The 57,671-nt window shown below is 53.4% G+C and carries 48 protein-coding genes, 2 tRNA genes, 1 pseudogene and 1 riboswitch (2 of these 52 only partly in view); of the genes and pseudogenes, 24 read left to right on the top strand and 27 right to left on the bottom strand.

Going from position 1 to position 57,671, the window contains the following annotated elements:
• From HS100_22680 to HS100_22650, 7 genes are all read right to left on the bottom strand, one after another.
• Nucleotides 1-479, bottom strand: partial view of an aldo/keto reductase gene (locus tag HS100_22680; protein MBE7436736.1) — the 5' portion only. 343 nt of this gene lie to the left of the window's left edge; 479 of the gene's 822 nt are visible here — the first part of the coding sequence; the start codon lies at nt 477-479; its stop codon lies off the left edge, out of view.
• A 19-nt stretch (nt 480-498) separates the two neighbouring features.
• On the bottom strand, nt 499-891 hold the full coding sequence (locus HS100_22675) for a RidA family protein (protein MBE7436735.1): 393 nt from the start codon (nt 889-891) through the stop codon (nt 499-501).
• Between the two features lie 68 nt (nt 892-959).
• Nucleotides 960-2,969 (bottom strand): cation:proton antiporter, encoded by a 2,010-nt coding sequence (locus HS100_22670; protein ID MBE7436734.1) that lies wholly within the window; start codon nt 2,967-2,969, stop codon nt 960-962.
• Between the two features lie 114 nt (nt 2,970-3,083).
• Nucleotides 3,084-3,644, bottom strand: coding sequence for a 2-oxoacid:acceptor oxidoreductase family protein (locus tag HS100_22665; protein MBE7436733.1), 561 nt, complete (start codon nt 3,642-3,644; stop codon nt 3,084-3,086).
• Nucleotides 3,645-3,737: 93 nt separating this feature from the next.
• The gene (locus tag HS100_22660; GenBank protein ID MBE7436732.1) at nt 3,738-4,505 is read right to left on the bottom strand and encodes a 2-oxoglutarate oxidoreductase; all 768 of its coding nucleotides are present in this window, start codon (nt 4,503-4,505) and stop codon (nt 3,738-3,740) included.
• A 71-nt stretch (nt 4,506-4,576) separates the two neighbouring features.
• On the bottom strand, nt 4,577-5,689 hold the full coding sequence (gene vorB, locus HS100_22655) for a 3-methyl-2-oxobutanoate dehydrogenase subunit VorB (GenBank protein ID MBE7436731.1): 1,113 nt from the start codon (nt 5,687-5,689) through the stop codon (nt 4,577-4,579).
• Nucleotides 5,690-5,740: 51 nt separating this feature from the next.
• Nucleotides 5,741-5,983, bottom strand: a complete 243-nt coding sequence (locus HS100_22650; GenBank protein ID MBE7436730.1) for a 4Fe-4S dicluster domain-containing protein — start codon at nt 5,981-5,983, stop codon at nt 5,741-5,743.
• A 264-nt stretch (nt 5,984-6,247) separates the two neighbouring features.
• Here HS100_22650 and HS100_22645 point away from each other — a divergent pair, with 264 nt between their 5' ends.
• From HS100_22645 to HS100_22615, 7 genes are all read left to right on the top strand, one after another.
• The gene (locus HS100_22645) at nt 6,248-6,496 is read left to right on the top strand and encodes a hypothetical protein (protein MBE7436729.1); all 249 of its coding nucleotides are present in this window, start codon (nt 6,248-6,250) and stop codon (nt 6,494-6,496) included.
• Nucleotides 6,497-6,588: 92 nt separating this feature from the next.
• Nucleotides 6,589-7,797, top strand: coding sequence for an acetyl-CoA C-acyltransferase (locus HS100_22640; protein ID MBE7436728.1), 1,209 nt, complete (start codon nt 6,589-6,591; stop codon nt 7,795-7,797).
• Nucleotides 7,798-7,848: 51 nt separating this feature from the next.
• Entirely contained in the window at nt 7,849-9,057 is a 1,209-nt protein-coding gene (locus HS100_22635; GenBank protein MBE7436727.1) for a hypothetical protein, read from the top strand.
• A gap of 33 nt (nt 9,058-9,090) precedes the next feature.
• A complete protein-coding gene (locus tag HS100_22630) occupies nt 9,091-9,495 on the top strand; it encodes a CBS domain-containing protein (GenBank protein ID MBE7436726.1) in 405 nt (134 codons plus the stop codon).
• Between the two features lie 30 nt (nt 9,496-9,525).
• Nucleotides 9,526-10,149, top strand: coding sequence for a viroplasmin family protein (locus tag HS100_22625; GenBank protein MBE7436725.1), 624 nt, complete (start codon nt 9,526-9,528; stop codon nt 10,147-10,149).
• Nucleotides 10,146-11,756, top strand: coding sequence for a tetratricopeptide repeat protein (locus HS100_22620; protein ID MBE7436724.1), 1,611 nt, complete (start codon nt 10,146-10,148; stop codon nt 11,754-11,756). Before HS100_22625 ends, HS100_22620 begins: the two co-directional genes overlap by 4 nt.
• Nucleotides 11,753-12,322, top strand: coding sequence for a cysteine hydrolase (locus HS100_22615; GenBank protein MBE7436723.1), 570 nt, complete (start codon nt 11,753-11,755; stop codon nt 12,320-12,322). Before HS100_22620 ends, HS100_22615 begins: the two co-directional genes overlap by 4 nt.
• Nucleotides 12,323-12,387: 65 nt before the next feature.
• Here the strand turns inward: HS100_22615 and HS100_22610 are convergent, their stop codons facing one another.
• The 3 genes from HS100_22610 to HS100_22600 are packed head-to-tail and all read right to left on the bottom strand — an operon-like array spanning nt 12,388 to nt 15,502.
• Nucleotides 12,388-13,335 carry a GNAT family N-acetyltransferase gene (locus HS100_22610; protein MBE7436722.1) on the bottom strand — a complete coding sequence of 316 codons (948 nt, stop codon included), beginning with the start codon at nt 13,333-13,335 and terminating at the stop codon, nt 12,388-12,390.
• Nucleotides 13,336-13,337: 2 nt separating this feature from the next.
• A complete protein-coding gene (locus tag HS100_22605) occupies nt 13,338-14,156 on the bottom strand; it encodes a GNAT family N-acetyltransferase (protein MBE7436721.1) in 819 nt (272 codons plus the stop codon).
• On the bottom strand, nt 14,156-15,502 hold the full coding sequence (locus tag HS100_22600; GenBank protein ID MBE7436720.1) for an MFS transporter: 1,347 nt from the start codon (nt 15,500-15,502) through the stop codon (nt 14,156-14,158). Before HS100_22600 ends, HS100_22605 begins: the two co-directional genes overlap by 1 nt.
• Nucleotides 15,503-15,659: 157 nt before the next feature.
• Between HS100_22600 and HS100_22595 the strand changes: the two genes are divergently transcribed.
• On the top strand, nt 15,660-16,787 hold the full coding sequence (locus tag HS100_22595) for a M48 family metallopeptidase (protein MBE7436719.1): 1,128 nt from the start codon (nt 15,660-15,662) through the stop codon (nt 16,785-16,787).
• Between the two features lie 74 nt (nt 16,788-16,861).
• On the opposite strand, the gene HS100_22590 is transcribed toward HS100_22595, so the two are convergent.
• The 9 genes from HS100_22590 to HS100_22550 all read right to left on the bottom strand — a co-directional run bounded on the left by HS100_22590 (nt 16,862) and on the right by HS100_22550 (nt 26,264).
• Nucleotides 16,862-17,608, bottom strand: a complete 747-nt coding sequence (locus HS100_22590) for a LysM peptidoglycan-binding domain-containing protein (GenBank protein ID MBE7436718.1) — start codon at nt 17,606-17,608, stop codon at nt 16,862-16,864.
• Nucleotides 17,609-17,759: 151 nt separating this feature from the next.
• Nucleotides 17,760-18,620, bottom strand: coding sequence for a DegV family protein (locus HS100_22585; protein MBE7436717.1), 861 nt, complete (start codon nt 18,618-18,620; stop codon nt 17,760-17,762).
• Nucleotides 18,621-18,689: 69 nt separating this feature from the next.
• Entirely contained in the window at nt 18,690-19,658 is a 969-nt protein-coding gene (locus HS100_22580) for an NAD-dependent epimerase/dehydratase family protein (protein MBE7436716.1), read from the bottom strand.
• A gap of 9 nt (nt 19,659-19,667) precedes the next feature.
• The gene (locus HS100_22575) at nt 19,668-20,252 is read right to left on the bottom strand and encodes a TetR/AcrR family transcriptional regulator (GenBank protein ID MBE7436715.1); all 585 of its coding nucleotides are present in this window, start codon (nt 20,250-20,252) and stop codon (nt 19,668-19,670) included.
• Between the two features lie 153 nt (nt 20,253-20,405).
• Entirely contained in the window at nt 20,406-21,200 is a 795-nt protein-coding gene (gene arsM, locus HS100_22570; GenBank protein MBE7436714.1) for an arsenite methyltransferase, read from the bottom strand.
• A 258-nt stretch (nt 21,201-21,458) separates the two neighbouring features.
• Nucleotides 21,459-21,770: a winged helix-turn-helix transcriptional regulator gene (locus HS100_22565; GenBank protein MBE7436713.1), complete on the bottom strand. Its 312-nt coding sequence runs from the start codon at nt 21,768-21,770 to the stop codon at nt 21,459-21,461.
• A gap of 86 nt (nt 21,771-21,856) precedes the next feature.
• Nucleotides 21,857-23,662 carry an oligoendopeptidase F gene (gene pepF / locus HS100_22560; protein MBE7436712.1) on the bottom strand — a complete coding sequence of 602 codons (1,806 nt, stop codon included), beginning with the start codon at nt 23,660-23,662 and terminating at the stop codon, nt 21,857-21,859.
• Between the two features lie 14 nt (nt 23,663-23,676).
• Nucleotides 23,677-25,569: a LysM peptidoglycan-binding domain-containing protein gene (locus HS100_22555; protein ID MBE7436711.1), complete on the bottom strand. Its 1,893-nt coding sequence runs from the start codon at nt 25,567-25,569 to the stop codon at nt 23,677-23,679.
• Between the two features lie 173 nt (nt 25,570-25,742).
• Nucleotides 25,743-26,264 carry a hypothetical protein gene (locus HS100_22550; protein MBE7436710.1) on the bottom strand — a complete coding sequence of 174 codons (522 nt, stop codon included), beginning with the start codon at nt 26,262-26,264 and terminating at the stop codon, nt 25,743-25,745.
• A gap of 249 nt (nt 26,265-26,513) precedes the next feature.
• Here HS100_22550 and rpsP point away from each other — a divergent pair, with 249 nt between their 5' ends.
• The 7 genes and pseudogenes from rpsP (at nt 26,514) to HS100_22515 (ending at nt 33,609) form a co-directional block, all read left to right on the top strand.
• A complete protein-coding gene (gene rpsP / locus HS100_22545) occupies nt 26,514-26,855 on the top strand; it encodes a 30S ribosomal protein S16 (GenBank protein ID MBE7436709.1) in 342 nt (113 codons plus the stop codon).
• A gap of 57 nt (nt 26,856-26,912) precedes the next feature.
• Nucleotides 26,913-27,146: a KH domain-containing protein gene (locus tag HS100_22540; protein MBE7436708.1), complete on the top strand. Its 234-nt coding sequence runs from the start codon at nt 26,913-26,915 to the stop codon at nt 27,144-27,146.
• Nucleotides 27,147-27,148: 2 nt separating this feature from the next.
• On the top strand, nt 27,149-27,682 hold the full coding sequence (rimM, locus tag HS100_22535; GenBank protein ID MBE7436707.1) for a 16S rRNA processing protein RimM: 534 nt from the start codon (nt 27,149-27,151) through the stop codon (nt 27,680-27,682).
• 46 nt (nt 27,683-27,728) lie between these two features.
• Nucleotides 27,729-28,835: a DNA-protecting protein DprA gene (gene dprA / locus HS100_22530; GenBank protein MBE7436706.1), complete on the top strand. Its 1,107-nt coding sequence runs from the start codon at nt 27,729-27,731 to the stop codon at nt 28,833-28,835.
• Nucleotides 28,836-28,844: 9 nt separating this feature from the next.
• Complete coding sequence (locus tag HS100_22525; protein ID MBE7436705.1) at nt 28,845-29,945, top strand: NTP transferase domain-containing protein; 1,101 nt, start codon at nt 28,845-28,847, stop codon at nt 29,943-29,945.
• 158 nt (nt 29,946-30,103) lie between these two features.
• Nucleotides 30,104-32,416, top strand: a pseudogene (gene topA, locus HS100_22520) (type I DNA topoisomerase).
• A 191-nt stretch (nt 32,417-32,607) separates the two neighbouring features.
• Nucleotides 32,608-33,609: a hypothetical protein gene (locus tag HS100_22515; protein ID MBE7436704.1), complete on the top strand. Its 1,002-nt coding sequence runs from the start codon at nt 32,608-32,610 to the stop codon at nt 33,607-33,609.
• Nucleotides 33,610-33,650: 41 nt separating this feature from the next.
• Here the strand turns inward: HS100_22515 and greA are convergent, their stop codons facing one another.
• The 5 genes from greA to HS100_22490 all read right to left on the bottom strand — a co-directional run bounded on the left by greA (nt 33,651) and on the right by HS100_22490 (nt 44,590).
• Nucleotides 33,651-34,112 carry a transcription elongation factor GreA gene (greA, locus tag HS100_22510; protein MBE7436703.1) on the bottom strand — a complete coding sequence of 154 codons (462 nt, stop codon included), beginning with the start codon at nt 34,110-34,112 and terminating at the stop codon, nt 33,651-33,653.
• 68 nt (nt 34,113-34,180) lie between these two features.
• Nucleotides 34,181-35,332, bottom strand: coding sequence for a deoxyguanosinetriphosphate triphosphohydrolase (locus HS100_22505; protein ID MBE7436702.1), 1,152 nt, complete (start codon nt 35,330-35,332; stop codon nt 34,181-34,183).
• A 116-nt stretch (nt 35,333-35,448) separates the two neighbouring features.
• Nucleotides 35,449-35,532, bottom strand: a tRNA-Leu gene (locus tag HS100_22500).
• A gap of 264 nt (nt 35,533-35,796) precedes the next feature.
• On the bottom strand, nt 35,797-43,617 hold the full coding sequence (locus HS100_22495) for a DUF4082 domain-containing protein (GenBank protein MBE7436701.1): 7,821 nt from the start codon (nt 43,615-43,617) through the stop codon (nt 35,797-35,799).
• A gap of 43 nt (nt 43,618-43,660) precedes the next feature.
• A riboswitch (cyclic di-GMP riboswitch) is annotated at nt 43,661-43,759 on the bottom strand.
• A 754-nt stretch (nt 43,760-44,513) separates the two neighbouring features.
• A tRNA-Asp gene (locus HS100_22490) sits at nt 44,514-44,590 on the bottom strand.
• Between the two features lie 238 nt (nt 44,591-44,828).
• Here HS100_22490 and HS100_22485 point away from each other — a divergent pair.
• The 5 genes from HS100_22485 (at nt 44,829) to typA (ending at nt 49,497) form a co-directional block, all read left to right on the top strand.
• The gene (locus tag HS100_22485; GenBank protein MBE7436700.1) at nt 44,829-45,176 is read left to right on the top strand and encodes a roadblock/LC7 domain-containing protein; all 348 of its coding nucleotides are present in this window, start codon (nt 44,829-44,831) and stop codon (nt 45,174-45,176) included.
• A gap of 10 nt (nt 45,177-45,186) precedes the next feature.
• Nucleotides 45,187-45,822, top strand: a complete 636-nt coding sequence (locus tag HS100_22480) for a 4-vinyl reductase (GenBank protein ID MBE7436699.1) — start codon at nt 45,187-45,189, stop codon at nt 45,820-45,822.
• Nucleotides 45,823-45,838: 16 nt separating this feature from the next.
• Complete coding sequence (locus tag HS100_22475; GenBank protein ID MBE7436698.1) at nt 45,839-46,690, top strand: response regulator; 852 nt, start codon at nt 45,839-45,841, stop codon at nt 46,688-46,690.
• Between the two features lie 12 nt (nt 46,691-46,702).
• Nucleotides 46,703-47,443, top strand: coding sequence for a polyprenol monophosphomannose synthase (locus HS100_22470; GenBank protein ID MBE7436697.1), 741 nt, complete (start codon nt 46,703-46,705; stop codon nt 47,441-47,443).
• Between the two features lie 197 nt (nt 47,444-47,640).
• Nucleotides 47,641-49,497 (top strand): translational GTPase TypA, encoded by a 1,857-nt coding sequence (typA, locus tag HS100_22465; protein MBE7436696.1) that lies wholly within the window; start codon nt 47,641-47,643, stop codon nt 49,495-49,497.
• A 93-nt stretch (nt 49,498-49,590) separates the two neighbouring features.
• Here typA and HS100_22460 read toward each other — a convergent pair whose 3' ends face one another.
• The 3 genes from HS100_22460 to HS100_22450 all read right to left on the bottom strand — a co-directional run bounded on the left by HS100_22460 (nt 49,591) and on the right by HS100_22450 (nt 53,507).
• The gene (locus tag HS100_22460; protein MBE7436695.1) at nt 49,591-51,822 is read right to left on the bottom strand and encodes an SH3 domain-containing protein; all 2,232 of its coding nucleotides are present in this window, start codon (nt 51,820-51,822) and stop codon (nt 49,591-49,593) included.
• A gap of 144 nt (nt 51,823-51,966) precedes the next feature.
• A complete protein-coding gene (locus tag HS100_22455) occupies nt 51,967-52,320 on the bottom strand; it encodes a YraN family protein (protein MBE7436694.1) in 354 nt (117 codons plus the stop codon).
• Nucleotides 52,317-53,507: a glycosyltransferase gene (locus HS100_22450; protein ID MBE7436693.1), complete on the bottom strand. Its 1,191-nt coding sequence runs from the start codon at nt 53,505-53,507 to the stop codon at nt 52,317-52,319. The genes HS100_22455 and HS100_22450 overlap by 4 nt, the downstream gene beginning before the upstream one ends.
• Before the next feature lie 83 nt (nt 53,508-53,590).
• Between HS100_22450 and HS100_22445 the strand changes: the two genes are divergently transcribed.
• The 4 genes from HS100_22445 to HS100_22430 form a co-directional block, all read left to right on the top strand.
• Entirely contained in the window at nt 53,591-55,180 is a 1,590-nt protein-coding gene (locus tag HS100_22445; GenBank protein ID MBE7436692.1) for a DUF4115 domain-containing protein, read from the top strand.
• A gap of 28 nt (nt 55,181-55,208) precedes the next feature.
• Entirely contained in the window at nt 55,209-56,132 is a 924-nt protein-coding gene (locus HS100_22440) for a hypothetical protein (protein MBE7436691.1), read from the top strand.
• An 18-nt stretch (nt 56,133-56,150) separates the two neighbouring features.
• On the top strand, nt 56,151-56,915 hold the full coding sequence (locus HS100_22435) for a hypothetical protein (GenBank protein ID MBE7436690.1): 765 nt from the start codon (nt 56,151-56,153) through the stop codon (nt 56,913-56,915).
• A gap of 202 nt (nt 56,916-57,117) precedes the next feature.
• A protein-coding gene (locus HS100_22430) for an RHS repeat-associated core domain-containing protein (protein ID MBE7436689.1) crosses the window boundary here: on the top strand, nt 57,118-57,671 show its 5' portion. Its footprint extends 442 nt past the window's final position; the window shows 554 of its 996 coding nt (coding positions 1-554); its start codon is at nt 57,118-57,120; the stop codon falls past the right edge of the window.

Genomic DNA, 57,671 nt, shown 5'->3' with positions numbered 1-57,671 from the left:
AGTTCCTGCGCCAGTTTCAGCAGCCTCAAATTGAAATTGCTTACGCCGAGATGCCTGACCTTCCCATCGCGGACAAGTTTGTTCAGCGCCTTGAAGGTTTCATCGTATTTCGAACCTCCATGCGGCCAGTGGATAAGATAAAGGTCGATGTAGTCCATCTGCAACCGGCGCAGGGAGTTTTCGCAGGCGCTCAAAACGTCGTCGTATCTCAGGTGGCTGGGCGTCACTTTCGAAGTAATGAACACGTCTTCCCGTTTTGCGCCGAAATCGCGGATCGCCTGTCCGATCAATTCCTCGCTGTGGCCGTCTGCATACATCTCGGCGGTGTCGAAATGGGTATAGCCGATTTCGAGCGCGCTCCGAAGGGCGGTCATCGATTTTTCGTCCAGCGAGCGGTTCGGGGACGAATTTCCGCCGATGCGCCATGCCCCGAAACCGATCTTGGGCAGGGTGATGCCGTGGGTTGTTTCGTGTTTCATCCCTTGATTGTACCCAAACTTAAGAGGAAAGGACCGCCGTCACTTCGATCTCGATCAGCAATTCGGGATCGATCAGCCCGTTCACTTCGATCATGGACGCGGCGGGTTTGACCTCGCGGAAGAATTCCCCATGCGCCCTGCCGATCTCCTCCCATTGGGAAATATCCGTGGTGAACATGCGGGTGCGGACCACATCACGGAGAGAGGCGCCCGCCGAAGCCAGTGCTTTTTCGATCTTCTCGAAGATGAACTTTGTCTGTTCGTATGGGTCGTTCGCTCCGACCACGTTCCCATTCTCATCGATCGCTGTCGTGCCCGCAACCTCGATGAGGTTGCCGATTTTTACCGCCCGGGAATAGCCGATGATATCCTCCCACTTCGCGCCTGACGAAATGTTTATTCTGTTGTTCATGGGCTCCTCGTTTCTAAATCGAAGTCGACTTTGAAAATATTTTCCTTCCCGGTCGTCAAGGAAACATGTCATTCAGTCTCGTTGCCCCTGACGGCCTGGAACAACCGTTCCACGTCTTTGATCTGTTCCTCCTCGCCGATAAAACCGATGCGGTCGTTTGCCTCGAAGGTCGTTTGAGATTTCGGATTTGCCATGACTACGTTCTTCCGCAGGATCGCCACAATGGATGCGCCCGTCCGCGCACGCAGGTCGGCTTCGGCGATCGTCTGACCCATCAACGGGCTGCCCGGTAACAACGTCAGCCAGGTGACGCCGATGCTCTGGGTGGCATGGATCAGGTCGTGCAGGGAGCGGTGTTCCTCTTCCGTATTCACGTGCATGTCGTAATGGTCATGGCGCACGGCATCCATGTACTGAATGATTTCCTGCAACGGATAGTCCAACTTCAACAGCGTGTGGCGCACGATCTCAAGGCCGCCTTCGAGTTCGGGATGTATGACATCCTGTGCGCCGAGTGCGGCGAGGCGTTTGATGCCTTCTTCGGTGGTGGCGCGCGCGATGATGGGAAGCTCCGGGGCGAGGTCGCGTGCGGCGGCAACGACCAGTTCGCTGGCGGCTTCGTCGGGCCCGGCAACGACGAGCGCACGCGCATGTTTCAATCTGGCGTGCGTTAGCACTTCGGAGTTTGACGCGTCGCCGTATAGATTTGGAATACCGAGTCTGTTCAACTCGTCGATGTTTTCTGCATCCGAAGCGATCACGAGATGCGGGATGGACATCTTTCCAAGCAGGTTGGAGATGTTTCGTCCGACTCTTCCAAAGCCGACGATGGCGACATGACGCTCGACCTTTTCCTCCGTTGGAGGCGTGAGCGGGCGATGACGATCCACCAGCCGCCACAAGGCTGGGAATTTTTGCAGCCACCTCTCGGTCGGAGAAATGAGGCGGAACATCATCGGGTTGATGATGATCGACAAAAGCGCTCCCGCCAGGATCAGGGAGTACTGGTCTCGATTCAAGATTCCAAGCGCGATCCCAGCCTGACCTAGAATGAAGGAAAATTCGCCGATCTGGCTCAAACCTGCGGCGACGACGAGGGTGGTCCGCGCCTGCCAGGGGAAGATCGAGCCGAGCAGGAAGGTGATGATGGATTTACCGATCACGATCAAAACCGTAAGCGCCAGCACTTGGCCGAGATTGTTGAAAAGATAGACCGGGTTGACAAGCATGCCGATGGAGACAAAGAACAGGACGGCGAACGCTTCGCGGAACGGGAAGACATCTGCGCCGACCTGGTGGCTGAGCGGCGATTCGCTGACCACAACGCCTGCCACGAACGCGCCAAGCGCAAACGATACGCCGAACAATTCCGCCGCGCCCAAGGCTGTTCCCAGGGTTATGGCGAGAATTGCAAGAATGAATAATTCACGCGAACGGGTATGCGCGATGCGAAGGAGGATCCACGGGATGAGCCGCTTCCCGACAAAAAACAGTAATACAACAAAAACGCCTGCTTTCATCAGCGTCAACACAAGCGACTGCCAGTCGAACGCGCCTGTTGTGGCTGCCAGAGTCGGCAGGAGCACCAGGATCAGGACCGTGGCGATATCCTCCAATACAAGCCACCCGACCGCGGCTTGCCCATGCGGTGTGCTGAGCAGCGCGTTGTCCATCAAACCCCGCAGCAGGACCACGGTGCTCGCGATGGAGATTGCCAACCCTAAAACGATCCCCGATGACGCTTCCCAGCCCCACCCGCGGCTGAGGAAAAATGCCAGCAATGTTGTGAGTGTCATCTGCCCGAGCGCGCCGGGGACGGCGATGGCGCGTACCTTCCAAAGGTCGTTTAGCGAAAAATGCAAGCCAACGCCGAACATGAGGAAGATAACGCCCAATTCTGCGAGTTGACCGATCGTTTCGGTATCTCCGACAAAACCCGGCGTGAAGGGTCCGATTGCGATCCCGGCGAATAAATACCCCACGATGGTCGGCAGGCCAAGCCTGCGTGCGATGACCCCGCCCATAAAAGCCACCACCAGGGCAACGACGATGTTGATGATCAATGTGATTTCGTGCATGTCTCCTCCATATCCTATTAAGTTATCTCTCGGCTCGACAGGGTCATTTTACACAAAAAATCCGCCAGACGTGGTATCCGACGGATTTCCAAAAAGTACCGCTGTTTTCTTTTGTTAGGCTGGAATTTTATCCCACTCTTTCTGTGCATGTTCGAATCCGCGTTTCAGCGCCTCGAAGTTCTTCGGTAATAGATGTTTGTGGCGTGCGGGCAGATGACCTTCGAGTGCCTTTTCCACATCCTCCAATTTGACCTCGGTCAAGGCGGTGAGCAGCGCCCCGACCGCCACCATGTTGAGCAATTTGCGGTCGCCGATCTCCTCTGCGATCTCATTGCAAGGGACGAGGATGACGTGAATGTCAGTCCTTTTTGCGGCGCGGTCCACCATCGATCGATTGACGATCAGCGTGCCGCCGGACGCGAGCAATTCCTCATATTTATCGAACGAAGGCAGATTCAGCGCGATCGCGAGCGGCGGATTCTTTACAGTGGGCGAGCCGATCTCGCGGTCTGCGATCACAACAGTGCAGTTTGCCGTGCCGCCGCGCATTTCAGGACCGTAGGAGGGGATCCATGTCACATCCAGGCCGTTGTCCATGGCGGCGTAGGCAAGCACCTGCCCGCCAAACAATACGCCCTGCCCGCCAAAACCCGCGATGATGATTTCTTTTTGCATAGGTTTCTCCTGTCATTGCGAGGGCACCAGCCCGATGCAATCTCATTGATCGGGGATTGCTTCGTCGGGAAAAGCACCCTCCTAGCCATGACATCAAATTTTTATCTGCTTGATCGCATCGCTGATTTTGTAATCTCCCAGCGGAAATGCGGGGATCATGTGCTCTTCGACGAACTTCAACGAGTTGACCGGCGTCATGCCCCAGTTGGTCGGGCAGGTGGAAAGCAGCTCGACCATTGCAAAGCCGAGTCCGCGCACCTGGGTTTCAAACGCGGTGCGGATGGCTTTCTTCGCGAGGCGGATATTTTTCGGGTCGTGCAGGGAACGGCGCACGCAATATCCCGTGCCTTCGAGTGTCGATAGCATTTCAGACATCTTGATCGGGTAGCCCTGTGTTTCCACGTCGCGCCCATTCGGCGAGGATGTCGTCTTCATGCCGGGCAGGGTGGTCGGCGCCATCTGCCCGCCTGTCATGCCGTAGTTTGCGTTGTTGATGAAGATCACGGTGATGTTTTCTCCGCGCGCCGCGGCATGAACGATCTCACCCATGCCGATCGACGCCAGGTCTCCGTCACCTTGATATGTGAAGACAACGCGGTCTGGCAGGACGCGCTTGATGCCGGTCGCCATGGCGGGAGCGCGCCCGTGCGGCGCTTCGACGAAATCGGTATCGAAATAGTTGTACGCGAAGACGGCGCATCCCACCGGCGCAACGCCGATGGTCTTATTCACAACTCCCATCTCTTCCAACACTTCCGCAACCAGTCTGTGTGCCACGCCATGCGTGCAACCCGGGCAATAGTGGGTGGGCATTTCAGTGAAGGCTTCGGGCCTTTCGTAAACCAGGTTTTCAGTTGCCATATTGATTCCTCAATTGATTCATCCGCGTGGTCGGCGTTCTCTCGAGCCGACGGCGTGTAGGAGAACGCACCTTACGCGGCAGCAGTCATCCTTGTCAGCCAGGATTCTCTTGGGTCGGTGCGGACCGCCAAAGTTCCAGAGGTGAGGCGGTGAATTTCGTCCAGGATTTCATCATGGAAAGGCACCACGCCGCCGGGCCGTCCGTAGAACTCGACCGGGACCCGTCCACGGACCGTGAGCAGGACGTCATCGAGCATTTGCCCCATGTTCATCTCTGTGACAAGAATCGCCTCAGCCTGACCCGTAAGTTGGTCCAGCGCTTCATGCGGGAACGGGCTGACAGTGATCGGTCTTAACAAGCCGACCTTGATACCCTGCGCGCGCGCTTCACGCACAGCGGATAGCGCGACACGCCCCGCCGTGCCAAAGCCGATGACGATATATTTTGCATCTTCGAGGAAATATTCCTTGTAGCGGACCTCGCTGGCTTGTACATCCTTCCAGCGTTTGAGCAGCCGCAGGTTCGTCTTCTCTTCGTCGTATGGGTTGAGATAAATGGATGAAAGGATTCTGCGTTCGCGGTTCATCGCCCCATCGGTTGCCCAATCGAATCCTTTTCGATGGATTTCTTTCAGCGCGGGCATCTCGGCAGGTTCCATCATTTGCCCGACGGAGCCGTCCAGGATCACCATGGTGATCATGCGATATTTTTCGGCAAGGTCGAAGGATAATCCCATCAGGTCTATCGCTTCCTGCACGGATGCAGGCGCGAGGACGATTCGTGGATAATCGCCGTGACCGCCGCCGCGCACTGCCTGGTTGTAATCGCTTTGGGCTGGCGCAATATTTCCCAAGCCCGGTCCGCCGCGCATGACGTTTACCAGGACGGCTGGGATCTCTGTCCCGGCTATATAGGACAGTCCTTCCATCATAAGGCTCACGCCCGGCGAAGAAGAGGAAGACATGACCCGCACGCCTGTACACGCCGCGCCATAGACCATGTTGATCGCGCCGAGCTCCGATTCGGCTTGCACGAAAGTGCGTCCGAGTTCGGGCATGCGGCGCGAGAGAAATTCCAGGATTTCCGTCTGCGGGGTGATGGGATAACCGAAATACGCTTCAAGCCCCGCGCGGACGGCTGCTTCTGCTATGGCTTCATTGCCTTTCCATAATTCTTTTGGCATTCGTTTCTCCAAAAAAGTAGGGGCACGAATATCTTGCCTCTACAGATATCATCACGCAGGGACAGGGGCGGCTTTGGTCGTTTCACGGAATACCGTGATCGCCGCATCCGGGCAAACGATGGCGCAGATCGCGCAGCCCGTGCAGCCTTCTTTGAATGTATGAGCAGGGTGATATCCCTTGGGGGTGAGCCGCGCCATGTCCAGTTCCATCACCTCCTGCGGACATGCGCTGATGCAAAGTTCGCATCCTTTGCAGTATGTATCGCTGACTTCGATCCAGCCTTTGACAGCCATTGATTCTCCTTTGGCTTGCAGACCCGGGGTGTTTTGCAGCCCATCAGGGTCTATTATAAGATTAGGAAGTATGACAAACTTGGGCGGATTTCTCCGCCATTCCTATTATGATGTTATCAGAAGAGGGAGAGTAGTGCCAAGCGTCACCCGCAAGGCGTACAAAGGTCATTAGCTTTTGACGCCTTGTTTTTTCACCGTTTTGCGCGCGGTCTTTACCTCTTATCGGCTCGCAGCAGGTATAATTTTTCGAATTTCGGAGGCTTAATGGATACGTTGAAGGAAATGTTTCTCGCCCTGGATACCATGATCCTTATCGCGCTGATCTTTGGAGCTTTTATTGCGTATGAAGTGTATTCAGGCGAAGTTCCACTGAGGTGGTTTGGTGCGATACGACGCGATGGCAACCCCCTTTTTTACTGGCTCTCGATATTGTTCCATCTGGCGATCCTGGCGCTCATTGTCCACGCGTGGATGAATGGAGCGAGAATCCCGGTGGCTGAATTGTTCGACTGACCCGAACGCTGAATGATCACAGCGATGGATCGAACTCCATCGCTGTTTGTTTTATGGGTGGTAGAATCAAGGTATGAAAACCCGGAGGTTCAATGACTGAAGTTGTCATCATCGATGCTGTTCGCACGCCTGTCGGGGCATTGGGCGGCGTCCTCTCATCCGTGCGCCCTGATGACATGGCTGCGCACGTGATCAAAGCCATCCTTGATAGAAATAAACTAGACCCGGCATTGATCGAAGAAGTGTTCCTGGGCTGTGCCAACCAGGCGGGCGAGGACAATCGCAATGTGGCCCGCATGGCTTCCTTGCTTGCAGGTCTTCCCGTGGATGTGGGTGGCGTGACCGTCAACCGTTTATGTGCATCGGGTTTGAATGCCATCAACATGGCGGCGCGTGCCATCAAAACCGGGGAGGGGGAGGTGTATATCGCGGGCGGGGTCGAATCCATGAGCCGCGCTCCTTATTCGCTCCCCAAAGCCGAGGCGGGATTTTCGTTTGGAAACCTTACCGCATACGATACGGCATTGGGCTGGCGCTATCCGAATCCCAAAATGAAAACCATGCACGGGACTGAATCAATGGGCGAGACGGCGGAGAACATCGCCTTGGAACGTCCGCACATCACCCGTGAAAGACAGGATGCCTTCTCGTTGCGCAGTCATCAACGCGCAGTTGCCGCCATCGACTCGGGACGCTTCAAACAGGAGATCGTTCCCGTCGTCATTCCGCAGAAAAAGGGCGACCCGAAAATAATCGACACGGATGAACGTCCGCGCCGCGATACTTCAATGGAAAGCCTCGGCAAACTCAAAGCCTCCTTCCGTGATGGGGGGACGGTGACCGCGGGGAATTCATCTGGATTGAACGACGGAGCTGCCGCATTGTTGTTGATGAGCGTTGAGAAAGCCGCATCTTTGGATCTCAAACCGCTTGCCCGCATCGTGACTTCCGCCGCAGCCGGTGTGCCGCCCCGTGTCATGGGGTATGGCCCGATCCCTGCCTCGCGAAAAGCGCTCGATCGGGCGGGATTGAAAATGAAAGATATTGGTTTGATCGAACTCAACGAGGCCTTTGCCGTTCAATCCCTTGCTGTGATGGAAGACCTCGAACTTGACCCGGAGATCGTCAATGTCAACGGCGGCGCCATCGCCATCGGGCATCCGCTTGGCTGTTCGGGTGCGCGCCTTATGACCACCCTTGTGCATGAAATGAAGTTACGCGGAAACGCCAGATATGGTTTGGCGACCCTTTGCGTGGGAGTCGGTCAGGGCGAGGCGACAATTATGGAATACCTTGGTTGAATTATCGGGCAGTTTGGTAATCCCTTCGTTCCAGATTGCCAAAGGAGTATCATGAAACGTTTTATCACTTTAGCCTTACTTCTTTCCGTGCTGATAAACGCGTGCGCACCGGAGGCTCAGGTCACGCAAGTGCCGGAGTTGATCCAGCCGACCGCAACACCGATGGGGACGGAAGAACCGCAGGTCCAGCCACTCGCTCTTGAAACGCCGCAAGGGACGCCATTGCCTCCGGCGATCGACGCGCCGTTGATCGAATCTCCATCCATTTTGAACATCGAAATGTTGGATGAAGTATTTGGCTGGGCGGTTACAGAAGAAGACATCATCCGCACGAACGATGGCGGCGCGACCTGGTACGATGTCACTCCTCCGGATTTGGTTGATGCAGGCTATCTCGTCTTCATCGATATCCTCGATGCTGAGCGCGCCTGGGTGCAATCTCCCGACATGAATCGATATCCCAATGGCGGCATGCTTTATCGAACGCGCGACGGGGGGCTCACCTGGGAAACCTTCGATACGCCTTTCAGCGGCGGCTCCATCCATTTCCTCGATGAAAATAACGGCTGGGTGATGGCGGATCTCGGCGTGGGCGCGGGTTCGATGGCGGTTTCGATCTTCAAGTCAGCGGATGGCGGCGCGACCTGGGACCGGGTCTACACCAACGATCCCAATCTTGAGGGTGCGGGAGAGTCGCTTCCGCTTGGCGGCATCAAAAATTTCATCCTGCCGCTCGATGGGACCACAGCCTGGGTGGGCGGAGTGATCTACGCGCCCGGAGCGGTCTACCTATATCGGAGCGGAGACGGAGGGAATACCTGGTCGAACATCGAACTTGTATTGCCTGAAGGGTCCGCTGAAAGTGAGTTGAACGTCGTCGATATCGAATTTATCTCACCGACGGATGGCTTGCTCGCCATACGCAAATCGGCTGAAACGCCGGAGATCCTTGTTTACCGAACCACCGATGGCGGGAACACCTGGGATCGAATGGATGTCGACTTCACCGGGTACGGGATTTTGGAAACCCCATCATCGGCTGAATTAATATTTTATGCGGCTGACCAGTTCTACGTCACGAACGATGCGGGGGCTACCATCCGGCAGGTTACCCCGGATATTCCCTTCGGCACTTCCATCGTGGATATGAGCTTTGTCAACTCACAGACTGGATGGGTTGTGTTTGCCGATGCGAACGGTATGCGGATCCTTTACAAGACGACAGACAGCGGCGCGACCTGGATCCAACAGGCGCCTTAAACTTATCGATACATTTCGCCGAGGAGAGTGAGCATGAACCATGTCCGTGATTGGATGTCCAGCCCTGTGGTCGTGGTCGACCCGGATTCGAGCGTCTCATACGCGATGACTTTGATGCGCCGCCGCAAGATCCACAGCGTGGTGGTTGCCATCAGCGAGAAGAATCCTGCCTACGGCATCGTGACCACGACCGACATTCGCGATAAGATTGCGGCTGAAGGACGCAACCCGGCCGAAACGACCGTGCGCGAGATCATGTCCGGTCCCATCATCACGGGGCGCGCAGATTGGACTCTTGCCGAGTGTTCCCGGATCATGCAGAAGCATAAATTTCATCACCTGCCGATCGCTGACGATGCCGGCACATTGATCGGGATCATCTCCGCGACCGATATCTTCATGGCGGTGGAGGAACAAGGCTGGATCGAAGAGGAATAGACGCTTCGGGCTTTGATGTAAAATTATTCCATGACGAGGCAGAAGTATTACGTCGTTTGGAAGGGACGCCGGACGGGCATATTCGCTTCATGGGCGGAATGCGAAAAACAGGTGAAGGGCTTTGTCGGCGCGCAATATAAAGCCTTCGAGAGTGAATCCGAGGCGGATGCCGCCTATCTTGCCAACTACGAGGATTATTCCGGCAAGGCATCCTCGAGCGGGAAATGGAAACTTGCCAGCATCAAACCCCGCCTGCCTTCTGTCTGCGTCGATGCGGCTTGCAAGGGATCGCCCGGAAAACTCGAATATCGCGGAGTCAATACAGAGACAGGCAAGGAGATCTTTCATGCGGGTCCGTACGCCGATGGGACGAACAACGTTGGGGAATTCCTTGCCATCGTCCATGCCTTGACCTGGCAGGAGAAGCACAACCTGCGTCTTCCGATTTATTCCGATTCAGAAAATGCGATCTCCTGGGTCAATACCGGCGAATGCCGGACAAGACTTAGGCGAACACCGAAGAACTCCATCCTCTTTGCCCTCATCCGCAGCGCGGAGAACTGGCTGGCGGAAAACGAATTGCCCGAAGGCAGGATCTTGAAATGGGATACGAGCATGTGGGGCGAGAACCCAGCGGACTTCGGCAGAAAATGAGAACACTCGGTTGGTCGTGGTCCTTCGGCCGCTGGCGCGGCGTGGATATACGTTTCCATTTTTCCACCATCTTCAGCATTCCGATCGCCTATCTTTTATTCAAGCCTGTGGACCTGCGCGGCGTTGTCGAAGCATTACTGTGGGTGGGCGGGTTGTCCATCTTCATCTTCCTGCACGAGATCGGTCACGCCTTTGCGGCGCAGTTGGTGGGCGTGCCTGTCAAAAGCGTGGTGGTCTGGTTGTTGGGCGGTTTGACCAACCTTTCCTATAAGCCTGAAAAGCCGCTGCATAATCTGTTCATCTTTGCGGCGGGTCCGTTGGTGAACATGCTGCTCGCATTCCTGTGCGTTGCGGTTTTCATCCTTTCCGCCCTGTTCTTCCTTCCCTACTCGACATCCCCCGAAACTTATGTCTGGTTTCAAACTTTTCAAAACCTGTTCTTCTCCCTCGCAATCGTCAATATTATTCTGGTCATCTTCAATCTTTTGCCTGTCTATCCGCTGGACGGCGGGAACATCCTGCACGCCGCCATGGAATGGCTGTTCGGCAAGACACGGGCGGATCAGATCGCGCTCATCGTCGGGATCCCAATTCTGATTCTTTTGATCGTTTTCGGGATCCTTACCCTCGATTATGTCCTTTTGTTCTTCTGCGTTCTGATTGCATTCTCCATCAGCACATTGAACCGAACCGCTCTCAGGAATGTCAACCTCGGTCTTGCCTGGTTTTTCAAACGCGCTGCGTATTATTATTTGCAGGGCGATTATGAACGCGCAGCCCAACTTTACATAACCGAGATCGAACGCCAGCCGGGGAATATCAACAATTACATCACGCGCGCTGGTTGTTTTTTAGCCATCGGTCACGGGGAACGGGCGGTCGCCGATGTGGAACGCGCCTTGAAACTAAACCAGAGTCACCTGCTTGCGCTCGAACTTCGCGGGGAGATTCACCTGCTCAACAAGGAATACGACGCCGCTCTCGAGCGGTTCGTCCAGGCGCAGGCGCTCAACCCGGATTGGGCTGTGCCGTATTTCGACCGCGGCTCGCTGTTGTTGGAACGCGGTGAATACCAACCTGCGCTCGAAAATTTCAACAAAGCCGTTTCACTGCATTCGCGCATGCCGCTTTTTTACGTCGTACGCTCGCTTGCGCATTTTCGGCTGGGCGATCTCGATTCCGCGCATGCAGATCAGGACCTGGCGGTGGGCTTATCGCCGGAGGAATCGCTTGCGATGGTGGATGTCAACCTGGTTTTGTATCAGGATAATCTGGATTGGGCGAAGGATTACTACGGACGCGTCCTCGACAAGAATCCCCGCAATGCTCTCGCGCTTCAAGGACTCGCCGAAGCCTGCCTCGTCAACCGGGACTTCGAATCCGCTGTGACATTGTTCACCCGCGCCATCGAAATCAATCCACGGGAGGCGCGGCTCCATTTGGGCAGGGGGAAGGCGTGTGTTGAGTTGGGAAGAGTGGTGGAAGCCAGGTCAGATTTTGAGTGGGTGATTTCAAATGCCGAAAAACTCCATTTGAAGCGGCAGGCAGACGATTTCCTTAAAAGCATACCGCCTTCGATGTCAAGAAATGAAAGGAACCTTTCATGAAAACAGCCCTGCTGATCATCGATATTCAAAAAGACTACTTTCCTGGTGGGAAGAAGGAACTGGTCAACCCGCTCGAAGCGGCAAAGAAAGCCTACTCCATTTTGCAATGCTTTCGCGAGCATGGCGGACATCACATCCACATTCAACATATTGCCTTGAAACCCGATGCGGCATTTTTTATCCGCGGCACCGAAGGTTCGGACATTCACGATGCCGTGGCACATTTTGAGGGTGAACCGATCGTGTACAAGCATTATCCCAATTCCTTTCGCGAGACGAATCTATTGGAAATGCTGAAAGAGTGGGATATCGAGCGCGTGGTCATCACCGGCATGATGACCCATATGTGCGTGGATGCCACCGCCCGCGCCGCTGCGGACTTCGGCTTTAAGGTCATCGTTGCGGAAGATGCCTGTGCCACGCGCGATCTTGAATTCAACAGCACGCTCATCCCGGCGGATCATGTTCACAAGGCATTTTTAGCGGCATTGAAATCGTATGGTCAGGTGATGAGGTCGGAGGAAGTGATCGCGTTGTTGGCTGGGGAGCAGGCAAAGGCTGGGTAGACAGAATCAATTGTCGGTGAGAAAGAAGCGAGGTGACTGTTACTTACGAAGTGACAGTCACCTTTTCAATTAAAAAATTTTTCCCACGGCTGAAGCAAGTCAAATTCTCTTCCGAAGACGGAGAAATACAATCCGTTTGCTTCGTCTGAATATCCGCCCACGGTGGCGATCTTTGCGCCCATTATTTTGAGCCGCTTCAAACCTTCGGTAAGGACAGCTTTACCGAGTCCATGTCGTTGATGCTTGGGAACAGTGGCAACCGGTTCGAAGTATGCCGTGCGGGTGACATCGTCGAACCAGGCGGTGCAGAAGGCGGCAATGGAACCGTCATTGGCGATGGCAACGATGTCGAGGTCGCGGCGATAGAGCGGCGCGGATTGAATGTGGTGATACCAGCTTGGGTCGTCGCGATTTTCTCGCGCAGTGTTGATATCGTCTTTATGAAAGCCAAGCCCCGAGGCGTAACAACGCTCAAGCAATTCCAGTCCATGCCCAAGCGCGCGGATGGTGAAGCCTTCGGGTGTTTTTACATCTTTGATCTCATTGGCAAGCGGGAAGATGTGTATCGTTTCGTTCGTTTCGGGTCTTTCTACTTTTTGGTAGCCGCGTCGTTTTAGAATTTCGTGTCGCATTGCGTCTTTTGAATCCGCAAAGACCAAGACGCGCATTCTGCCTTCGCGGTTCGGGTGCTTGAAGTGCTCTTCGGCTGTGACGATCAGTTCTTCTTCGAGTTCAGGTGTGCGATATTTCGGGTGGATTTGCAGATAGGCTTGCCCTTTCCCTTCGGGATTGAGCACGGCGGCAATTTCTCCTTTTTCTGCTTCCCAAATGAAGATGGCTTGTTCTGGATCGATTTTCTCAATATCGGGGTTGGCGAACCACCACCAGTAGTCGAGCCGTGCAACGTGCCAGCTGTATTGATGTAGATCATTCAGCATCATGACCTCGCGCAGGAATTGGCGCATTCGCCAGTAATCTTCTTCATTGCGGTAGGGGCGCATTGAGAATTTCATTCTTACTCCTTGAGCAAAACAATGAAGGACTTGTAATCGCAGACTTTATCAAAGCCTGCCTTGAGAGCGGTCTTTGCAGACGCTTCGTTGCGCTTGAAACAGTGCCAGCCGACTTCGGTGATGCCGTGTGAAAAAGCGTATTCGAGAAATGCAAGCGTGAGTGCAGTGGCAATGCCGCGTTGACGGTAGTCACTGGTGGTCTCAATGCCGATCTCACAGCGGCATTCCGCATTGTATTCGGAGAGACACCAGCCCACGAGTTCATTGTTATGAACGGCGCACACTCCAAAGCTCTTGGCGAGAAAATCATCTACAGTGGGGCGTTCGGACATCATCTCTTCTTTGAGTGTTTCGAGATGTTTGAGATTGGGAACGGATAGAAGATCAGCGTCTACTGGTTTGATTTGGAAATCGCCCAGCAGGATGCTGCGCCGATCATGCTTCACATCTTTGCAGGCATAGTATTCGCGGTTTGCATGGATGGTCTCTTTGCCTTGGATCAGAAACCCCATCTTTTCTTCCCATGCCTTGTTGTCATAATAAATCAAGAATCCATCCAAGCCTTTTGCCTCGGCTTGCGGAAAGATTGTTTCGATGAAATGCGTTTGGATGAATTGATTGAAGCTGTCGAGCATAGTATTACCCGCCAAAATGAATCGATGACCTGCCTTTGAGAAAAGGGATTTTGGCGCTTCGGCATTATCTACAAAAATCTGTGCGGGTGTCTTTTTGGCGAGGATGGACCGACCGATAAGGTGAAAGTCCATGCCCAGCAAGAGCGGACGGATACGTTCATAGTTTTCAGAATGAAGTTCGATCATTATGCTGCCTCCGCCTTTTTCATTTGGTCATGGTCGGGAAGTTCCGCCTCCAAATTGCGGACGTGCGGGACGAACAGATAAGTGAACACTGCCACGGCGATGTATAAGATTCCTGTGAGGACCAGTTGCAGCGCCATGCCGGAGCCGGGCGTCGTTCCGACCATCCAGCCGAAAGTATTTGCCAGCCATGTGTCGCCGAGCATCATCGGCTCGGTGACATAATCCGCGAGCAGGCCCGCAATGATCGGGGTGATCGGTCCCACCGACCAGGCGATCATTCGCCGCGCGGAGAAGACCCGTCCCTGCACATCGGGGGCGACCTTTGCCTGCCAGATGGCTTGACTTGCCCCATTGGTGAAAATGGGAAAGATACCGCCGATGACTACGCCGATGATCCAGACCGGCAGGCTTCGTCCCAACCCAAAAATGACCAAAAGGAATAACCCTGTCAGCGCTTCGCCGAGGAAGATGCTGTTCATACGCTTCTTGAATCCGCCCCATAAACCGATGAGCAGCCCGCCAATGACAGCGCCGATCGCATTTGCCGAAGTGACAATGCCGAGCATTTCGCTGCTCTGGTCCGTGCGCTCCAGGATGAACGGAGAAAATAATGAAATGGATATTCCGATCACAAAATTCAATACAATGAAAAATATCAACAAACCGAGTAGTCCGCGCCGGGCAAAGATGTATTTGAAGCCGTATAAGGCCTCTTTAAAGATAGATCCGCTTCCGGCTTGACCTTCGACGGTTTTCTCCGGTTGAGGGACGATTACAAGCGTGAGAGCGATAATGGCAATGAAAAAGGTCGCCACATCGATGACGAGAATACCGGTCAGGGTGATGATGGGAAGCAGCACCCCGGCAAAGATTGGGGCAAGCACGGCAGGTCCCGACTCGACCAGCGACATCATCCCATTTGCACGGCTGTAATTGTCCTTCGGCACCATCGTGCTGATCGCCGCGGAATACGCGGGCCATTGGAAGGTATTGCCAAGTCCGTTGATGACGGCGGCGATATACAAATGCCATATTTCAAGGCTGCCCATCGCTTGCAAGATGAGGATTCCGCTTGTGGCAAGCACGGCTGTCAGGTCACTGACCATCATCATGAGTTTGCGGTTATGCCGGTCCACCATCACGCCTGCAATCGGTGAGAGCAGGAGAAATGGCACGATGAAAGCTGTGTTGATGATTCCCAAAGACGTGGCGCTGCCCGTCTCCTGATACGCCCAGATGGTGAGCGCAAATTGGGTCATGCTGGAAGCGAGGACGGAGATCAACTGGCCCGCCCAGACGATGGTGAAGCCGGTCATGCCGGTGGGTTGTCTGGTTGAGGCTGCCATACCTTTAATTATATATCCGGGGAGTGTATAATATTTTTTTGAATATTTATGTTGAGCAGACAAGGACCAACTTGCCGGTTGTCTGATGCTTTAACGAACTTACACCTTGCCATTGTTATAGAGTCAAGACTTTCGTTGTGATGAGGATGGTCGTTTCATGGAAACCACACTCGATCCTGAACGTCAAAAAAAGGCGAAAGAATATGCCCGCATCCGCCGCCGACTGTGGCTGGTCGATACAACCTTTAGCGCCGTCTACGCCCTTGCCTGGCTTACCTTTGGCTGGAGCATTTCTGTCCGCGATTGGCTGGCCTCCAAAACGTCGAATGAATGGCTGCTTGTAGCTTTATTTGTCCTCATCTTTGGGGGAATCTACTCAGTTCTCAACTTTCCCCTCGGATATTACAGCGGCTTCGTCCTGCCGCATCGTTTCGGGCAATCCAACCAATCGCTCAAGGATTGGTTCGTGGACCAGTTCAAAGGTTTGGCGATCGGAGCGCCCATCGGTTTGATCCTGCTGGAGTTGTTGTATCTCGCGCTTCGCCTGACAGGAGAAGCCTGGTGGCTTTGGGCGGCAGGCGGACTTTTGCTTTTCAACGTCCTCCTTTCGCATCTGGCACCTGTGGTCATCATGCCGTTTTTCAATAAATACGTTCCGCTTGGTGACGAACACAAGGACCTTGAAGATCGTCTGCTTGATCTTGCCAGGCGCGCCAATACGAAAGTGAAGGGCGTCTTCAAGTTTGACATGTCACGGCGCACCAAAGCCGCGAACGCCGCCTTGACCGGAATCGGCAATACGCGCCGAATCATACTCGGTGATACCCTCATCAACGAATTCACACCCGATGAGATCGAAACGGTTCTTGCCCACGAATTGGGACATCATGTTCACAAGGACATTCCATTTCTGATCGCATTCGGCACGGTGATGACGGCTCTCTGTTTTTATCTCGCTTCCCTGGGAATGAATTGGGCGGTTGGCTCTCTTGGGTTTTCCGGTGTCAGTGATCCTGCCGCCATGCCTGCCTTGGGGTTGATTCTCGGAGCATTTGGTTTGTTCACCATGCCGGTTGATAACGCAATATCCCGCTGGCGCGAACGCATGGCGGACGATTACGCTTTGGCTTCCACCGGCAGGAATGAAGCGTTCGCCTCAGCCTTTACCCGGCTTGCAAATCAAAACCTGGGCGAGATCGACCCGGAGAAATGGGTGGTCTTCATGTTCTATTCCCATCCGCCCTTGGGCGAGCGGATTGCCAAGGCAAAAAAGTTTTCGGCATAAGAAAGCAGGTCGCGCCATACATCCGATTCGGGTATCAGCACGACCTGCTTGTTGATCGATGGTATTTGTTTCGATTACCAATCGAGGGTAAGGCTTGTAAAATACCCTCCATATTGGTCTTTGACGAGAATCCAACCGGTTGTATAACCGTGCTGGGGCGGATTGAGATCGACCTGTACCCATACCTTGCCAACTGAATCCTTTGTGATGCTGCCCGGGTAATAGCACCATTCTTTATATTCGTCATACGTTGCCCATCCGATGATGTCCCCGCCCGGGCTGTCTCTAACGATAAGCCCCTTTTTGTAGGTGATCTTTAATGTGTTCGATCCCGGCGGGATGGAGGTGGGATAGGAAGGAATGGGATAGGGAGCAGGATATACCACGGGAGGGGGAGGAGGCGCGTATGAAACCGGTATGTTGATCGCCTGCCCCACATAGATCAAACTCGGATTCCAGATTTGCGGGTTGGCAGCCCAAAGGTCGTAAACCGTCATCCCATATCTGGCTGCAATGATCGCCAGCGTATCACCCGGCTGGACGATATACGTATTTCCCGTCGGATAAGGATTATAAACAGGCTGGCTTGCGTACCCGGATGGAAGATAGATGACCTGCCCGGCATACAGCCACCAACCGAGCCCGGGATTCGCAGACCGAACGGCTTCCACGGTCGTCCCGCACATGGCTGCCAGGCCGCTCAATGTATCGCCCCATTGGACGGTAATGTAGCCGCCGCAGTTATACCAGGCTTTAACGCTCAGTGTAGGTGTCAGAACCAACGTCATTAGCGCCAGAACAATGATGATTTTCCTGATCATTTCAACCTCACTCCTCTAGATTCCGTGCATCAATAAACGATTCTGTATACCTAGAATACTCAAAAAGGAGTCTTTGTCAATAGCGCATGCTGCATTGACACAAGACGAATATGAGCGCCAAATCATAGGAACTCTTGGCTTGTCGACCGGTTTAGACGAAATCTCCCATCAATTCCATCGGTACGGCAGCGGCTCCCACGATGCCGGGACCTGTATGCACACCCAGGACGGGCGAGATGCGCTGAACCTCGAGTTTGGCAATGTTCAGTTTTTGCTTGAATTCTTCGGCGATGTGATCAGCTTTCTCGGCAAAACGTCCGTGCAGGATGGTGACCCAGAGTGGGGTATTTCCGTATTTCTCCACCAGGTGATCTGCAATGATGGATATCGATTTGGCGATGGAGCGCCCCTTGGCAACGGTGCTGTACTTGCCGTCTGTGTCCACGCGGATAACAGGTTTGAGGTTGAGCAAGGCGCCAGCCATGGCTTGCACGCGACCAATGCGACCGCCGCGGGCAAGATATTCGAGCGTATCCAGTGTGTAAATAACCTCGGTCTTCTCGCGGATTCTTGTCAGCCGCTCATGGATCTTATCCATTGCCCATCCCGCTCTATCAGCCAATGCTGCCGCCAACACTTGAAAACGTTCGCCGCCAGAGAGGGTCAGCGTGTCCCAAAAGCTGACGTTCGCTTCGCCCTTCACCTGCTCGCCGCCATCACGCGCCGAGTTGATCGTGCCGCTCAACCCGGATGAAATATGAATGGAAAAGATGTTCCTATCCTTTTGCGCCAGTTTGCGATACAACTCCGCAAAGATGCCGCTCGAAGGCTGCGCCGTCGTCGGGATCTGCGGACGCATCGCCTCCAATCGGTTGTAGAAATCATCGGCAGAAATATCCGCCGAATTCATTTCGCCTTCCGGAAATTGGATGAACAGGGGGGCTTGCACAACGCCAAGCTGCTCCAACTCCTCATTCGACATATCCGCCGCGCAGTCTGTTACGATTTTCATGTTTTCCTCTTTCGATTTTGTGTTCTTATCGGGTTTTCTTTCTTTGTTTGATCGCTGGTTGCTTTTTAACTATCTTTTATCCAAAAACCACTTCACCGCATCTCGAATCGATTCGTGCAGTGAGCGCGGGTGATAGCCTAACTCTCTTGTTGCCTTTGCATGGCTGATGTTCGAATTGCTCTTCAAAACCTCCAGCGAATACGGCGTAAAGCGCGGCGTCTCATGCGCAAGTTGGTAATACATCGGCGTGAAGATCGCCGCAAATTTAGCAAGGTCGAATGGAATTTTCATTTGGAAGAAATTTCTACCGGTGATTTCCCGCACGGTCTCGAGCAAATACCGCACAGAAATTTTTTGCCCCGATAAAATATAACTTTCGCCGCGCTTGCCATTCTCGGCGGCAGAGATCAAACCCTCTGCCACATCGCGCACATCCACAAAATCATAAGCGCCGTCCACGTAAAGGGTAGGTCTTGCCGTCGCCGCATCGTGGATGACCGCCCCCATCATCGATCCGCGAAAATCATACGGACCGATCACGCCGGTTGGGCAAGTCACTACGGCATCCAGTCCGGTTTGAGCCGCGTTCAATACCTCGAGAGTTGCTTCTGCTTTCGAGCGGTCATATGCGCCATACGGATTGTTCATGTCATACGGCACACTTTCGTCGATCACGCCTTCTTCCACGCGTTGGATCGCATGAATGGACGAGGTGTAGATCAACTTCTTTCCATGTTCAATCGCCGCGCGGATCACATTCTTCGTCCCTTCCACGTTGACTTTTCTCACATGCGGATTGGGTCCCGGCATGATCGAGATCACACCCGCAAGATGGAAGACGCCTTTCACGCCCCGCATGGATTCGAAGACTGCATCGGCGTTCATGACATCGCCTTCCACCGCCTCGACTCTTAATCCCGAAATGGGTTCGCGGCATTCGCCCGGCAGGATCAACGCCCGGACCTTTTCCCCACGCTCCAAAAGTTTTCTAACGAGGACGTTTCCTACGTGTCCCGTTGCGCCAGTGACTAACCACATATAACTTTCCTATTTCTTCAACATACCTTCAACCAACATGGTCGTGCTGTCACGCGCGACCTTTTCCCATTTCGCGCCTTTGGGATCCATCAGGCTTTGCAGCAACAAGCCCATGGCGGTAGAGATGATCATGCGCGAGGTCAACTCAGGATTTACTTCGACGAACGAACCTTCATCCACACCTTTTTTGATCAGATCGGTGAAGTATTTGTGATAGCGCCGATAGGGCTTGACGCTTGCCTGCCAGATCTTTTCATCTCGGCTGGCTTGCAGCCAAAATTCGAGGAACATGGGCAAGCCTTCGTTTGCAGTTGCGAAAATATAGGGGAAAGCCTCTGTGATCTGCATGAACGTCTCAGGGACGGTCTTATCCTTTGAGGCTTCGATGGCGTTATCGATGGTTTTCAACCAGCCGTCGAGCAATGCGAGGAAGAGCTCTTGTTTGGTCTTGAAATGATGATAGAACGCGCCTTTGCTGATGCCTGCATCGGCACAAATGTCGTCCACGCTGGCGGCATTGTACCCGCGGCTGGAAAACAGATTGATCGCGGATGCCATGATCTTTGAACGGGTTTCTTCGCTTCGCTGTTGCATTTATATCTTTCAAAACCTCGCCGGTCCTTTAACGGAATAAAACCGACTGGTCGGTTTGTTTTTACCTCCGAAACTTTGCACTGTCAAGATGAGGGAAATCATGATTAAACGAAAAAACGGGCAGACCAAGTCTGCCCGTTTTTTCGGTGGAAATTAAGCAGGTTTATATGCCGTGATCTTGGCGCTGTACACCGCTTTGTAAATAGCATCTCGTGGATATTCAGTGACATCCAGTTTCATTTCATCCAAAGCTCCATCCACGGTTTCCTTATCGAAGAAGACGGGCTTGATCGATATATCTGTGAAGCCGACCGCTTCCATCATGGCGATATATTCTTTGGCTTCGACTGCGCCAGCCACACAGCCTGCCCAGGCGCTCAAGCTATTTCTGACGAGTTCGGGCAGTTCGCCATCGGTGACGATATCTGAGACGGCGAGTTTGCCGCCGGGTTTGAGCACACGGAATGCTTCGGTGAAGACCTTTTCCTTGTCTGGCGAGAGGTTTATGACGCAGTTCGAAATGATGACGTCAACCATGCCAGTTTCGACGGGCAGATTCTCGAGATACCCCTGGCGGAATTCAACGTTCGTTGCGTTGACGCGCTTCGCATTTGCCCGGGCACGATCGATCATCTCGGGAGTCATGTCTACGCCGATCACGCGTCCTGTCTCGCCAACTTTCTGGGCAGCCAATAGGCAATCGAGTCCTGCGCCGGAGCCAAGGTCAAGGACGATTTCGCCGGGTTGGAGGGCAGCCAATGTGATCGGGTCGCCGCAGCCGTAGCTGGTGTTTGATACATCGGCTGGGATCGTGGCAAGCAAATCCACAGGGTAGAGTCTGCTGTCGGTGGAGCAGCAACTGTCGCCGCAGCACGAGGCGCTGCTCTTAATCCGCTCGGCATAATGTTCGCGGACAGTAGCATGGATGGGGGTGGGTGATTCTGTCATTGTTTCTCCTTTTTGATAGAAAGTTGTCTATGAATACCAGTAAAAATTTTTTCGTCAACAAGTTCTCTCTGCCTGCCGGGAGGCAAGCAGAGTTACCTAGATTAGCAACAGCCGCAACCGCAGCTGCCGCCTTCACATTCACCATCACAACACTGGACGACCGGTAATTCGTTCATGGGGTTTCTCCTTTCATATAGAAGTTTATCTATCATTTTTGCCGCAAAAAACGGGATCGTCCCGGCCGTGGACGTATCCCGGTTATGCCTTGATGGTTTTCAACAGGTTTTCAGTGGCAACCGATTCTGGCGCGAACTTGACCATGATCTGCCCGCAGCAGAATGCGATGCGCTCCTGGTTGAGGGTGTAGAACGTTTGCTTGCCTTCTTCGCGCACATTAACCAAGCCTGCATCGCGCAGGATGGCGAGGTGATGCGAGATGGTCGGCTGGGAATAGCCGATCTTTTCGACGATGCCACTGACCGAGAGTTCACAACAGCAACACTCGCTCATGATTCTTTGACGGGTTTCGTCTGCGATGGCTTTGGCGAAGAGGACCGGGTCGACTTTCATACGGTTATTATATAGAAGTTTGTCTATTTGTCAAGATGAAAATTCTTCGAAGTCTTTCAGACCTAGAAGATTTTGGAGCCTGGTTGTTAACTTGTCAATTCACCCAAACGGTCAATGTATTCTTCGAGGACTGTGAACGCCTCTTCGATGGGTTGGGAGGAGGTCATGTCGATCCCGGCAGTCTTGTACACATCCATGGGCGACATGGACGAACCCGTCTTGAGGAAGTTGATGTGATCCTGCGCGGCGCCGGGGACACCATCCAGCACGCGTTTGGCGATGGCGTTTGCGGCGGAGATTCCGATCGCGTACTGGAACGAGTAATAGTCGATGTAGAGATGCGTGGTGAAGGTTCCCCAGGTAATGCCGACCCGGTCTCGGTCCACGTTCATTTCGCCGCCGTATCCTTCGCTGAAAATGTCCGCCATCAGGTTGTTCATGTAGTCGGCGGTGAGAGGCTGTCCCTTTTCGGCGCGTTCGTGAGTCGCAAGTTCGAAGCGGGCGAGCGTCGGCATGATGAAGAAGTAACGATGGAAGTTGCTCATCGCTTCCTCAAGCAACGCGATCTGGAAGTATTTATCCCTTTTCGTTTTGAGCAAATGAGCGCGGGTCATTGCCTGGTTGAAATTCGATGCGGTTTCTGCAACGATGGAGGGATAAAGATAGTACATCATTGGCTGGGCGCGGCTGGCGTACCAGGCATGCATGGAGTGACCGAGTTCATGTGAGAGCGTGCTCATCGAGCCGATGTCGTCGGTGTAGCTCATCATAATGAAGGGATGCGTGTCGCTGGGGACGCGTGTCGAGAAGGCGCCTTCTCGTTTTCCGGCATTGGGAGCTCGATCCACCCAGCGGTTTTCAAGGCAGCCTTTGCGCATCACGTTCACATATTCATCGCCCATGGGTGCGAGACCTTCGCAGATCCAATCCACGGCGGTTTCAAAGGGGACTTTGTGTTTCTTGGTGGTGAGCGGCGCCCAAATATCGTAGGGATGCAGAACCTTCACGCCCAGTGCCTTGCGGCGGATGCGCCAATATTTGTGCCACATGGGCAGGTTCTTCTGGAAGATGTTGAGCAGATTGTGGAACATCTCCACGGGCACATTGCCGTTGAAAAGAGTCGCTTCGAGCGAGGATTTGAAATCGCGCGCCTTCATGTTGAAGACATTGGATTTGATCGAAGCGGCGAGGTTGCCTGCCAGTGTGTTTTTGAATTCCAGATATTTGTCGTTGTAATTTTCCCATGCGGTTTGCCTTGCCTTGCGGTCGGATGCATGCATGAGTGCATTTTTTGTGCTTTGGGTCAGCTCGAGTTTGTTGCCTTTGCTGTCTTTGGCAGGTTTGAATTTGAAATCGGCATTGGCTATTGCGCCCGCTGTCGAACGGATCGCCCCGAACGGGTCGCGAAGCATGCCCATGAGTTCCTCCACTTCAGCGCTGCGGACGTGCGCCTGTTTGCGGAACAGGTCGGTGAAGAAAAAGTCATATAGCCTCATGCGAGGGTCGCTGTCCACCCATCCGCGTAGTTTGGCTTCACCGATGGCGAGCAGTTCCGGTTCCAGGAAAGAGACAGCAGCTCCCACCTGCGCAAGTGCGGACATGGCTTTGCCGTTCATCGCCGCGCCGAGCTCATCGTTCGCATCCACTGCGTTGGACAAGTTGGCATACACGCGGACTCTCGATGAGCGTTGGTCGAGTACATCCATTGTCTTCATCGCTTCGAGGAATGTGTCAATGCTGTTGCCGAGATGACCCTGAAATTTCCTGGCATCGGGAAGACTTTCAAGCAGGCTTTTCACTTCTGCGTCGAACGCCTCAGGGGAGGCAAAGACGCTTTCGGCATTCCATGTTTGGCTCTTTTTTACCCTTGCACGAGGAAGCGGTACGGGCATGAGAGAACTCCTTCTCATTGTTTCGTAATGGTCGTGACTACAGCCGGGGACGTCACGCCGGCGCCTGATGCGGTTGCATTGCTTGTGATCGCGTTCGCAGCGAGCATGTCCTGTGTAATCGTGAGGTTGGCATTGCAGAACGTGGTTGTACCCGGCGCCAGGGTGGTGCCCGCGTTCCCACAGTTGATGGGAGTCGTGCTGACAAGACCGTCCGTGACCTTGAATTGATCGGGACCCAGCGCTGTCGTTCCGCTGTTCTTGATGGTATAGGTGAAGGTTATTGTCTGCCCGGCTTGGTTATATGTTGTTGGGTTGGCAGATACCGTCAGGGTCAACAATGATACGGCTTTCGTAATCGTTGTAACGACTGCAGGAGAGGTAATGCCGCCTCCTGAGGCCGAGGCATTACTCGTCACGGCTGAGGCGTTATCGACCACATCCTGTGTAATGGTATATGTGGCAGTGCAAAACGTGGTTGCCCCGGGAGAAAGAGTGGTCCTTTGACCGCAATCAAAAGCGCCGGCGCTTACGAGCCCGTCCGTTACCCTGAATTGATCGGGACCCAGCGTGGTCGTGCCGCTGTTTTTGATGGTATATGTAAATGTGATTGCCTGGCCCGCCTGGTTGTACGTATTGGGGGAGGCTGTCACCGTCAATGTCAAACTGCTGGATGGGGCGGGGGTGGTCGCACCGGGGGTGATGATGGGAGAAGCTCCAGGTGTGGGAAGATTCAGCCCGAATGTGTAGAACGGAATCTTGATTTCCTTCCCTGGGGTCAAAAGATTTCCATTGGCAATCTGGAGAAGACCCAGGTCTACGTTGTATTTCGTGGCGATGGAGTTCCAAGTGTCTCCGGATTGGACGAGATGCAAACCGGCACATGGCGGCGTATTTATTTTTCCATTGCTCCCAATATTGGGGACTGTGACGATCATGCCTTCCTTGATCTTTGCGGGATTCGGAATCTGCGGGTTCGCTGCGACCGTCTTTGCGGGATCGGCTCCATAACACCGGGCGATCTGCCACAACCATTCGCCTTTGCTTACCTTATGCTGGATGGTCGAACCTGTGGTGAGCGCAGGCGGCGAAGTCTTGTTTATCGTCACGGAAACCTGCGCTGAAGGATTTGCTCCGCCTCCCGCAGCCGTTGCCACGGTTGCGACCGATGCGGCATTCATGTCGGCGGAGGTGACAGTATATGTCGCTGAACAGGTCAGGGTCGCGCCGGGGGCGAGAATGGCATTCGCATCACCGCATGTGAACGGCGTATTGTTGTTGATCCCTGAATCCGTGATAGTGAATGGACCGGGACTCAACTGGTTCGAACCGCTGTTCTTGATGGTGTAATTGAATTTGATGGTTTGACCGGTTTGATAATAACTTGCCGGGTCTGCAATCTTAGTCAGCGTGAGAAGTTTTGAGGGGACGGTGGGGACCGTTGTTGTCACCGTGTTCGAGTTGACGGTGTAAATATTGACGGTCACCACGTTCGAGACCGATGCCTTATCGAGATCCGCCTGCGTCAGCGGATAATCGAACGTGCAGTCCATGCTTTCCCCGGCATCGAACCGGTCATTCAGGTTGCCGATCGAATTTATTGCGGGGCAGACGGGAGTGGCTCCGGTAAATGCGATGTTGGGTTGAATGTCCGCGCTGTCATTTTTTGCCATTCTCACAATGTATTTGAATTTAACGATCTGCCCGACAGTATTGTATTGGGTTGTCGTGTCCACCTGGGCGGAAAGTTCGATCGCCACTTTATCTGTAAGCGACAGGGTGGCTGTTGCCTGCAGAATCTGGATTTGACTCTCAGCCGGAACTTCGGTCGCGCCGCCACCAATAGTGCAGGAGGACAAAACCAGACTCAGGCAGGTAAATAGAAGAAACAGGCGGTAAGAATTTTTCATTTCGACTTCCTTTCCTTTGAGAGAGGCGTTGTCCCCAACAGCAAACCGGGACAATGAAAATTATATCCCTGAAATGTCCTGGGAAAAAATCATCCCGTGTCGGGGATGACCGAAGCTGCGGGATGATTTTTTATCGGCGGCGTGGCGGACGACCGTAGTGACTATCTTGCGTTCTAAACCACCGGGTCTGTGCGGGCGATATTTCCTTCACGGACACACATCCAATAGGTCGCACCGCTGACCTTGCGCGGAATATTCGATTGGGTGACGTCCACCCAGACCAGCCCGTTGGCATCTGTGAATTTTGAACTTTTCTTGTAGGTATATTCCGTTTCGACGGGACCTTCAAAGAAGACATTCCCCGCCTCGATCCTCGGAGATGTGCGGACGGCCATTCGCTGTTTGATCTTGAATTTCCCCAAATCTGCTCCGGATGCCGCCGGGGGAAGGAGGAAGGTCCAGTTGGGGTCAATGCGGTCCTTGGGGATGATCTCATCGTACCATTTGATTCCCTGGTTATTTTCCGGTCCGATTTTTCTCAGGATGTTGACGAAGAGTTTCTCGTCGCCTAATTGTTCCCGGGCGATGTCCTTCAGCCCTTTGTTCCGCGCATTGGGAGGCAGGGTGTACTCCGTGTACCAAACAGGCGCTCCGCCTCCGGCAGGCGTGAGGAGGTATTTCTTGGGTTGAGCCATTTCTAATCTCCTTTTTTGGATCCCGGGCACCTGAGTTCTTGTCTTGCCCTGCCCGAATAAATCTAGAATACTCATTTTCATTGGAAAGTCAATGGTTTTAAGAGGCGCCTCGGGTTTTTCAGGAATGGGCAAGTGAGTCATCCATTGCCGGTTTCTTCTGGTAAAATACACCCCGCAATTCCAGCCCGCACACAACCCTCTCGTGCCTGCCTGGAATGTAATCAAAAAAACTAAAGGAGCAAGTTTAAAATGGTTCGTCTTCGTTTACGTCGTATTGGCCTTCGAGGTCAACCCACGTACCGCATCGTCGCCGCGGACAAGGAATCCCCGCGTGACGGTCGTTTTTTAGAGATTCTTGGCGTGTATAACCCGCGAACTGAACCCGCCACGATCAAATTGGATGAGAAGCGCATCTACCGCTGGATGAATCACGGCGCCCTGCCGACCGAATCGGTGGAAAAGATCCTGAAAACCGCCGGAACTCTTGAGCGATTCGAACGCTACAAGAAAGGCGAGACGTTGGATCTCCTCCTCGAGGAAGCCACCGCCGCGGAAGCCAAACGCGCCGCGCCGGTCAAGACGCGCAAGTAAATAATCAACAAGACCCCAAAGGTCATTGAGACCTTTGGGGTCGATTACAAGGTGAATATGAAAGACCTGATCGAATATATCGCCAAATCCCTTGTGGATCACCCCGAAGATGTAATCGTTACCCAGTCCAACGGCAACCGCCCTCGCATCGAGTTGAGCGTCGCCAAGGAAGATATGGGGCGCGTGATCGGCAAGGGTGGAAAAGTGGCGAATTCCATCCGTGCCTTGTTGCGGGTCGCGTCGGAACGCCAGGGCAAGCAAGCCACGCTGGATGTGACGGAACCCTCCTGACAATGGCTGAAGAAAAAACAGGCTCGCCAAAAGGCGAGTCTATTTATTTGGCGATCGGTTTTCTGCGGCGTCCGCATGGGGTGAACGGAGAGATCATTATGGACCTGCACACCGATTTTCCGGATCGGATCAAACCCGGGCGCAAGGTTTACATAGGTGAAGATCACGCCAGTTTCACGATTGGCTCCGCCCGCGTCCACGGGACCGGGCTGCTGGTCAAACTTCGCGGGTCTGACTCGCCCGAAGCGGCGGGTCGTTTTCGCAATCAATGGGTGTATGTCAAATCCAGTGAAGTCCCGGCGTTGCCCGAAGGAAAAATTTACAAACACCAGTTGATCGGCCTGACCGTGACGACGGATGAAGGCGGCAAACTCGGCGTTTTGCACGAGGTGCTCGAGACCGGCGCAAACGACGTCTATGTTGTATTAAAGGAAGATGGAAAGGAAATCCTTCTTCCCGCCATCCCGGATGTGATCCTTCAGGTCAATATGGAGGAGAAAACGATGATAGTCCACCTTATCGAGGGGCTGATCTAAAGGCAAAATTAAAAAACGAATTGGGGAATGATACAATTTCCAAGCCATGGACGATAAGAAATATTGGATCGGGTTCAACCTCATCAAAGGCATCGGCGCCGTAAGAATGCAGGGATTGATCGCGCATTTTGGCGACCTTGCCTCCGCATGGAATGCAGATGCGTCTGAATTGGTCGAATCGGGTTTGGGTGCAAAACTTGCCGAGAAAGTCATCGGGGCTAGGAAGGATATCGATCTGGATCAGGCTTGGGCGAAGATCGAGGCGCAGGGAATCAAAATCCTCACCTGGATGGATGATGAATATCCAGCCCGCTTGAAGGAGATCGATCAGCCGCCGCCCGTTCTCTACATCCGCGGGGAATATTTGATGGATGATTTGTATGCGGTGGCGATTGTCGGAACGCGCAAAGTCACGCCTTACGGAAGACAAGTGACGGAGGAAATCGCTTCGTATCTCGCCGCTAATGGGATCACCGTCATCAGCGGGCTTGCGCGGGGTGTGGATGCGATAGCGCATCAAGCCGCGCTCAAAGCGGGCGGGCGGACGATGGCGGTCCTCGGCTCGGGCGTGGACAAGATCTACCCGCCGGAGCATCGCGGACTCGCCGAGCAGATGATGGAACGCGGCGCGATCGTCAGCGATTACGCCGTCGGCACCCCGCCGGACGCTTCGAACTTCCCGCCCCGCAATCGCATCATTTCAGGTTTATCGCTTGCTGTGGTCGTTGTCGAAGCGGCAGAGACAAGCGGCGCATTGATCACGGCGGAATTCGCCGCAGAACAGGGACGGGAGATTTTTGCCGTGCCGGGCAGTATTTTAGCGCCGCAAAGCAAGGGGACGAACCGTTTGATCCAGAAAGGCGCACAGTCGTTGTTGACTCCAGCCGACCTGATGCAGGCGCTCGATCTTACGCGTATGGGCGAACATAAATCGGCGCGGAAGGTCTTACCGTCTGATGAAACCGAGGCGCTTGTACTGAACGCGCTCGGCAGTGAACCTTTGCACGTGGATGAGATCCGCAATCAAGCAAACCTGCCCATCGAAAAAATATCCGCGGCGCTCGCCATGATGGAATTGAAGGGCATGGTGCGTCAGGTGGGCGGGATGAATTACGTGGCGGTTCGGGAAGAACCATCGAACTACAATCTTTAGGAGAGATGAATGGCTTTTGATCTAACGCATGCCTATGCAGTCATCATGGCCGGCGGCGGCGGGACCCGTTTATGGCCCCTCTCACGAAGGGAAAGACCAAAACAATTATTGCCGTTGATCGGCCAGGAGACCCTGTTTCAAAGCACGGTTAAGAGACTGGAAGGATTGTTTCCGCCGGAGCGTATCCTCGTTGTAACCGTGGAAGAGCAGGCCAGGGAGATGAAGAGTCAGACTCCTGAACTTCCCGATGAAAATTATTTGATCGAACCCGCCCCACGTGGGACGGCTTCGGTGGTCGGGCTGGCCGCGATGGCTCTGCAGAAACGCGACCCAACGGCTTCGATGGCGATCCTGCCCTCGGATCATTTTATTCGTAATGTGGATCTGTTCCATTACCTTTTGAAAGCGGCATTCGAAGTAGCGGATCGCAGTTATCTGGTCACTCTTGGGATCACGCCAACTCTTCCATCAACTGCGTTTGGATACATCCAACAAGGGTTACCTTTGGATGGCGGATATAAGTATCCGGTGTATGAAGTTAAGAGTTTTAAAGAGAAACCAAGTGAAAAAACGGCTCAGCAATTGTTGCATTCCGGCGATCATTCGTGGAACAGCGGCATGTTCATATGGCGGACGGACGCGATATTGGCTGAGATTCGGACACAGATGCCCCGATTGCATGAAACGCTTGAATTTATTGGGAGTCGCTGGGGAAGGAGCGATTTTGATGCATCCCTCAAGGAAAAATGGCTGGATTTGAAAACCGAGACTGTGGATTATGGCATCATGGAAAAAGCGGAACGCGTAGCAGTCCTCCCCGCGGGCGGTTTGGGTTGGAGCGATGTGGGCATTTGGTCATCCTTGTTCGAAGTGCTGCTGCCGGATATGAATGGAAATATCGCCACCAATGCAACGTCGCACCTTGCGCTCGAAACGAACAACACACTTGTCTATAGCGGTTCAGACCGATTGATAGTCACCATCGGTGTGGACGACACGATCATAATAGATACAGGCGATGCGCTTCTGATCTGCAAGACAGACCAATCGCAAAAGGTAAAGGATGTTGTCGAGCATTTGAAGAAGCATCGACAGGAAAAATATCTGTAACCTGAAACCACGAACGGGCTGAAGAAAAAAGCGTTTGCCAAAAATCGGGATATTGCTGTAGAATGTCCATCCCGTAAGGATTAACCTTGCGGGATCTTTTATGTATGGCAGTCTGACTCTCATTTATTACAAGACTGAATGAGGGATATGCTGGAGGAATTTAGATGGAAGCCTATTGTATGAAATGCAAGACAAAACGGGAAATAAAAGACCCTGTAGCTGGATTCAACGCCAAGGGTTCTGCGGTCACGACCGGGGTATGTCCCGTTTGCGGCACAAAATTATTTCGCATGGGCAAAACGGACGCCCACGTTGGTTTGACTCCGCCGGAAAAACCGGAAAAGGTGGAGGTGCGCGAAGGGAAACTTGTGATCGTCGAGTCGCCCGCCAAGGCAAAAACGGTCGGGCGTTTTCTCGGTAAGGGATTCACCGTCCGTGCTTCTGTGGGGCATGTGCGAGATTTGTTGAAATCGCAATTATCCGTCGATGTTGACAATAACTTTGAGCCGAAGTATCGCGTGCCAAACGAAAAGAAGGAAGTTGTCAAAGAGATCAAGCAATTGGCGAAGAAAGCTGAGGAGATCTATCTCGCAACCGATCCCGACCGTGAAGGTGAATCGATCTCATGGCACCTAATGGAAGCGGCGGGCATCGAACCGGAAAGGGCAAAGCGCGTCGTGTTCCATGAGATCACTGCGCCTGCGGTTTCAGAGGCGTTTTCTCATCCGCGCAGTATCGATATGAATCTCGTCAATGCCCAGCAGGCTCGCCGCGTATTGGATCGCCTGGTTGGTTACAGCATCAGCCCGGTTCTCTGGGAAAAAGTCCGCGGGCGGCTCTCTGCGGGACGTGTGCAGTCGGTCGCGCTCCGTCTTCTTGTCGATCGCGAGCGGGAGATCGAGGATTTCAAACCCGTCGAATATTGGTCGATCCACGGCGAATTCAAGGCTGAAAAACTAAAATCATCGTTCGTCGCCAAACTTGTGCGCATCGACGACAAAGAACCCGAGCTCACGAATCGGGAGGCAGTTGACCCGGTGTTGGTGGATATGGAAACCTCCGCATACGAGATCTCAAAGGTCAAGCGCGGTGAAAAACGGCAAAAACCCTCCGCCCCATTCACGACATCGACCCTTCAGCAGGAGGCGTCCAAAAAGCTTGGCTTTACGGCAAAACGGACAATGGCTCTTGCGCAGGGTTTATATGAAGGGCAGGACGTCGGCGAGGGCGGTTCGACCGGTTTGATCACATACATGCGCACGGATTCGACCAATGTCTCGGCCTTGGCACAGAACGAAGCGCGTGAATATGTGATGGAAAAATACGGCTCGGAGTATCTGCCCGGTGAGGCGCCTGTTTACAAGACCAAAACGGCAGGTGCGCAGGAGGCTCACGAAGCCATCCGCCCGACGTCTGTCATGCGCGACCCGGCGAAGGTGAAACCGTTTCTGGAGCCGGCGATGTTCAAGTTGTACCAACTTATCTGGCAGAGGTTTGTCGCCTCCCAGATGGCGTTTGCGGTCTTTGATACATTACAGGTAGAGGTCACTGGAAAATCGCAAAGCCATGAATATCTCCTGCGCGCTTCGCATTCCGAGGTTCAATTTGCGGGTTTCCTGGTCGTGTATCAGGAATCAAAGAATGAAGATGCGCGCGCGGAGGACGAAGAAGAGGATGTCAAGATCCCCAGAGGCGTGGAGGAGGGACAGAAGCAGGAATTGATCCGGTTGATCCCTGAACAGCATTTCACGCAGCCGCCTCCGCGGTATAGTGAAGCCTCCCTGGTGAAGGCGCTTGAAGAGAACGGTATCGGCCGTCCCTCCACTTATGCGCCAACGATTTCCACGATTCAGCAACGCGGTTATGCCGTGCGTGAAGAGAAGCGGCTTGTGCCCACAGAGATCGGCATTCAGGTCAATGACCTTATGGCGCAATACTTCCCCGAAGTGGTGGATCTGAGTTTCACCGCGCATATGGAAGAGGACCTGGATAAGATCGCGGAAGGCGAAATGCCCTGGACGGATGCGATCCGCGAATTTTATGAACCATTTTCTGCGGATGTGAAAAAGGCTCAGGCTGAAATACCTGTTTCAAAGTCCGAGCCGGAGCCGATCGGCAGGAAATGCCCAGATGACGGGGGCGAGTTGGTCATTCGTTATGGACGATTCGGAAAGTTCATCTCCTGTTCGAATTTTCCAAATTGCCGTTACACAGAGCCGTGGCTTGAGAAGATCGGGGTTGCGTGTCCGAAGGACGGCGGCGAGATGGTGGAGCGCAGAACCCGGAAAGGACGCACCTTTTACGGCTGTGCCAATTATCCGAACTGTGATTTCACCACCTGGAAAAGACCCCTGGCCGTGCCGTGCCCGAAGTGTAAGGGCTTGTTGGTGATCGCCAATAAACGTGAAGCGCAATGCACGAATTGTTCCGAGATATTCCCGCTGGAAGTGGTCGTTCCCGAAAACGCATGATATGCCTTCGCTCCTGCTCGCGGGGGAATGATCAGGGAGGCGGAAGATTCAGGGCGGCATGAAAAGTGGAGGGCGGGCGCGAGGCGTAGGTCCGAATTTCGCCGTCGATTTGGAGGTAATACATCTGCCATGCAGGAGGTTTGGTTTACGTTGTATAATCGAGCCATAGCATACGAGCGAAGGAGTCAGATATGCAATTCATCGTCGCATTCCTGAAGAAAATCCCCATACTGCCGATCGTACTGTTTATTTTAGGGTTGGGGCTTGGGTTAGTGATTGGCTGGTGGATCGCGCCAGTGGAGTTTGTGAATGCCACCCCGTATTACCTTCGCCAGGATTTGAGGGAGGATTATATGCGGATGGCGATCGACTCCTATAGCATCAACAAAAGCGCGGCTTTGGCGGCGGACCGTTGGATCGGGCTTGGTACCGAGGCGCAAAATGCTTTTGCAGTCGTTCAAAATAATCCCGGTTATTTGCCCTCTTCTCTTATTCAAGAATTCGGGCAGGCAGTTACAGATGAGATCAAGGCACGGGGCGAACAGCCTGTGACGGAGGAGCCGAATCCGACTCCCGGTTGGCTTCGGCTTGTATTAATTGGAATTGGCATATTGCTGGTTCTAGGAGTTGCCTTGGCGGCGGGATTCTATATGTTCCGTTTATTCCGTAAACGCGGATCCGGCGAAGTAACGGTCACCATGCAAGCCACGGAGATCAGTCGTACGGCCGCGAAGACGAATTTTGAAGAGATGGGACTGGCTCCGCCCATCACCCAAACCATGACCACATATGTCCTGGGGGACGATCTCTATGACGAGTCATTCAGCATCGATACTGGTTCCGGCGAGTTCTTGGGCGAGTATGGGGTTGGCGTTTCCGAGATCATCGGTGTCGGGGAACCAAAGAAAGTGACCGCGCTTGAAATATGGCTGTTCGATAAGAATGATATCAAGACCGCAACAAAGGTGTTGATGTCCCGCCATGCCTTTGCGGATCCCGGTATTCGTTCCCGCCTCGAACCCAAGGGAGAACTTGTGATGATGGAACCCCAGGCTCAAATTTTACTTGAGACCGCGACGCTTCAATTGCTTGCAACCATCGTGGATATCGAATACGGGAAAGGCGTTCTTCCCGATGGCAGTTTCTTCGAGCGGGTGACGCTCGAACTTGCGATCTGGCCCCGTCAGGGATGAGATAAAAACCCGCTCGTAAACGAGCGGGTTTTTATCGCCGCCTATTCGATCTTGATGATCTTGACCTTGATCTTCCCGCCGGGGGTTTCCGCTTCCGCTATCTGCCCCACCTTTTTGTCCATTAACGCAATTCCGATGGGAGATTCGTGCGATATCTTTCCCTTGCGAGGATCCGCCTCGGCGGGACCGACGATGTGATAGGTCTCCGGATCGAAATCTTCCTCCTGGATGGTCACGTGCGAGCCGATGGACACCGAATCAGTGCTTGATTTTTCGATCAGGACGGAATTTCTCAGGATGGCTTCGATCTCCTTGATGCGGCCTTCCAGAAACCCCTGGTCCTCTTTCGCCTTGTGGTAATCGGCATTCTCCGAAAGGTCGCCCATTTGGATGGCGGAGCGCAGGCGTTTTGCCAGGTCCTCGCGACGCGGTCCTTTCAATTCTTCAAGTTCGGCTTTGAGTTTGGCCTCGCCTTCAGGGGTTAAATAATTTGGTGGGGTCATTGCGTCTCCTTTCATTGAATCGCGGGGGAACATTGATCCGGAGTTCCCCCTGATGAAACAAAAACCTGCTATGGTTTCTCGTTGGGGTTGAATAATTTTTGGTGTTCTTCGATGGCATAACGGTCGGTCATGCCGGCGATGTAATCGCAAATCGTACGTTCCAGCCCCCGCTTTTCGATGAAAAATTGCACATGGTCTGGCAGGATGGCTGGTTCCGTTCGGTATCCATTAAAAAGGTCCGAGATAATGCGTTCCGCCTTGACCTGCATCCTGACGACGCGATGGTGCCTGTACAATTTCTTGTAAAGCAAATCCTTCAATTCGCGGTTCCGTCTCTGCATTTCTTCGCTGTACCCAACAACGTTGTGTTTCATCTTCTGGATGTCTTTTACCGAGTTGATCTTGCTTTCTTTCAATCGCGCATCGGTGGCTTTGACCAGGTCCGTGACGAGTAAACCCACAAGATGGCGGATCATGCGGTGGCGGTCCATGTCGCTCAGGAAAGGCCCGCGCCAGTTATAGGTTTCGCGAAGAATCTCCCACAAGGCAACGCCTTCCAATATTTGCGTGGAAATCATCCCGGAGCGGAGCCCGTCGTCGAGATCGTGCGTGGTATATGCAAGCTCATCGGCGACATTTGCGATCTGTGTCTCAAGATTGCCTCGCAGGTCGGGATTGTAGTCGCGTGCGTCAGAGACGTCGTATTCCGATTCGTGCTTCACCATCCCTTCTCGTACCTCCCAGGTGAGATTCAAGCCGGGAAATTCGGGGTAACGCTGTTCGAGTTCGGTAACGATGCGCAGGGATTGCCTGTTATGGTCGAAGCCGCCAAAGTCCTTCATGAGCCGCGCGAGAGAGACTTCGCCGGAATGGCCGAAGGGGGAATGCCCGAGGTCATGCGCAAGGCAAACCGCCTCGACGAGATCTTCATTTCCGCCCAGGGCGCGGGCAAACGTCCGCCCGATCTGCGCCACTTCAAGCGTGTGGGTGAGGCGGGTGCGGAAGTGGTCTCCTTCGAAATTGATGAAGACCTGGGTTTTGTATTCGAGGCGGCGAAAGGCGGTCGTATGCAGGATGCGATCACGGTCTCGTTGAAATGCGGTCCGATATTCCGGCTCGGTATCGAGGTAGGCGCGCCCCTTTGTGTCCTTGCTCCTCATCCCATAAGGTGCAAGACCGCGGTCTTCTATCTCTTCGAGTTGCTGACGTGTGAAATACATGGCATGACTTGTGATGAGAATGTCATTGCGGGCGACTGCAAGGGGCGAAACAATCTCCTGTCATGAGAAGATTGCTTCGACGGACGAGCTCCGTCTCGCAATGACATGATGAAAAGTGGGGCGAGAGGGGGTCGAACCCTCACGTTGTTGCCAACGACAGATTTTAAGTCTGTTGCGTCTGCCGATTCCGCCATCGCCCCGGCAAAGAATATTTTACTATAAGTTGCATCTCAGATTGATTAATTACCAAAAGAACAGGAGAAGAGCAGTGCTATTTAATGAAATCTTGCTGGGAAACAATTCCCCAGCGCATAAAATTTCCCCAGGCGGAAGAATATCCCATTCGGTCGCTGGCTTTACTAAATTTTGAACGATCATCAGTTGCTTATTGGCATGTATGAAAAGTTCCCCTGGATCCGGGGAACTTTTCATTTAGAAAGGAACGATGTTCAGGAAGATTGTTTTCAGTGGATGTGATTGACAATTCCTGAGGTAAGTGTGTAGGTCTTTTGCGGCCAGCCGGTGAACCTGAAGGGGTAAGCGACAGGCAGCAATTCCATGTCCTGAGTGAAAGGTCGCCAGCCGCCGGCGTAATACTGGGTGCAGGTTCCACTGTCTGAGTGTACGCTGCCGGTCTGGAAGACGACGTTCGCGGTTGTGGCAATGTTGATGCTCTTACTGATCTGTGCGCCGCCATAACTGACCCTGAACGAGTAAGTCACGGGGAGCAATTCCATCGCAGTGGTCGTCGTGCCGCTCCCGAAGGTCTTCCAACCGCCGATGTAGTATTGTGCGCCACCTGTCAGGTCGCTGCCTGTCGAACTGAGCAGCTTGAAGGTCACCAGTTTGGTCTGGAAGACGACGTCCGGAGTTGTGGCGATGTTGATACTCTTGCTGACCTGTGCGCCGCCATAACTGACCCTGAACGAGTAAGTCAAGGGGAGCAATTCCATCGCAGTGGTCGTCGCGCCGCTGCCGAAGGGCTTCCAACCGCCGGCATAGTATTGCGCGCCGCCGGTCAGCTCGCTGCCTGTCGAACTGAGCAGCTTGAGGGTCACCATTTTGGTCTGGAAGACGACGAGGGGGTTGCTTGTAATGTCCTGAGTCTTTTGGATTTGTGCCCCGGCGTGGTAGATTTTGAAGTTGACTCTTCCTTTCAGCCCAGGGATGGCAACCGATAGCATTCCCTCGGTGTTGGTGGTGCCGGGGATGTCTTTCCAGCCTTTATCATAATATTGCGCTCTTGCGCCAGCGATACCTGCGCCCGTACTGTCTATCAATTTGATGGTTGCTGCACCCTGGGCAAAGGTGGCTGTGACGGAAAGATTGGCGGTGACATTCTCATCGGTTCTGGAAACGGTCAAGACACCATCACTCCAACTCACGAAATAGTAGCCTGTGTTTGGTACGGCTGTGACCAGGGTTCCGTTTCCACCGTAGTTAACGACCTGTGATGCTTCACCAGTCAGTGTTCCGCCTGTCCCAGCTGTGTAGGCCAGCGTGTACTGGTTCACCGTCCACTGCGCGGTCAGGGCCGCTCCGCCCAAAGGCATGGTCGCCGGGATGGATGGATCCCAACCGGCAAAGGTGTAGCCAGCCTTGGTCGGGTCAGCCGGGGCGGTCACTGCTGAACCAAAGTCCTGAGTGATCGGGTCCACAGCTGAACCGCCGTTGCTGTCGAAGGTGATGGTGTATCGATTCACTGTCCACTGCGCGGTCAGGGTTGCTCCACCCAACGGCATGGTCGCCGGGACGGATGGATCCCAACCGGCGAAGGTGTAGCCAGGTCGGGTTGGGTCAGCCGGGGCGGTCACCGCTGAGCCGTAAGGCAGGGTGATCGGATCAACAGCCGAACCGCCGTTGCTGTCGAAGGTGATGGTGTAGTCGTTGGCTGTCCACTGGGCGGTCAGTGCGGCTCCGCCCAACGGCATGGTCGCCGGGATGGCTGGATCCCAACCGGCAAAGGTGAAGCCAGCCCGGGTCGGGTCGGCAGGCGGTGTGATCGATGAACCGAATGCCTGCGTGATCGAAGCCACTGCCGAACCGCCGTTGCTGTCGAAGGTGATGGTGTACTCGTTGGCTGTCCATTGGGCGGTCAGGTTCGCGCCGTTCAACGGCATGGTCGCCGGGACGGATGGATCCCAGCCTGCGAAGGTGTAACCGAGTCGTGTCGGATCAGCCGGGGCGGTCACTGCTGAACCAAAGTCCTGCGTGATCGGGTCCACAGCTGAACCGCCGTTACTGTCGAAGGTGATGGTGTATTGGTTCACCGTCCACTGCGCGGTCAGGGCCGCTCCACCCAGAGGCATGGTCGCCGGGACGGATGGATCCCAGCCTGCGAAGGTGTAACCAGCCTTGGTCGGATCAGCCGGGGCGGTCACCGTTGAACCAAAGTCCTGGGTGATCGGGTCGACTGGCGAACCGCCATTGCTGTCGAAGGTGATGGTGTACTGGTTGAGAGCGAAATTGGCAGTTACTGTAGTATCACCAAGGATTGTGACTTTATCCTCAAACACATCGCCGCTCCAGCCAGTGAATGTCCAACCGGGGTCAACTGCCGTCATGCTCAGAGTTACCACATCGAGATAGTGATAGGTGGGTTTGTTGGGCGTCTTTGTCACCAAACCATGGTCCGAGACAATTGTCAAAGTGTATTCGTTTGGAATTACGGAAATACTAACAGTCGCGGTGTTACTATCTTCATACCCATCATTCGCCTTATAAGTAAATGTATCATCGCCCGAATAACCGGAATATGGTGTGTACGTGAACGAGCCGTCTGCATTGAGATCAAGCGTGCCATGCGTTGTGCCGCTGACCTCAATCGCATTGAGAGAATCGCTGTCGGGATCAGTATCGTTGTTCAGCACACCCGGGGCAGCAACTGTCAGGGTAGTATTTTCGTCGATTGTATAGGTGTCATCCACTGCCTGCGGAGCCTGGTTAGTTGTCGTAACAGTGTACTGGTTGGACCCCGTTCGTCCAGCATTGTCCGTGGCAATAATTTCCACACCGGTTCCCGGAGTGGATTCCTGCGCAGAGATGGTGAACGCACCGTTGGTGAGCTGCTTGACAGTATCTCCAGCTTCGCCGTAAATGCCGTCTCCGTCAGCATCGAAAAGCATTGTGGCTGAGCTGGAGCTCATCTCGACACCGGCTGAAGCTAGGCGAATCCATGCCCAGCCGAAGAAGCGATAGTCCATTCCCCCCAACCAGTCAGCATCTCTGATGTAGATATTGAAGGTGCCATCGGTGATGGTGATGTTGCCCAGGCTGTACTCGCGATGCTGCGTGCCGGTAGCGCCACCTGGCAGGTCGATGGAGAACTCTTTTGGATTGCCCGCCGAAAAGCCGTAGTAATAGCGCATGGAAGCGTTATCGTACAAGTTGGCAAATACCTGGTAGGTGCCATTGGGTATGCCATCTGCATAGAATCGCATCGTCGGCAAGCCGTGGTTCTCTTCGTCAACTCCTGCCAGGATGGTTGGATATGGTCGGCTGGGTGTATAGAGGAATTCTGTCCAAAAGCCATCTGTACCAATGATAGCCGCAGGGTTGGTGGTTGTGGTCAGGACTGGGTCCTGATGGTTATCTTCCCAGGCGTTGATGGTTGTGTCGCCGTAGACCGGAACCAGGCGGATCCATGCCCAGCCGAAGAATCTGTAATCCTGCCCACCCAGCCAATCGGCGTCTCGAACGTAGATATTGAAGGTCCCGTTGGTGATAGTGATATTGCCCAGGCTGTACTCGCGATGCTGCGTGCCGGTAGCGCCTCCGGGAACATCAATGGAATAAGCCTTGGGATTATCCATTGTATAACCGTAGAAGTAGCGCATCTGGGCGTTATCATACAGGTTGGCAATCACCTGGTATTCACCGTTGGGAATCCCATCCGCATAGAAGCGCATCGTCGGCAGACCATAATTCTCTTCATTTGTACCGGCTAGCACGCTCGGATAAGGGCGGCCCTGAATGTAATGAAACTCCGTCCACTGTCCATCCGACTCTCCAGGATTTCCAGGAATTAACGTTGTCGGATCAATGGTCGTTGCCAGAACCGGGTACTGGTGGTTGTCCTCCCAAGCGTTGATCGTCAGCCCGGGATAAGTAGTGACAGTCACATTAAACGGAACTCCTGTCACCTGCTGGTATGAATCGGATGTGACAGTGTAAAAGTCTGGCGGTTCCGGCGGCAGCTGCAAAGCAAAGGAATTGCTTTGACCCACAACAGCCCCATCGGTAGCAGTGACGACCAGGTCGGAATACTCCACACTTGAGTCAATGGTAAGCGACCCACTCCAGACGCCATCTACAAAAGGCCCGGCCTGGACTGGCGTGATGGTTCCAGCGGATACACTCAAGTTGACTGTGCCATTGTAGGGTGTGAACACATTATTACCGTCATCATAGGCAGTAATCGTTACCGCAAAAGGTGTGCCTGTTACCTGCGGGCTCGATATTGCCGAAAATCCAAAATGATCCAGGGTGGGTGCTTCGGTCAGAGTGGTGAATGACCAGGTGTAATCTCCGTACATTGGATTGCCCGCCAGATCATGTACACCGTAAACCCCGCCCTTTACTACAGCAGTGTAGGTTGTGGAGTAAGAAAGGGGGCTGGCTGGGTTCAGCCGGGCGGTATGGGTGTTCTGGTCGTATGTGACGGTAGCCGTTACTAGGGCGTTCGCTGGACCACGCAGTTCAAAGGTGGCATTGCCGATGGTGTCCGGATCTACTGCCTCGCTGAATGTGGTAGTAACATCGGCGTTGATATCAACACCATTCGCATTCGGCGCCGGAATGGTGGATGCCACGCTCGGGGCGGTCGTATCTTGTTGAATCTGTGTCCTGAAGAGCACATCCACCCAGTAGTTGGAGGCATTAAATGTGCCGTTGGGGAAACTGGGCGAGGGACCATAAGTATACAAGCCATTCGGGCCGCCTGCCTCAGTGCTGGAATAGGCATAAAGAGGCGGGTTATCACGCCCACTGGTGAAGTAATTGAGCGTTCGTATCCAGGAGGTTGAAGTATGGTAAGAAGCCACGTAGATTTGATTGGGCAGGACCAGTACGGGCGTGTCGAAAAGCGCCTGTTGCCAGCCTGCGGTTGCCGTGGCTGGAAAAGTAAGCGAGGCAAGCAAGGTGCCATTGGATGCCCACAGGTGTCCCGGGTGTGCGACTGTGTCACCTGAGCCACGGTAATAGCGCAAGCCGGTGATGTACCCCCCCAAGCTGGAGCGGAATCGAACACCAAGCTCGACAGCCTCGGAATTCGAAGATACATCAGAAGGAGTAAAACTGTCACCCCACAACATACAGTCCCCGTCAACACACACTTCCGGTGGGGTCAGGTCGGTCTCGAAGACCACATCTGTCCAGTAATTGCTGGATTGATAGGTTTCATTTGGGAAGTGGGAACCACCAGCAGGCACGGTATTATCGTATTTATAGACACCATTTCCGCCCTGCTCACCGTCTACCAGGGCGCGCAACGGCGGGTGTTCGTATAACGCCCGGTTGCCTTCAGTGAAGTAAGGCCGGTCAACGGCATAGCCTGCTGTTGTATGATATGAAACTACATAGGTTGTATCTGAACTGATCGGAACAGGCGCAGCCAGGTTGACCTGCTGCCATCCGGCTGGTGTTCCGGTTGGATAGACTGCCTCCGCCAGCATCGTCCCATCTGCTGTCCACAGGTGCCCGACAAATTCCGTCCCCGTGTTGGATGCGCTCCGGTAGAAGCGCAAGGCAGTGATGTACCCATCTGTGGCGGCGCGGAATTTCATTCCAACCTCCAAAGCATTGGGGTCTGCATTAAAGGGATTCGCGGGCGTTGTCCCGGAATCCCAAATGCTGCATGGGCAAACCGGGGCGGCGAGCACCTGGAAGGTATTGCTTATCCCAGTTACTCCACTACCTGTCGCCGTCAGGGTCGCACTGCTTGCCGTAGCGCCAATGGTCACCGGACCAGTCCACGCCCCACCTACGAAAGGTCCGACCGAAGTTGGCGTGACCGTCCCGGTCGAGTCGGTCAGCGCTACCGTCCCAGCGTAGCCAACCACCAGGTTGCCAGCGTTGTCGCGGGCGCGAAGTGTTATTGAGAACGGCGCATTCAAATACTTTGGATTGGCGATCGTGGCGAACTCAAAGTGGTGGAGCACCGGCTCGGACACTGTCACGCTGGCTGTCCCGCTGATAGCGTTGCGCGTCGCCACGACCGTGTTGGCGTAGGTTCCCGGAATAACTCCGGCTGTGAAACGCCCACTCACGTCGATGGTCCCACCTCCATTGACAACACTCCAGGCAAAGGTCAGATTCGGAATCGGGTTGTTGTTGGCGTCATAACCTACCGCACTGAACTGTTGGGTTGTGCCAGCCACCACGGTTGCTGGATTTGGGCTGACAACGATGTGATCCAGCGGCCCAGGAATAATGTAGTTAACGGTGGTCGTCCCTGTGAAGCTAGGCACATCCACCATCACGTAACCTTCCCCATCCATAAACAAATAAAAACGGGTCGGGATATCTGTGGCGCCGCTGAAGTTCGCTATCACTTGGTTTGTGCTTGTGTTATAAGCGGCCGATGTGATATTCGACGTTGTAGTCGCTCGGATGTAGCGGCAGGCGTAGTCTATCGTCACAGGCTCCACCTCGTAAGCGCTCAGGTTGTTCATAATGCCTTGCAGGATGGCCCGCCAGTTGGCTGGGGCAGAGGCTCCCCAACTCCCGCTCACGAAGTAGCCGTGGGTAAAGAGCGTCGCCAACTGCATCCCGTCCAGGGCACGCTTGGTCTGGCGCGTTCCTCTTCCAATTGTGCCCGCTACATCCCCCAGATTTGGGTACCACTCGTATCCAGCATCGTCACGAATCTCGGTGACGCAGTTGAAGAACTGTCCATCAAACTCTGGGTGACCGGGGACGGTCATGAAGTCGGCGTAATACATTGGCAACCCGGAACTGCTGCCGCCTGTTTCGTATTCACGGAACGGCCCGTTCATGATCCAAGGCGCGCCGTAGCCATTGCCGGGCTCCATCTGTGTACCGACGAACTCAACACCCCAATTGGAAAGACCCTGGAATACATTCGAGCCAAACTCGTAATAGTGCGGCAGGACGTAATCCGAGATCGGGATGTTGTTCGTTGTGTGCCAGGCCGTACCATCGGCAAAGTTCGCAGCGACGGTGGCGTCCGGATAATTTCCCGCACCGTGGTTGAAATAAAAGAAGCTGCCATTGAAGGCGTGGATCGCTGCTGTGGCAAGTCCGGCATTGGTCAGGTTGGAGAGATCGGCTGCCTCTGCGCTATCAATGTTCTGATAAAACAATCCCGCCCAGGGTTTGATGCCGAATTCGTTGGCGATGTGAATCCACTCGAAATTTCCCGACTCATCGTCGCTTCGCATGGTCAGAAAGGGAGGCATGCCCTGCATGACAAAGGGCTTGCGCGCAGCCCACACAAGACTGCGCCATACTAGGTCGTCTAATCCATATACCGGCCCCCGCACCGACGTGGACATCCACTCATAACTGCCCCACTGTACTGCCCGTCCAGCGCCATAGGTCGTCACGGCGATGAAAGGTTGTGCGCCCGTGCTGGCCACTGTAGTCACATCCCCCGGCAATGTCACACCTGGCAGGCTCATCTCTCCTGTGCCCAGGCTCTCACCCGGCGTGTGGCGTTCAGCGATATAATGAAGCGTACTGCTCGGAAAGCTCACACCTGAACCGCTGGTCGCTCCACCATAACCGAAGCCAAATACATCTTGAACAAATGAATAATGCGGTGTGCTGCCATCCGCTGATAAGTCATTGTCAAAGTTGACCAAACCCGTTCCAGCGTTCACCGCCGCTGAGAGATTGCCTTGCTCGGTTGTATCCAGGTAAGTGCCAGCGATATCCAACTGCCGATGACCGATGATGATCAAGGCATAATCGATCACGTTTTCGGTTATGGGGGTTGTGGAAATATCCAGCAAGGTATAAGGGATGCCAAAATGGTCGAGATACGGCTGGATATAGTGAACGAAGTCAATGTGTCCAGCACTATCAGAGTTCATAAGCACCAAAGCGTCTGCCCGGGAATTAGAACTATCTTGAAGAGCTGGCGCGCTCATCGGGTTCAACTGAAGAGGATCGCTAAGTATGGAATCCTCTGCGGCTGCGGGATTTACCCCAACGGCCGAAGTGAGAACAGTCAGGATCAAGAAGATTTGCATCATCTTGGCAGGTTGAATCCGAAAATTCACCTTGTTCCATTTCGCATTTGAAAACAGGTTTTGGATTGACATTGTTTCCTCTTGGAAAAACTGGATTTAAACAAACAACCGGCTATAACAGCCGGTTTCGCTATTGGCTCCCCAATGCTCGCCCCCACAGTTGTGGGTTAAGCGACCAAATTAAAAGCATTGGTTCAATGCCTCGAACTTCTTTATTGTTTTCAGGTTACTTCCGACGGTCTAAAATGGTTGATCCGAATCCCGCTAACAGTAATTTTACTCGGTTGTATGGTAGCAAAAAAACAAACCAAATGCAATATGGATTATGTCACGACTTAGCCCTGCCACCTTAATGCCCAGGACAATAAGGGTAACTGAATGCATTACCTACTTTCATTGCCCGAATACGGTGATTAGTTTTGAGGGACCATATAGAAGTCTTAATAATTGGATGATTGCTCAATACCAGACACTCATACAGTGTCTACAATCAATAATGGCAGGAAAATTTATTTATATTTTTTTGATTTTCATTTGAATTTAATTACCCCCACACCTACCTGTTTTCCTGTCCGCGGTTCGAACCAGCGCTTCATGCCTCACTGGATTTGAATGTCCCTGTAGCCAAGTTTTCCAGAATCTGTAAGAAGGGTGGGAGAGCGGTTTGTTATAAGCCAGATTGCATGCCTCGCCAGGCTTGTAATGGCAAACGAACTGGCTTATATTTCCAACCTGTCAATCGTGCGTTCTGTGGCATTGTTGCGTCGCACTTTGATTTGGAAATGGTCTTCGACTATTGTTCCCCATCCCTATGCCGCCTCCAACAAAGCTTGGGGTTGACCATCGTACATAGAACGCTTATCCATTTGACGGAGTACCGCCATTGAGATATTAGACGCAGTAAAACAACAAAACAACCGGCTTCAATTGCCGGTTGCTTTGTTTCGACCTTTCGAAATATTACATTCTGGCGGTCCCGACGGGATTCGAACCCGCGATCTCGGCCTTGACAGGGCCGCATGTTAGGCCGCTACACCACGAGACCATTTGGTTAAGCGGGCAGTAGTTTACCATGAGGGTATGACCGTGTCAATACAACGCATCCTTGGCTGGTATTTCGTGTCATGAACGCCTTGCCCTTTTGCAAACCAAGCGATGGCGAACTTGACACATTGGTAGCCATGTTCTAAAATTGTTTCGATGAATGTATAAAACGTCCTGAAATATTTGGGGCGTAAAAATTCCCCAGGAGGGCTGGGTTGACAAAAAATCGCACACAACAAATGGTAGACCGCCTGAGGGAATTGCAGGCGTCCTCGCCGGATATCGAAGCCTCGGCTATCGTCAGCGTGGATGGTTTGAGCATTGCTTCCGCTTTGCCGCAGGGCGTGGAGGAAGATCGTGTCTCCGCAATGTCGGCGGCCATGTTGTCGTTGGGTGAACGAATTGCCGGCGAATTGGGGCGCGGCTCTCTCGAGCAGGTTTATATCAAGGGGCTGAAGGGCTATGTCGTTCTTATCTCCGTGGGGGAGGAAGCGGTTCTAACCGCCCTGGTTCGTGAACAGGCCAGGCTTGGCCTGATCTTCCTGGATATGCGTCGCGCCGCCGAAGATCTGGCGAAGTTAATTTAATGGAGTCATCATGAGCCCCGTCCAAAAATCTGGTTTGTATTATCCCAACAAATTCGGCTTGATTACGATCAAATCCCTTGAAGAAGTGATGGGGAAGAACGGTTTGAATGCCATCCTCAACCTTGGCGGTCTGAGTCATTACATCGAAAACTATCCCCCGGATAACCTGGATAAAGGCTTCGATTTTACCGAGTTATCCGCCATCGGTTCCGCATTGGAGGAAATGTACGGTCCGCGCGGCGGACGCGGCCTCGCCCTGCGAGCCGGGCGCGCCACCTTTGCAGACGCGCTTCGGAACTTCGGCGCTCTGGCTGGAGCGGCCGATCTGGCTTTTGTCGTCCTCCCCCTTCAGTCCAAGTTAAGGATCGGTCTGCCCGCCTTTGCCAAGATCTTTACCCAGCTCAGCGATCAGCAAACATCCGTCGAAGAAAAGGATACCGAGTGGATCTGGACCATCCATAAATGCCCGTGCTGCTGGGGACGCACCGGCGTCGACAAGCCTGTCTGCTTCATCTCCACCGGGCTGCTTCAGGAAAGCCTGAAATGGGTTTCCGGCGGGAATGAATTCCGCGTCAATGAATCCAAATGTGTGGCGATGGGCGACCCGGTCTGCGAGTTCATCATCCAAAAAGAACCGATTTCCTAGCTAACGGGCCCCCGGCATGTCGGATACGAAGCAGAAGATCCTCATTGTAGAAGACGACCCTGATGTGGCTGAAATGCTGACGGCGTATTTCCGTTCGCAGGAATACGAGGTATTCACTGTGAACTGGGGTGAGGATGGCGTCCGTTCTGCATTGCAGGTGAACCCGGAGCTGGTGATTCTCGATATTCGTCTGCCTGATATTGACGGATATGAGGTTGCCCACCGGTTGCGCAACGACCGGCGCACCTCCAACATCCCGATCATCTTCCTTACCGAGAAACGCGAACGCAGTGACCGTCTTCAGGGATTGGAGATCGGCGCCGACGATTACATTACCAAACCGTTCGACGTGCAGGAATTGCGCCTGCGCGTGAGGAATGCGCTCAAGCGGGTCTATCAGGGCTCGTTGACCAACCCGGTCACGGGTTTGCCGGAAGGCGCGCTGGTTGATGAGAAATTATCTGAGGTCCTGGGGAAGGACGGATCTGCGTTGTTGTATATTTCCATTCAAAATATGGGCGCGTTTCGTGAAGCCTACGGATTTGTCGCATCCGACGATGTATTGAGGGCGATCAGCCTGATGATCGTCAACACACTGCGTGAATTCAGCCGTTCCGATGATTTTCTCGGCCACCTGAGCACAACCGAACTGCTTCTGGTTGTTCAGCCGTCGAATTTGCCTGTGTTGCGTGATAAGCTGAGATCACGACTGGAACAATCTGTGGAATATTTTTATCCTCTCAAAGACCGTGAGCAGGCAGCGAAACAGCCCGACCGGCTTGGTGCGAAACTGGTCGAGTTCGCCTCGTTGAAGAACTACAAGCCTGACGCGGCTCAATTTAAAACGGTGCTTATGAATGCGTCATGACGGGAGCAGGAATTGAGAGTCACAATTGTCATTCCGACGTATAACGAAGCGGAGAACCTTTCCAGACTGGTCTCCGCTTTATTTTCGCTTCCGCTCGACCTGCGCCTGCTCGTCGTGGACGACAACAGCCCGGATGGAACAGGCAAACTGGCAGAGGAACTTTCCAGGAAACATTACGGCAAGATTGAAGTCCTGCACCGTCCCGGTAAGATGGGTTTGCGCTCTGCGTACCTGAATGGGTTTCAGAAGATATTCGATAGCGACGCGCAGGCAATCGTCCAAATGGATGCGGATTTTTCACATGACCCCGTCATGCTTTCCGACATGGCTCGAATGCTCGAATCCAACGACGTTGTGCTCGGGTCGCGGTACGTCCCCGGCGGCTCTGTTGATGAAAAGTGGCCCATTTGGCGAAAGTGGCTTTCCGCGTTCGGAAATTTTTACGCGCGCACCATTTTAGGTCTGCCCTTGCACGACGTCACCACCGGCTATCGCATGTGGCGCACGGAGACCTTGAAACAGATCCCCTTCGAACGAATCCACTCCAGCGGGTATATCTTCCTCGTCGAAATGATCTACCTGACCCACTGCCTTGAATTTAAGATCGGCGAGTCGCCCATCTACTTTGCAGACCGCAGGTTCGGGAAATCCAAGATGTCGTTCAAGATCCAGATCGAAGCGGCTATTCGCATCTGGCAGGTGCTGTGGAATTATCGCGATTTGAGAAGGGCGGGGAAATTGGCGCGGATATAAGACTCCCTTCCTCAAATACAACCTCTCTGTTAGAATACCATCCGCAAGCCGAACGACCCTTCAAGACCTCGGCGTCCCGCCGGGTCTTTTTTATCGCCAACCCACTATTCACCATCCACTATTCACCATCCACTATTCACTTATCATTAGTCTCCGATCTCAATTCTCTAATCCTCTGCCCATCCGAAAGAACTCCCATGCTAACCCGAACCGACCTTCGAAACATCGCCATCATCGCCCACGTCGACCACGGCAAGACCACCCTTGTTGACGGGCTTTTGCGCCAATCCCACACCTTCCGCGAAAACCAGCAGGTTGCTGAACGCGTCATGGATTCCAACGACCTCGAGCGCGAGCGCGGAATCACTATCCTGGCAAAAAACACAGCGATAAGCCTGGTCGATCCTGCCACGAATGAAACTGTGAAGATCAACATCGTCGATACGCCCGGTCACGCCGATTTCGGCGGCGAAGTGGAGCGCGTCATGAACATGGTGGACGGCGTGCTGCTCCTCGTCGATGCGGCGGAAGGTCCCATGCCGCAGACGCGCTTCGTCTTGAAGAAGGCGCTCCAGATGGGGCACAAAGCCATCGTGGTCATCAACAAAGTGGATCGCAAGGATGCCGAACCGGATCGCGTCTTGAATGAAACCTTTGACCTTTTCATCGAACTTGGAGCGACCGAAGAACAAGCGGATTTTCCCGTCATCTATGCCCAGGCGACGGCTGGCAGGGCGGCTCTTTCCCCGGACCTCGGACCGGACCTTGCTCCCTTATTCGATGCCATATTGAAGCATATCCCCGCTCCCAAAGTGGACGTGGACGCTCCCCTGCAAATGCTCATCACCACCCTCGGCTATGACGACTATCGCGGCGTGACGGCAGTGGGACGTATCTTTGCCGGAAAGATCAAAGTCGGACAAAAACTTTCCCGCATCAAATTGGACGGGAAGATTCTTCCTGAAACCGCACGTTATCTTTACACATTCAAAGGCTTGAACAAGGTCGAGGTCGAAGAATCGATTGCAGGCGATATCATCTCACTGGCAGGCTTGGAAGACATCGCCATCGGCGAGACGCTCGCCGACCCCGCCAACCCGGTTGCATTGCCTTCGATCAAAGTGGAGGAACCGACGGTCCGCATGACCTTCGGGGTAAACACATCGCCGTTCTCCGGCAAGGAAGGCAAATGGGGCACTTCGCGGAAACTGCGCGAACGATTGAACGACGAACTGCGCACGAACGTCTCCCTGCGCGTACAGGATACCGACTCGGCGGAAAATTTCCTCGTCTCGGGCAGGGGCGAATTGCATCTTGGAATTCTCATCGAAACGATGCGGCGCGAAGGGTATGAATTCCAGGTCTCACGCCCCGAGGTCATCTATCACAATGCGGACGACGGCGCATTACTCGAACCTTACGAAGAAGTCCACATCGAGACCAGCAACGAAACCGTCGGTGCGGTCGTGGAAATGCTTGGGTCGAGGCGCGGCAAAATGATGGACATGCAGGATTCGGGTCAGGGTACGACGCGCATGGTATACATCGTCCCGACCCGCGGTTTGCTCGGCTTCCGTTATCAATTCCTGACATCCACGCGCGGCGCAGGCGTGATGAACACCATCTTCCACGGCTACGACGAATTATCGGGTCCGATGAACACGCGCCAATCCGGTTCGCTGGTGGCGTGGGAACCCGGCACGACGACCGCCTATGCCTTGAAATCGGCGGAGGAGCGCGGGATGCTTTTTGTCGGTCCCGGCGTTGACGTTTACGAAGGCATGGTCGTCGGTGAAAATGCCCGCGCAGGGGATATTTCCGTCAACGTCTGCAAAAAGAAACATTTGACGAACATACGCGCGGCTCGCGGCGACATGGAAATCCGCCTCACCCCACCCCGGCAGATGTCCCTCGATGAAGCCATCGAATATCTCGCCGACGACGAACTGCTCGAAGTCACCCCTGAGAATTTCAGAATTCGCAAACGGATATTGAACACCGAAGAACGCGGCAAACAAACGAAGAAGGCGAAGGAACAGTTCGGCGAGGAATAGGCTTTTAAAAATTGACTCACCCACGAAATTAAGGTTCGTGGGTGAGTTCGTCGCTTGTCAGCGTTCCAAATTAAATTCCGGGTAAATGATGTTCTATGGTTTGATGAACAGACCGAGATGGTTGCCCACCGGTCGTTCCTTGCCGGGTTGATTCATTTCGATGGGGGAATTCAGGACGCGCGCTTTTCCATCGAATCCGCGGATGACCATCGAGGAGGAGCCGCCGCCGTCCATGTTCGCGCCGGTATACACTCCGTACGAAATGAGCAGCTCAGCCAATTCGGGGAAGGTCACGCCTTCGCTGTAGCCTGCCTGCCGGCCATCCACAACCATCAGGGTCAGCCAGCGGCCGTTTTTGCTCAATCCCACCGCTGTCCGTGGATTTGGCACCTGCGCCGCAAGATTTTTCACCACCTTTCCTTCGACCACGACCAGCCGGTCTCCGGAGATGGCGTTGAACACAGCGGGTTGTTTTGGGTTGAATATTACCTGATTCTTTTTCCCGATATGGATCACCGGCTGGGCGGTCTTCTTATTGGAATAGATCTTGCCGCGCGAGGCGGCGTAGTCGCTGATGCGGACCGGGTCGCCGCCGTTCGGGCAGAGTTTCGACGGGATGAAGGATGCGTCGAGATAACTGAAATATCCGCCATTGATCGCGGCATGGAGCTTGAACTCTTCGAGGAATTTCGACGTGGTGCGGGTGCAAAGCACGTCGGTATTGTTCGCGGAGGGCGTAACGAGGAATTCGAGTTTCTGTGCCTGAAGGTCTATGGCGAGTACATGCACCACGATGGGACGGGGCGAGGTAAGGTCCTTCCGCAGATAGGTCACTCCGGAGAAAAGGGCTTGCGTGACCGAATCGGGGCGCTTCGCCGTGCCGACTTGGGCAAGGTAATCCCGCGAACACCAGCCCGTCGAGCCGTCCAGTTTTTGCGTTTTGACCCAATTGGAATTTGATTCATCGAGAGCCGGAATTATGTCGTTCTTGGACAATGTGCTGATGATCTTCGCCGTCAGGTTCGGAGATTCGCGCAGGTTGAGGGTGGAGGTCGTGACTTTATACCAGTTCTTGTCGTTGTAATCCGGCACAGTCGTGGATGGCGGCGGCTCGCTCGAAGGATTGTGAACGCTGATCAAATAATCGCCGAAACTCCAGCCGGTCTTCCTGCCGTCTTTGCTTCGAACTCTCAGCCATTTGTTATCCGGGCTGGCATCGAGTTTCTCCACCAACTCGCCGAAGGTGAATGTGCCGATGGATTCGAATTCAAGTCCCGGTCCGATGCGGATCTTCAATGTGGACGCTGTGACGCGATACCAATCGGTGTCTTCTTCGTCCGGCGGCGGGTTGGTTGTTCCGGAACCGGGATCCCCGCTTCCGCCTGAACCTGTGCCTCCTGTTCCACCCGTGCCGGTATCGCCGCCCGAAGGAGTCCCGCCCAGGTTTTGAAGATAAGCCGCGAAACTCCACCCGGTCAGGCTCCCATCCAGTTTGCGAATTTTGTGCCAGGTTTCATCCGGGTTGGATTCGAGCCTTTCCACCACTTCGTTCAACTTGATGCTGCCGATCTGGCCAAAGGATAATCCCGGTCCCGACCGGACCTTGAGCGAGTTGACAGTGACGCGGTAATTCTTCCCGGGCGGGGTCGGCTCGGGCGCCGGTCCCAAGGTCACCCCAAATCTTTGCTCGAAGGCATCTTCATCGCCGTTGAAATAGTTCAGGTCGATGTTCAGGCTTTCCACGCCATAGACTGCCCCGTCACCGTTGTCTGTGAATTGCCAAAGCGTCCAGTCGTCCCATGGCTTCGGGACAGAGGGTCCCGTTGGGTTGTAGGCTGCGATCCAGAGCGGATATTGTTTGAAATAATTCAGGGAAGCTGTCGGAATGCTGACGCCGACGGTATTTTCGAGCCAGTAATAATAGCCGGTGTAGACTCCGATCTCCTTGTTGGATGGGATCAATTGTTTCACCCGTTCAAGGAAATCGTACCAATGTTTCCACCCTCGATAACCCCCGTTGTAGGTATCCTCGAAATCGCCGAATAAGGGCAGTTCGCCGAAGTCGCCTTCGAACATGGAAACCCATTTTTCAGCCTGCTGTTTTGGGTCGATCCGGCTGTCGTAGAACCAGTAGGAACCGCGGGGGAGCCCCGCCGCTTTCGCCCCCCTCCAATTCGCTTTGAAATCCCGGTCGCCCCACAGGTTTTGCCCCGCGCGGACGATGACAAACTGGGCGTGTTGGCGCATCCTCGTGAAATTGATGCCCTGCGGGGTTTCAGGGTCATCCTGATAAAAACTGACGTCGGGTCCGATGACTTTTGCCATGAGGTTCTCCTAATCTTAGTTGGCCGGGTTGTTCTCCATTGGATGTGTGAATATTATACCCAAGGGGAAGTTGAAATTGCAGGATAAGAATGAAGCGGGGTGATGGCCGGTGATTGAATAACTTGGGAGTTCTCGGTTTGATCCCTAATTTATGTTCTGGAAATGATGGATGACGGGGGTCCCGCCGGGTCTGCCTTCGACGGCGATCACATCGATCTGCCAGCGATCGATCCCATTTTCAGAGGCGTGGTGAGCAGCGGCGTTCAGCATGTGTTCCCGTTTCCGCGCTGTGATCTGGTGCTCGGGGAAAAAATTCCTGGATGAGGTAAGCGTTTTCACCTCGATGTAATAGATAACACCGCCCTTTTTAGCCACGATATCGATTTCGCCATACGGCGTACGGACGTTGCGCGCTGTCACATCATATCCCCTCTCTTCAAGCCAGCCGACCGCGGTTGATTCGCCCCAGGCGCCGATGCGCTGGTTATGCCTGGTCATGAAAGGAACTTTTCCAGTATTCCCCGCAGGCGTGAATTGAGATTATCCTTTCGGCGGGTTGTGCCTTGCAGGACGCGTTCATATTGAGCTAGCATGATCTTCGTGGTGCGTTCGATCTTATAGGTCAGGGACGCCTTGCGGGCTGAATGGCTCATCGAATTCCGGATGTCGGGTTCGAGACAGAGCCGGGTAAGTTTCGCCGTGAATGAAGGCAGATCGTTCGTTGCAAGGTAACCGGTTACGCCGTCTTCGACGGTATCCCCAACGCCAACGGATTCCATGCCCATGATCGGAAGCCCGGCCCCCATTGCCTCGATGACTGAGAGCGGATGCACTTCCGTCACGGATGCCGTGGCAAAGATATCGCACATGGCAAGGTAGGCGGGAAGTTGGTCATAGGGGACCCTGCCAGCCAAACGTATGCGGTCACGGTTGCTCTTTTTCTCGATATGGTTGCGGATCTCATCTTCGAATTGCTGAATGCCGCCCCCGATGAGCAGCAGACGCACATTTGGGACGGCATTGGCGACGCCATCGAACGAGTCGATCAGGAGGGGAATGTTCTTCTCGAGAGCGATCCGGCCCGCATAGACGACCAGGATATCATCCGGCTTGTAGCCAAATTTTTCGCGCGGTAACGGCGCGGCATGTTGAAAATTTTCCAAATCCACGCCGTTTGGGACGATCTCGATGTGGCTTTCCACTTTCAATTCGCGCAGGACCTTTTCCATGCCAGCGGAGGGCGTGATCACCAGGTCCATCGCCTTGCAGAAGGGGGGCATGTATGCCTGAAGCATTCCCAGGCTGACCTCTTCCGGCATCATCGATAGGTAAGCCTGTGCGTACAGATCGTAACGGGAATGATTGGTGAAAACGATGGGGATGTTTGCCGGGCGGCAGTAGCGCAGGGCAAGGCGCCCGCTCAGAAAAGGATGATGCACATGGACGATATCCATCGTCTGCAGGAGTTTCTTCGCCTGCCGGGAATAGCGCATCGAAAGAAAGAATCCCGAATCTGCCAGCGGCAGGCCGGGGCTGCGAATTACATTCTTCTCCTCATCCTCGTAGTCGAGGTCGCCAAACGTGAAGACGTAGACTTCGTGCCCCGCTTTCTCGAAAAATCGTTTGTTGACCTCTATATAGTTGGTGATGCCGCTGATATAGGGCTTGTAACTGTCGACCATCATTCCAATTCGCATAAAACGATGCTACGTCATGCGTAAGGGAATGTCAAGGTGGAATTCCGGAAATAGGCATTAAAATAGTGCCGATGCCTGAAACCATCGGTCAACGCTTGAAGCGCGAGCGGGAGGCGCGATATATCTCCCTCGAAAAGGCGGCGGAGGAAACGCGCATCCGCCGCGCCTTTTTGCAGGCGCTCGAGGCGGACGATTTTTCCGTCATGCCGTCCGCCGCGCAGGGGCGCGGTTTTTTGCGCAACTATGCCGAATATCTCGGCGTCGATATCGATGAATTGATCGCCGAGTTTCAGCGCAACCCCATTCCGCCCGCCGAAGTGAGCGGACCTCTCCCGCAGATCAACCTTTCCGAGACGGAACTGCCGCCGTTGGTGGATTCGAAAGAGGATGAACCTGCGCCTCGTTTCCGGATGCTTCGCCCCGTCTCGGCACTCGTCCGCTTGTTGAGACGCAAACCCAGAGCGGAATCTGCGCCGGAGACGGTTCAAGAACCAGCCGAAGAATCCCAGGGTCAGCCGCCAGCGGAGACCACAACCGATGGAGAGAAACAAGTTGAAGTCCGGGATGAAGCGAAGCAAGACCTTTGGAAACGAATCTCTTCCGGGTTCGGGGTCAAACTCGATAAGGAAGAATCTGCCCCGGCGGTTGTGGTTCAAGCGGCGGGAACCGAACAACAAGCGCCTGAACCCGGGCTGCCGGATAAACCCGCCGATGCGATCATGGCGGAAATTGGGACCAAACTGCGCGAACGGCGCGAGATGATCAGCCTGACGGTTGCAGAGGTGGAACGGCATATCCGCCTGCGCGTGAATTATGTGAAGGCTTTGGAGGAGGGCGCGTTCGAGAAATTGCCGTCGACCGTGCAAACCCGCGGGATGCTTTCGAATTACGCGAATTTTCTGGGCTTGGACGTGGATGAGGTGTTGCTGCGTTACGCGGATGCGCTTCAGGTGAAACGCCGGGAAAAATATGCGGAGACTCCGCGGGATAAAATAGAAACACAGGTCAAACCCACGATTCCGTTCTTGAGGACGTTCATTGCGGGAGACCTGATCTTTGGAATGTTGATGGTGGTGACGCTGGCCGCGCTGGCGATCTGGGGAGTGGGACGGATTGTCAGTGTGAGGGAAGAACAAGCCGAACCCACTGCGCCGTCCATTATCGAGGTGTTGATCGAAACAGCGGAACCGACGGGTCTGGATGATGCGGCGGTTTCCACGGAGGAGGGCAGCCTCGATGGAACGCCAGGACCGGCCGTGGAAGGGTTTACCACCCCTGAAGTCCAGGCATCGCCCTCCGATGCGAACGTTGCGGTAAGCGTATTTGCGCTGGGGCGCGTATATGTAAAAATTCTGGTGGATGGAACGGTCGCTTTCGAAGGACGCATGGCGCCGCGCGAGACCCGGGATTTTGCGGCGGAGAACCAGATCGTGATCCTTACCGGGGACGGTTCTTCCCTGAGAATTACGTATAATGGGACGGATCTTGGCTTGATGGGCGGACCTGGTGAAGTGATCAGCCGGGTGTATTCCGTGTCCGGCGTTTCGACGCCGACCGCCACCATTCCTCCGACGGCGACAAATACGCCGCTGACGACTCCGACGGTTTCTCCCACTGTGACGCGCACGCCTACGGCGACTGGAACAGCGACAGGCCCTTAAACAGCGATCGCTATCATTTATATTCTCTATGTCAGCAAGGTATCACAGCCCACTCGAAGGGAGGTTCCTGTCACGGGATACGTGGGGCGGGGACTACAACCGTCCCATGTCGCTGAACCGGTGGGGGTATGTGGAGGGGAATCCGGTCAATTTGGTGGATCCGAGTGGAAATAGACCGTATCCTCCACAGCATTGCGTTTGGGATCCTAGTCAAAACGTTCCATATGTAGAAACATTTGCCAAGATTTCAAAATCAGATTGGCTTAATACCTATGCAATGGCTGGGGTGGCTGTTCAGTGTTGGGCAGAAAGTTATGATTGGAAAGTAAATGATGACTATGATGGACAAGGTCCAGGGAAAATTACTAACAAAGAAAAAGAAACACCTTATGGTGAAAGGATTCCAAACCCTAAACATCCGAATAAAGAAAATGAGCACAGAGGGTATGGTATTTTATGCTATACCATTACAAAGTTTGATAAGAAATTAATGAAATATGTTCCATGCACTATCTGTAAAACAGAGGAGGAAATGGATGCCCTTTATGGAGCCGGAAACTATAAACAAGAGAATCCACATGGCCAAACAGAAAAATCATGGGCAATTGAATATATGCGTAGGCGTATTAAACTCGCAACGGATACTTGTATTGCTGCTGGATGTAGTTCGACTGATATATATATAGTGGCAGCTCTCGCTCAAAATGGACCGGGGTTTACAAAGTTTAATCTTATTCGGGATGGTCTTACCGCAAAGGCGAACAGAATAAATGAGAAAGGTATAACCATAAAATGGTATGAATGGTTTAGAGATGGTTCATGCGTTAATACTTCTCAGCAATTAAATAGATTTGAAAAGGCTACAGATGAACTAAAAACTTGGTATATGCCTAGAGATATTAATTTTAATACCATTCACGAATTGCAAAGAATTCATTTGTGTCTGAATTAAAAAAAGAGGTTAAATAGGATGATAAAGCGATTAAAAGGTAGCATAAAATGGTCGCCTATATTTTTGACAACCTTAATTTTTATCACTGTTACGTCGTGTGACAATTATGAACGAGAATATCCTACCCAAGGAGCGAATTCTAATTCTGTAGATTATCTTATTGCTCCAGACACCATCTTGAGCACTTTGTCTCAAGGAGATTCGAATGTATTCTTTCCAGTAAAAGCAACTCCCGGCACAAATGATGATATTCTACCTGATGGCTCTTTTTCATGGACCCAAGCTGATTATTTAAAAATCGTAGCTGCCCTCAGTCAGCATGCTTGGGGGGACCAATTAGAAGGCTGGGAACTATATTCATTAGATTTTGATCGAAATTGCCGCAATCTGAATGTTGGATTCGATTCTTTTAAAGCAACCTACTATAAAGAAATCACAATAAACTCTGAGGAGAGGTATATTACACGACAAATTGATATTTTCCCATTGGCAAAATTAGTTTCTTGGCGGGATGGAGCAGACTACCCCCATTCGTTTTTGAAACCTTGGCATGCCAATGACTATAAAAATTTCAACTTTACTGCTGATCAAGCATTGCGGATAGCGGAAGAAAATGGCGGAACTGATGCAAGATTAAAAGCTAATAATGAATGTAGAATATTAGTGAGTATAAATCAAAGAAATCAAAATAAATGGAGTGTAACCTATTACCCCTTAGTTTCATTTCAGGTTTTAATTAATCCATACAATGGTGAGTTTATAATATTTAATGAACTCCACTAAAAATGGTCAATGATCTACCATCGACTGTTCATTCGGTTATGAAGCTGCTAACAGGTTATACGACATAAACGGAATCAACCACGTATTTGATGATAATGGGAATTTACTGGGCGACGGCGCGAACACCTACCTCTACGGCAATGGACGCATCTCGCAGACCGGCAGTGTCACTGAATATTTCCTCGGAGATGCTTTGGGAAGCGTGCGTCAACTGACCGATGCCAGCGGAGAAATTACGCTTGCCAAGAGTTACGATCCTTATGGCACAGTGACTTTGAGCAGCGGCAGCGGGACAAGTCCATTTGCATATACGGGCGAACAGCAGGACGCTTCGGGGCTGACCTATCTCCGCGCAAGGTATTACTCAAGCGGCGATGGGAGGTTCCTGTCACGGGATACGTGGGGCGGGGATTACAACCGTCCCTTGTCCCTGAACCGGTGGGGGTATGTGGAGGGGAATCCGGTCAATTTTGTGGACCCAACTGGGCATATTTCCGAAGGAATGCAAGCTAGAAAAGCCGATTTGATTGTGGAGAAGCTAAAGTCATATAACGTTTATGTTGTGAAAGATTGGGGTTATAAACTAATTCCTATTCCCAACCCCAAATCTTCCAGATATCAGCCAACCACCTACCGATGCGAATGGCAGGAAGGAAATTGGCGAAATGTGCGTGAGCTTGAATGGACACTTGACGGTGTTGGAGCAATGGCTAAGAAATTGGGAGGAATAGGAAGATTCTGGGTAGCATTAAGGGG

The sequence above is a fragment of the Anaerolineales bacterium genome (assembly GCA_015075725.1).
Classification (GTDB): domain Bacteria; phylum Chloroflexota; class Anaerolineae; order Anaerolineales; family Villigracilaceae; genus Villigracilis.
The sequence above is the reverse complement of the archived record's forward strand: the minus strand, read 5'-3'. Positions and strand labels throughout refer to the sequence as shown.

Bases quoted from the DNA above. Each gene is read 5' to 3' on its own strand.
- pepF (MBE7436712.1), bottom strand. From the start codon at position 23,662: ATGCCCGTACCGCTTCCTCGTGCAAGGGTAAAAAAGAGCCAAACATGG.
- HS100_22595 (MBE7436719.1), top strand. From the start codon at position 15,660: ATGGAAACCACACTCGATCCTGAACGTCAAAAAAAGGCGAAAGAATAT.
- HS100_22585 (MBE7436717.1), bottom strand. From the start codon at position 18,620: ATGAAAATCGTAACAGACTGCGCGGCGGATATGTCGAATGAGGAGTTG.
- HS100_22495 (MBE7436701.1), bottom strand. From the start codon at position 43,617: ATGTCAATCCAAAACCTGTTTTCAAATGCGAAATGGAACAAGGTGAAT.
- rimM (MBE7436707.1), top strand. From the start codon at position 27,149: ATGGCTGAAGAAAAAACAGGCTCGCCAAAAGGCGAGTCTATTTATTTG.
- HS100_22630 (MBE7436726.1), top strand. From the start codon at position 9,091: ATGAACCATGTCCGTGATTGGATGTCCAGCCCTGTGGTCGTGGTCGAC.
- HS100_22675 (MBE7436735.1), bottom strand. From the start codon at position 891: ATGAACAACAGAATAAACATTTCGTCAGGCGCGAAGTGGGAGGATATC.
- HS100_22660 (MBE7436732.1), bottom strand. From the start codon at position 4,505: ATGGCAACTGAAAACCTGGTTTACGAAAGGCCCGAAGCCTTCACTGAA.
- HS100_22605 (MBE7436721.1), bottom strand. From the start codon at position 14,156: ATGATCGAACTTCATTCTGAAAACTATGAACGTATCCGTCCGCTCTTG.
- HS100_22640 (MBE7436728.1), top strand. From the start codon at position 6,589: ATGACTGAAGTTGTCATCATCGATGCTGTTCGCACGCCTGTCGGGGCA.
- HS100_22440 (MBE7436691.1), top strand. From the start codon at position 55,209: ATGTCAGCAAGGTATCACAGCCCACTCGAAGGGAGGTTCCTGTCACGG.
- HS100_22670 (MBE7436734.1), bottom strand. From the start codon at position 2,969: ATGCACGAAATCACATTGATCATCAACATCGTCGTTGCCCTGGTGGTG.
- HS100_22455 (MBE7436694.1), bottom strand. From the start codon at position 52,320: ATGACCAGGCATAACCAGCGCATCGGCGCCTGGGGCGAATCAACCGCG.
- HS100_22450 (MBE7436693.1), bottom strand. From the start codon at position 53,507: ATGATGGTCGACAGTTACAAGCCCTATATCAGCGGCATCACCAACTAT.
- HS100_22505 (MBE7436702.1), bottom strand. From the start codon at position 35,332: ATGTATTTCACACGTCAGCAACTCGAAGAGATAGAAGACCGCGGTCTT.
- arsM (MBE7436714.1), bottom strand. From the start codon at position 21,200: ATGACAGAATCACCCACCCCCATCCATGCTACTGTCCGCGAACATTAT.
- HS100_22625 (MBE7436725.1), top strand. From the start codon at position 9,526: ATGACGAGGCAGAAGTATTACGTCGTTTGGAAGGGACGCCGGACGGGC.
- rpsP (MBE7436709.1), top strand. From the start codon at position 26,514: ATGGTTCGTCTTCGTTTACGTCGTATTGGCCTTCGAGGTCAACCCACG.
- greA (MBE7436703.1), bottom strand. From the start codon at position 34,112: ATGACCCCACCAAATTATTTAACCCCTGAAGGCGAGGCCAAACTCAAA.
- HS100_22650 (MBE7436730.1), bottom strand. From the start codon at position 5,983: ATGGCTGTCAAAGGCTGGATCGAAGTCAGCGATACATACTGCAAAGGA.
- HS100_22590 (MBE7436718.1), bottom strand. From the start codon at position 17,608: ATGATCAGGAAAATCATCATTGTTCTGGCGCTAATGACGTTGGTTCTG.
- HS100_22550 (MBE7436710.1), bottom strand. From the start codon at position 26,264: ATGGCTCAACCCAAGAAATACCTCCTCACGCCTGCCGGAGGCGGAGCG.
- HS100_22645 (MBE7436729.1), top strand. From the start codon at position 6,248: ATGGATACGTTGAAGGAAATGTTTCTCGCCCTGGATACCATGATCCTT.
- vorB (MBE7436731.1), bottom strand. From the start codon at position 5,689: ATGCCAAAAGAATTATGGAAAGGCAATGAAGCCATAGCAGAAGCAGCC.
- HS100_22665 (MBE7436733.1), bottom strand. From the start codon at position 3,644: ATGCAAAAAGAAATCATCATCGCGGGTTTTGGCGGGCAGGGCGTATTG.
- HS100_22610 (MBE7436722.1), bottom strand. From the start codon at position 13,335: ATGAAATTCTCAATGCGCCCCTACCGCAATGAAGAAGATTACTGGCGA.
- HS100_22575 (MBE7436715.1), bottom strand. From the start codon at position 20,252: ATGCAACAGCGAAGCGAAGAAACCCGTTCAAAGATCATGGCATCCGCG.
- dprA (MBE7436706.1), top strand. From the start codon at position 27,729: ATGGACGATAAGAAATATTGGATCGGGTTCAACCTCATCAAAGGCATC.
- HS100_22480 (MBE7436699.1), top strand. From the start codon at position 45,187: ATGAGCCCCGTCCAAAAATCTGGTTTGTATTATCCCAACAAATTCGGC.
- HS100_22525 (MBE7436705.1), top strand. From the start codon at position 28,845: ATGGCTTTTGATCTAACGCATGCCTATGCAGTCATCATGGCCGGCGGC.
- HS100_22445 (MBE7436692.1), top strand. From the start codon at position 53,591: ATGCCTGAAACCATCGGTCAACGCTTGAAGCGCGAGCGGGAGGCGCGA.
- HS100_22620 (MBE7436724.1), top strand. From the start codon at position 10,146: ATGAGAACACTCGGTTGGTCGTGGTCCTTCGGCCGCTGGCGCGGCGTG.
- typA (MBE7436696.1), top strand. From the start codon at position 47,641: ATGCTAACCCGAACCGACCTTCGAAACATCGCCATCATCGCCCACGTC.
- HS100_22580 (MBE7436716.1), bottom strand. From the start codon at position 19,658: ATGTGGTTAGTCACTGGCGCAACGGGACACGTAGGAAACGTCCTCGTT.
- HS100_22540 (MBE7436708.1), top strand. From the start codon at position 26,913: ATGAAAGACCTGATCGAATATATCGCCAAATCCCTTGTGGATCACCCC.
- HS100_22600 (MBE7436720.1), bottom strand. From the start codon at position 15,502: ATGGCAGCCTCAACCAGACAACCCACCGGCATGACCGGCTTCACCATC.
- HS100_22555 (MBE7436711.1), bottom strand. From the start codon at position 25,569: ATGAAAAATTCTTACCGCCTGTTTCTTCTATTTACCTGCCTGAGTCTG.
- HS100_22485 (MBE7436700.1), top strand. From the start codon at position 44,829: ATGGTAGACCGCCTGAGGGAATTGCAGGCGTCCTCGCCGGATATCGAA.
- HS100_22475 (MBE7436698.1), top strand. From the start codon at position 45,839: ATGTCGGATACGAAGCAGAAGATCCTCATTGTAGAAGACGACCCTGAT.
- HS100_22515 (MBE7436704.1), top strand. From the start codon at position 32,608: ATGCAATTCATCGTCGCATTCCTGAAGAAAATCCCCATACTGCCGATC.
- HS100_22460 (MBE7436695.1), bottom strand. From the start codon at position 51,822: ATGGCAAAAGTCATCGGACCCGACGTCAGTTTTTATCAGGATGACCCT.
- HS100_22615 (MBE7436723.1), top strand. From the start codon at position 11,753: ATGAAAACAGCCCTGCTGATCATCGATATTCAAAAAGACTACTTTCCT.
- HS100_22435 (MBE7436690.1), top strand. From the start codon at position 56,151: ATGATAAAGCGATTAAAAGGTAGCATAAAATGGTCGCCTATATTTTTG.
- HS100_22635 (MBE7436727.1), top strand. From the start codon at position 7,849: ATGAAACGTTTTATCACTTTAGCCTTACTTCTTTCCGTGCTGATAAAC.
- HS100_22565 (MBE7436713.1), bottom strand. From the start codon at position 21,770: ATGAAAGTCGACCCGGTCCTCTTCGCCAAAGCCATCGCAGACGAAACC.